General features: G+C 60.7%; 47 protein-coding genes. 30 read left to right on the top strand and 17 right to left on the bottom strand.

The window, feature by feature from the left end:
• Positions 1-88: 88 nt before the first annotated feature.
• The 17 genes from BHC62_RS15760 (at position 89) to BHC62_RS15840 (ending at position 19134) form a co-directional block, all read left to right on the top strand.
• Positions 89-814, top strand: coding sequence for a secretin N-terminal domain-containing protein (locus BHC62_RS15760; protein ID WP_070995470.1), 726 nt, complete (start codon positions 89-91; stop codon positions 812-814).
• 508 nt (positions 815-1322) lie between these two features.
• Entirely contained in the window at positions 1323-2648 is a 1326-nt protein-coding gene (aceA, locus tag BHC62_RS15765) for an isocitrate lyase (protein WP_003219577.1), read from the top strand.
• Between the two features lie 653 nt (positions 2649-3301).
• Positions 3302-3715 (top strand): NADH-quinone oxidoreductase subunit A, encoded by a 414-nt coding sequence (locus BHC62_RS15770; protein WP_003219575.1) that lies wholly within the window; start codon positions 3302-3304, stop codon positions 3713-3715.
• 10 nt (positions 3716-3725) lie between these two features.
• On the top strand, positions 3726-4400 hold the full coding sequence (locus BHC62_RS15775) for an NADH-quinone oxidoreductase subunit B family protein (protein ID WP_012724951.1): 675 nt from the start codon (positions 3726-3728) through the stop codon (positions 4398-4400).
• 72 nt (positions 4401-4472) lie between these two features.
• Positions 4473-6257, top strand: coding sequence for an NADH-quinone oxidoreductase subunit C/D (gene nuoC / locus BHC62_RS15780; protein WP_029293360.1), 1785 nt, complete (start codon positions 4473-4475; stop codon positions 6255-6257).
• Between the two features lie 2 nt (positions 6258-6259).
• The gene (gene nuoE, locus BHC62_RS15785; protein WP_029293358.1) at positions 6260-6757 is read left to right on the top strand and encodes an NADH-quinone oxidoreductase subunit NuoE; all 498 of its coding nucleotides are present in this window, start codon (positions 6260-6262) and stop codon (positions 6755-6757) included.
• Positions 6754-8109, top strand: a complete 1356-nt coding sequence (gene nuoF / locus BHC62_RS15790; protein ID WP_029293356.1) for an NADH-quinone oxidoreductase subunit NuoF — start codon at positions 6754-6756, stop codon at positions 8107-8109. The genes nuoE and nuoF overlap by 4 nt, the downstream gene beginning before the upstream one ends.
• 135 nt (positions 8110-8244) lie before the next feature.
• Entirely contained in the window at positions 8245-10959 is a 2715-nt protein-coding gene (gene nuoG / locus BHC62_RS15795; RefSeq protein WP_070995471.1) for an NADH-quinone oxidoreductase subunit NuoG, read from the top strand.
• A complete protein-coding gene (gene nuoH, locus BHC62_RS15800) occupies positions 10956-11963 on the top strand; it encodes an NADH-quinone oxidoreductase subunit NuoH (RefSeq protein ID WP_017737147.1) in 1008 nt (335 codons plus the stop codon). The genes nuoG and nuoH overlap by 4 nt, the downstream gene beginning before the upstream one ends.
• A gap of 11 nt (positions 11964-11974) precedes the next feature.
• Complete coding sequence (gene nuoI, locus BHC62_RS15805) at positions 11975-12523, top strand: NADH-quinone oxidoreductase subunit NuoI (RefSeq protein ID WP_003174725.1); 549 nt, start codon at positions 11975-11977, stop codon at positions 12521-12523.
• Positions 12524-12532: 9 nt separating this feature from the next.
• Positions 12533-13036: an NADH-quinone oxidoreductase subunit J gene (nuoJ, locus tag BHC62_RS15810; protein WP_017476146.1), complete on the top strand. Its 504-nt coding sequence runs from the start codon at positions 12533-12535 to the stop codon at positions 13034-13036.
• A gap of 2 nt (positions 13037-13038) precedes the next feature.
• Positions 13039-13347, top strand: coding sequence for an NADH-quinone oxidoreductase subunit NuoK (nuoK, locus tag BHC62_RS15815; protein ID WP_003174727.1), 309 nt, complete (start codon positions 13039-13041; stop codon positions 13345-13347).
• Entirely contained in the window at positions 13344-15197 is a 1854-nt protein-coding gene (gene nuoL / locus BHC62_RS15820; protein ID WP_029293339.1) for an NADH-quinone oxidoreductase subunit L, read from the top strand. Before nuoK ends, nuoL begins: the two co-directional genes overlap by 4 nt.
• 39 nt (positions 15198-15236) lie before the next feature.
• Complete coding sequence (gene nuoM / locus BHC62_RS15825; RefSeq protein ID WP_029293337.1) at positions 15237-16769, top strand: NADH-quinone oxidoreductase subunit M; 1533 nt, start codon at positions 15237-15239, stop codon at positions 16767-16769.
• A 7-nt stretch (positions 16770-16776) separates the two neighbouring features.
• Entirely contained in the window at positions 16777-18240 is a 1464-nt protein-coding gene (gene nuoN, locus BHC62_RS15830) for an NADH-quinone oxidoreductase subunit NuoN (protein WP_029293335.1), read from the top strand.
• A gap of 238 nt (positions 18241-18478) precedes the next feature.
• Positions 18479-18823 carry a toxin gene (locus BHC62_RS15835; protein ID WP_070995472.1) on the top strand — a complete coding sequence of 115 codons (345 nt, stop codon included), beginning with the start codon at positions 18479-18481 and terminating at the stop codon, positions 18821-18823.
• Positions 18820-19134, top strand: coding sequence for a DNA-binding transcriptional regulator (locus BHC62_RS15840; RefSeq protein ID WP_070995473.1), 315 nt, complete (start codon positions 18820-18822; stop codon positions 19132-19134). The genes BHC62_RS15835 and BHC62_RS15840 overlap by 4 nt, the downstream gene beginning before the upstream one ends.
• Before the next feature lie 73 nt (positions 19135-19207).
• On the opposite strand, the gene BHC62_RS15845 is transcribed toward BHC62_RS15840, so the two are convergent.
• The 6 genes from BHC62_RS15845 to BHC62_RS15870 all read right to left on the bottom strand — a co-directional run bounded on the left by BHC62_RS15845 (position 19208) and on the right by BHC62_RS15870 (position 25265).
• Positions 19208-20950: an ABC transporter substrate-binding protein gene (locus BHC62_RS15845; RefSeq protein WP_029293329.1), complete on the bottom strand. Its 1743-nt coding sequence runs from the start codon at positions 20948-20950 to the stop codon at positions 19208-19210.
• Positions 20951-21116: 166 nt separating this feature from the next.
• The gene (locus BHC62_RS15850) at positions 21117-21389 is read right to left on the bottom strand and encodes a DUF2160 domain-containing protein (RefSeq protein WP_029293327.1); all 273 of its coding nucleotides are present in this window, start codon (positions 21387-21389) and stop codon (positions 21117-21119) included.
• 10 nt (positions 21390-21399) lie between these two features.
• Positions 21400-22200 carry a carbohydrate ABC transporter permease gene (locus BHC62_RS15855; RefSeq protein WP_017735079.1) on the bottom strand — a complete coding sequence of 267 codons (801 nt, stop codon included), beginning with the start codon at positions 22198-22200 and terminating at the stop codon, positions 21400-21402.
• A gap of 10 nt (positions 22201-22210) precedes the next feature.
• On the bottom strand, positions 22211-23077 hold the full coding sequence (locus BHC62_RS15860; protein WP_029293322.1) for a carbohydrate ABC transporter permease: 867 nt from the start codon (positions 23075-23077) through the stop codon (positions 22211-22213).
• A complete protein-coding gene (locus tag BHC62_RS15865; RefSeq protein WP_070995474.1) occupies positions 23074-24171 on the bottom strand; it encodes an ABC transporter ATP-binding protein in 1098 nt (365 codons plus the stop codon). The genes BHC62_RS15860 and BHC62_RS15865 overlap by 4 nt, the downstream gene beginning before the upstream one ends.
• Positions 24171-25265 (bottom strand): ABC transporter ATP-binding protein, encoded by a 1095-nt coding sequence (locus BHC62_RS15870; RefSeq protein WP_029293318.1) that lies wholly within the window; start codon positions 25263-25265, stop codon positions 24171-24173. The genes BHC62_RS15865 and BHC62_RS15870 overlap by 1 nt, the downstream gene beginning before the upstream one ends.
• A gap of 290 nt (positions 25266-25555) precedes the next feature.
• Between BHC62_RS15870 and BHC62_RS15875 the strand changes: the two genes are divergently transcribed.
• Both BHC62_RS15875 and BHC62_RS27450 read left to right on the top strand, forming a co-directional pair.
• Complete coding sequence (locus tag BHC62_RS15875) at positions 25556-27376, top strand: sigma-54-dependent Fis family transcriptional regulator (RefSeq protein ID WP_070995475.1); 1821 nt, start codon at positions 25556-25558, stop codon at positions 27374-27376.
• A gap of 322 nt (positions 27377-27698) precedes the next feature.
• A complete protein-coding gene (locus BHC62_RS27450) occupies positions 27699-28058 on the top strand; it encodes a DUF6124 family protein (RefSeq protein ID WP_071610042.1) in 360 nt (119 codons plus the stop codon).
• A 133-nt stretch (positions 28059-28191) separates the two neighbouring features.
• Here the strand turns inward: BHC62_RS27450 and cysS are convergent, their stop codons facing one another.
• Both cysS and BHC62_RS15885 read right to left on the bottom strand, forming a co-directional pair.
• Entirely contained in the window at positions 28192-29574 is a 1383-nt protein-coding gene (gene cysS, locus BHC62_RS15880; protein WP_070995476.1) for a cysteine--tRNA ligase, read from the bottom strand.
• Between the two features lie 21 nt (positions 29575-29595).
• On the bottom strand, positions 29596-31296 hold the full coding sequence (locus BHC62_RS15885; protein ID WP_029299467.1) for a glutamine--tRNA ligase/YqeY domain fusion protein: 1701 nt from the start codon (positions 31294-31296) through the stop codon (positions 29596-29598).
• A 247-nt stretch (positions 31297-31543) separates the two neighbouring features.
• Between BHC62_RS15885 and BHC62_RS15890 the strand changes: the two genes are divergently transcribed.
• Complete coding sequence (locus BHC62_RS15890; RefSeq protein ID WP_029299465.1) at positions 31544-32047, top strand: peptidylprolyl isomerase; 504 nt, start codon at positions 31544-31546, stop codon at positions 32045-32047.
• Positions 32044-32793: a UDP-2,3-diacylglucosamine diphosphatase gene (gene lpxH / locus BHC62_RS15895; protein ID WP_070995477.1), complete on the top strand. Its 750-nt coding sequence runs from the start codon at positions 32044-32046 to the stop codon at positions 32791-32793. Before BHC62_RS15890 ends, lpxH begins: the two co-directional genes overlap by 4 nt.
• A gap of 136 nt (positions 32794-32929) precedes the next feature.
• On the opposite strand, the gene BHC62_RS15900 is transcribed toward lpxH, so the two are convergent.
• The 6 genes from BHC62_RS15900 to BHC62_RS15925 all read right to left on the bottom strand — a co-directional run bounded on the left by BHC62_RS15900 (position 32930) and on the right by BHC62_RS15925 (position 42547).
• The gene (locus BHC62_RS15900) at positions 32930-34459 is read right to left on the bottom strand and encodes a DHA2 family efflux MFS transporter permease subunit (RefSeq protein WP_029298326.1); all 1530 of its coding nucleotides are present in this window, start codon (positions 34457-34459) and stop codon (positions 32930-32932) included.
• Positions 34459-35661, bottom strand: coding sequence for an efflux RND transporter periplasmic adaptor subunit (locus BHC62_RS15905; RefSeq protein ID WP_070995478.1), 1203 nt, complete (start codon positions 35659-35661; stop codon positions 34459-34461). The genes BHC62_RS15900 and BHC62_RS15905 overlap by 1 nt, the downstream gene beginning before the upstream one ends.
• 41 nt (positions 35662-35702) lie before the next feature.
• On the bottom strand, positions 35703-36176 hold the full coding sequence (locus BHC62_RS15910) for a MarR family winged helix-turn-helix transcriptional regulator (RefSeq protein WP_029298330.1): 474 nt from the start codon (positions 36174-36176) through the stop codon (positions 35703-35705).
• A gap of 257 nt (positions 36177-36433) precedes the next feature.
• A complete protein-coding gene (locus tag BHC62_RS15915; protein WP_070995479.1) occupies positions 36434-40108 on the bottom strand; it encodes a translocation/assembly module TamB domain-containing protein in 3675 nt (1224 codons plus the stop codon).
• Positions 40105-41832: an autotransporter assembly complex family protein gene (locus tag BHC62_RS15920; protein WP_070995480.1), complete on the bottom strand. Its 1728-nt coding sequence runs from the start codon at positions 41830-41832 to the stop codon at positions 40105-40107. Before BHC62_RS15920 ends, BHC62_RS15915 begins: the two co-directional genes overlap by 4 nt.
• Positions 41833-41896: 64 nt before the next feature.
• Positions 41897-42547: a GNAT family N-acetyltransferase gene (locus tag BHC62_RS15925; protein WP_029298336.1), complete on the bottom strand. Its 651-nt coding sequence runs from the start codon at positions 42545-42547 to the stop codon at positions 41897-41899.
• A 187-nt stretch (positions 42548-42734) separates the two neighbouring features.
• Between BHC62_RS15925 and xthA the strand changes: the two genes are divergently transcribed.
• Complete coding sequence (gene xthA, locus BHC62_RS15930) at positions 42735-43547, top strand: exodeoxyribonuclease III (RefSeq protein ID WP_070995481.1); 813 nt, start codon at positions 42735-42737, stop codon at positions 43545-43547.
• Between the two features lie 217 nt (positions 43548-43764).
• Positions 43765-45105 carry a substrate-binding domain-containing protein gene (locus tag BHC62_RS15935; protein WP_070995482.1) on the top strand — a complete coding sequence of 447 codons (1341 nt, stop codon included), beginning with the start codon at positions 43765-43767 and terminating at the stop codon, positions 45103-45105.
• 101 nt (positions 45106-45206) lie between these two features.
• Here the strand turns inward: BHC62_RS15935 and BHC62_RS15940 are convergent, their stop codons facing one another.
• Positions 45207-46436 carry an acyl-CoA dehydrogenase gene (locus BHC62_RS15940; protein ID WP_029298342.1) on the bottom strand — a complete coding sequence of 410 codons (1230 nt, stop codon included), beginning with the start codon at positions 46434-46436 and terminating at the stop codon, positions 45207-45209.
• Positions 46437-46587: 151 nt separating this feature from the next.
• Between BHC62_RS15940 and BHC62_RS15945 the strand changes: the two genes are divergently transcribed.
• The 3 genes from BHC62_RS15945 to BHC62_RS15955 all read left to right on the top strand — a co-directional run bounded on the left by BHC62_RS15945 (position 46588) and on the right by BHC62_RS15955 (position 48928).
• Positions 46588-47523 carry a LysR family transcriptional regulator gene (locus tag BHC62_RS15945; RefSeq protein ID WP_029298344.1) on the top strand — a complete coding sequence of 312 codons (936 nt, stop codon included), beginning with the start codon at positions 46588-46590 and terminating at the stop codon, positions 47521-47523.
• 90 nt (positions 47524-47613) lie between these two features.
• The gene (locus tag BHC62_RS15950) at positions 47614-48015 is read left to right on the top strand and encodes a MerR family DNA-binding transcriptional regulator (protein ID WP_029298346.1); all 402 of its coding nucleotides are present in this window, start codon (positions 47614-47616) and stop codon (positions 48013-48015) included.
• Positions 48016-48028: 13 nt separating this feature from the next.
• Positions 48029-48928: a hydroxymethylglutaryl-CoA lyase gene (locus tag BHC62_RS15955; RefSeq protein WP_070995483.1), complete on the top strand. Its 900-nt coding sequence runs from the start codon at positions 48029-48031 to the stop codon at positions 48926-48928.
• A 659-nt stretch (positions 48929-49587) separates the two neighbouring features.
• Here BHC62_RS15955 and BHC62_RS15960 read toward each other — a convergent pair.
• The gene (locus tag BHC62_RS15960) at positions 49588-51273 is read right to left on the bottom strand and encodes an AMP-binding protein (RefSeq protein ID WP_070995484.1); all 1686 of its coding nucleotides are present in this window, start codon (positions 51271-51273) and stop codon (positions 49588-49590) included.
• Positions 51274-51444: 171 nt separating this feature from the next.
• On the opposite strand from BHC62_RS15960, the gene BHC62_RS15965 reads away from it, so the two are divergent.
• From BHC62_RS15965 to BHC62_RS15980, 4 genes are read left to right on the top strand one after another with little or no spacing between them, the layout of a single operon-like run.
• Positions 51445-52608 (top strand): isovaleryl-CoA dehydrogenase, encoded by a 1164-nt coding sequence (locus BHC62_RS15965; protein ID WP_029298352.1) that lies wholly within the window; start codon positions 51445-51447, stop codon positions 52606-52608.
• Between the two features lie 11 nt (positions 52609-52619).
• Positions 52620-54227 (top strand): carboxyl transferase domain-containing protein, encoded by a 1608-nt coding sequence (locus BHC62_RS15970; RefSeq protein WP_070995485.1) that lies wholly within the window; start codon positions 52620-52622, stop codon positions 54225-54227.
• Positions 54228-54241: 14 nt separating this feature from the next.
• Positions 54242-55048: a gamma-carboxygeranoyl-CoA hydratase gene (locus tag BHC62_RS15975; RefSeq protein WP_029298356.1), complete on the top strand. Its 807-nt coding sequence runs from the start codon at positions 54242-54244 to the stop codon at positions 55046-55048.
• Positions 55045-56997: an acetyl/propionyl/methylcrotonyl-CoA carboxylase subunit alpha gene (locus tag BHC62_RS15980; protein WP_029298358.1), complete on the top strand. Its 1953-nt coding sequence runs from the start codon at positions 55045-55047 to the stop codon at positions 56995-56997. The genes BHC62_RS15975 and BHC62_RS15980 overlap by 4 nt, the downstream gene beginning before the upstream one ends.
• Here the strand turns inward: BHC62_RS15980 and BHC62_RS15985 are convergent.
• A complete protein-coding gene (locus BHC62_RS15985; RefSeq protein ID WP_029298361.1) occupies positions 56994-57641 on the bottom strand; it encodes a LexA family transcriptional regulator in 648 nt (215 codons plus the stop codon). The two genes, BHC62_RS15980 and BHC62_RS15985, sit on opposite strands and share 4 nt — an antisense overlap.
• Positions 57642-57671: the final 30 nt, after the last annotated feature.

The raw sequence follows: 57671 nt of genomic DNA on the forward strand, positions 1-57671 counted from the left end.
GGCAAGCCCGCTCGCCACAACAATCTGCTGCCAGCCAGGACGATAAACTGGCACCATCAAGCCCAAATGACTCGCAGAGATAACGGACATGTCCCTACGCACACTGCTCACCGCCCTACTGCTATCCGCCAGTTTCACGGCGATGGCAGCCACTGAAGTCCTGCCCTTGAGCAACCGCACCAGCGCCGACCTGCTGCCGGTCGCACAGAATTTCATTGGCAAGGATGGCACGGTCAGCGCCTATGGCAATCAACTGATCGTCAATGCCGAGCCGGACAAGATCCAGGGCCTGCGCGCCCTGCTCGCACAACTGGACACACCGTCCAAGCGCTTGCTGATCACCGTCGACACCAACGAAAACAATCAGCAGAGCAACGGCCAGGTCATCACCTACAGCACCGAAAGCCGAGAGGGTGGAATCCAGCAGATCCAGGCCAGCGAAGGCGTGCCCGCGCTGATCCAGGTCGGTCAGAGCGTGCCACTGACCACCACCCAGTCCGATACCTATGGCCGCCCGCAAAACCAGACTCAGTACCGCAACGTCACCCAAGGTTTCTACGTCACCGCCAGCGTCACCGGCGAGACCGTACACCTGAGCATCAGCACCAATCGTGACCGTATGAGCCAGGAGCGTCCCGATGTAGTGAATGTGCAAAGTACCGACACAACTGTCAGCGGGCGCCTGGGCGAATGGATCACCCTGGCCGGTATCAATCGCCAGACCCAGGCCGACAAACAGGGCGCGACCCGCACCTACTCGACCCAGGGCCGGGATGACCTGACACTGCGGGTCAAAGTGGACACCTTGAACTGAAGCACCAAAAACTGACTGATTAGTCGTATTAGACCAAAGATGTAGTGCTATAAAAAAAGCACTACAAAACATTTGACGATCCAAAAAAGCATGGGCATGATGGCCTCGCTCCCGCTAATCAGGGGCCCTGGCAAGGGCCTTCGGATCGTCGCTCTAAGCTACCCACCTGAGCCGATTCGTGTCTGTACCGCCCACAAGGTGTGTTTGACGAGGTTGCGACTGGAACGAAGTTGTCCCGAGGGACGGAAGCTAACCAGGTAACCCGGCAACACACTGATGGATCGTACCAAGGCCCACGACGCCCGAAGACTGTTCTCGGTTCGCCTCTACCTGCTCACTTTCTCCCTTGAGCCTATCGTTCATCCCGTCGCCTTCCCCGCCAAGCCCACTTTGACCGCCTAAGCTTCTGGTCAGCGAGCAGCCAATCCCACGCACTGAATACGTGGCTGGCAAATGGAATTTTCAACCCAGTAGTTTTTCCACAAAAGACGCGACGAGGTTTTTCCCCATGGCACTGACACGCGAACAGCAAATTGCAGCCCTTGAAAAAGACTGGGCTGAAAACCCACGCTGGAAAGGCGTGACTCGCGCTTACTCCGCTGCTGACGTCGTCCGCCTGCGCGGCTCGGTTCAACCTGAGCACACCTTCGCAAAACTGGGCGCCGAGAAGCTGTGGAAGCTGGTTACCCAGGGCGCCAAGCCGTCCTTCCGTCCCGAGAAAGATTTCGTCAACTGCATGGGCGCCCTGACCGGCGGCCAGGCTGTGCAACAAGTCAAGGCCGGCATCCAGGCGATCTACCTGTCCGGCTGGCAAGTGGCCGCGGACAACAACTCCGCCGAGTCCATGTACCCTGACCAATCGCTGTACCCGGTGGATTCCGTGCCAACCGTGGTCAAGCGCATCAACAACTCGTTCCGCCGCGCCGACCAGATCCAATGGAAAGCCGGTAAAGGTCCGGGCGACGAAGGCTACATCGACTACTTCGCGCCAATCGTGGCTGACGCCGAAGCCGGTTTCGGTGGCGTACTGAACGCCTACGAGCTGATGAAGAGCATGATCGAGGCAGGCGCCGCCGGCGTGCACTTCGAAGACCAACTGGCTTCCGTGAAAAAATGCGGCCACATGGGCGGCAAGGTACTGGTTCCGACCCAGGAAGCCGTACAGAAGCTGACCGCTGCTCGCCTGGCTGCTGACGTTGCCGGCACCCCGACCATCATCCTGGCACGTACCGACGCTAACGCGGCAGACCTGCTGACGTCGGACTGCGACCCGTACGACCAGCCGTTCGTGACTGGCGAGCGCACCCAGGAAGGCTTCTACAAGGTTCGTGCAGGCCTGGATCAAGCAATTGCCCGCGGCCTGGCCTACGCGCCGTATGCCGACCTGATCTGGTGCGAAACCGCCAAGCCAGACCTGGACGAAGCCCGTCGCTTCGCCGAGGCGATCAAGAAGGAATACCCGGACCAACTGCTGTCCTACAACTGCTCGCCTTCCTTCAACTGGAAGAAAAACCTGGACGACGCGACCATCGCCAAGTTCCAGCGCGAACTGTCCGCCATGGGCTACAAGCACCAGTTCATCACCCTGGCCGGCATTCACAACATGTGGCACAGCATGTTCAACCTGGCGCACGACTACGCCCGCAACGACATGACTGCCTACGTGAAGCTGCAGGAGCAGGAATTCGCTGACGCCGCCAAAGGCTACACCTTCGTGGCGCACCAGCAGGAAGTGGGCACTGGCTACTTCGACGACATGACCACCGTGATCCAGGGCGGCACCTCGTCCGTAACCGCGCTGACCGGTTCGACCGAAGAAGAACAGTTTCACTAAGTAGCTGAGTACACGGCCATTGCGGGCCCGATAGAAAGCTAACCGCAGTGCCGCACGATCTGACGCCCCGACTGGTTCGGGGCGTTTTTTTTGCCCCGAGAAAACCCTCCCACCCCTGCGAAGATCAAAATGTGCGGGCTTGCTCGCGAAAGCGGTGCATCAGCCAGCAGTTTTTTGACTGACACACCGCTTTCGCGAGCAAGCCCGCTCCCACAATAAAAATGCGGCCAGCCTGACGTTTTTGCGCAAAACCTTGATCCAGAGCGGTATTCGCCCAGGAAAATTCAGTTAAAAGTTGTGCGCTGACAACTTGCGCCTAACGGGCAAGTAACAACAACTTTTCCCGCGACGCACTCAACACCCGCTTAAAACTCCCGCAAACAATATTCATTATCATTTAGAGCATTAAAACTTCGTTACACCCTAAACAAAACACAATTGATTAAAATCAAGCTAATGCCCGCAGCGTCTGGGCTACAGCCCCATAAAGGTGCACTATGTCCTTAATTCAGCGAATAAATTAGCTACAGGAATTTTACTTGCTAGGTGTTTAGCCATAAAATCACCGCGATTGATTGCGCTGCGACATATCGTCACTGCGTCGTTACTTTTTCGAGCTCAGAGACCTTTGCTCTCTGTTAAGGATTTCCAGCATGACCGAAGCGACAGGACTCATGGCCCACAACTGGGGCTTTGCCATTTTCCTCCTCGGTGTTGTCGGCCTTTGCGCCTTCATGCTCGGTGTTTCCAGCCTCCTCGGGTCAAAAGCCTGGGGCCGCAGCAAAAACGAACCGTTCGAGTCCGGCATGCTACCTACAGGTGGCGCCCGCTTGCGGCTCTCAGCCAAATTCTATCTGGTCGCGATGCTGTTCGTGATCTTCGATATCGAAGCCCTCTTTCTCTTTGCCTGGTCTGTGTCCGTCCGCGAAAGCGGCTGGACCGGATTCGTCGAAGCTCTCGTTTTCATAGCAATTCTGTTGGCAGGTCTTGTCTACCTGTTCCGAGTGGGCGCCCTTGACTGGGCTCCGGAAGCTCGTCGCAAGCGGCAAGCGAAGCTGAAACAATGAGGCTTTGGCGATGCAATACAATCTCACCAGGATCGACCCGGATGCTCCTAACGATCAGTACCCCATCGGCGAACGGGAAACCGTTTCCGATCCGTTAGAAGATCAAGTCCACAAAAACATCTACATGGGCAAGCTGGAAGACGTGCTGAGTGGCGCGGTCAACTGGGGGCGCAAGAATTCCCTGTGGCCGTACAACTTCGGCCTTTCGTGCTGCTACGTGGAAATGACCACCGCCTTCACGGCGCCCCATGACATCGCGCGCTTTGGCGCCGAAGTTATCCGGGCATCGCCGCGCCAGGCGGATTTCATGGTTATCGCCGGTACCTGCTTTATCAAGATGGCGCCGATCATCCAGCGTCTCTACGAGCAAATGCTCGAGCCAAAGTGGGTTATCTCCATGGGTTCGTGCGCCAACTCCGGTGGCATGTACGACATCTACTCCGTGGTTCAGGGGGTGGACAAGTTCCTGCCCGTGGACGTCTACGTGCCTGGCTGCCCGCCCCGTCCTGAAGCATTCCTGCAAGGCTTGATGTTGCTGCAGGAATCGATTGGCAAGGAGCGTCGCCCACTTTCCTGGGTCGTCGGAGATCAAGGCGTGTACCGCGCCGAGATGCCGTCACAAAAGGAACAGCGCCGCGAACAGCGAATCGCAGTCACCAACCTGCGCAGCCCCGACGAAGTCTGATCCAGCACCGCTTCTTTTATAGAACGAAAACCTGGCTTCATTCTTTACGTTGACCGAAAGCGATAAAAAACCATGACTACAGGCAGTGCTCTGTACATCCCGCCTTATAAGGCAGACGACCAGGATGTGGTCGTCGAACTCAACAACCGTTTTGGCCCTGACGCCTTCACCGCCCAGGCCACACGCACCGGTATGCCAGTGCTGTGGGTGGCGCGCGCCAAACTCGTCGAAGTCCTGACCTTCCTGCGCAACCTGCCCAAGCCGTACGTCATGCTCTATGACCTGCATGGCGTGGACGAGCGCCTGCGCACCAAGCGCCAGGGGCTGCCGAGCGGCGCGGACTTCACCGTGTTCTATCACCTGATGTCGCTGGAACGTAACAGCGACGTGATGATCAAGGTCGCACTAAACGAAAGCGACTTGAGCATCCCGACCGTGACCGGTATCTGGCCGAACGCCAGCTGGTACGAGCGTGAAGTCTGGGACATGTTCGGTATCGACTTCCCGGGCCACCCGCACCTGACCCGCATCATGATGCCGCCGACCTGGGAAGGTCACCCGCTGCGCAAGGACTTCCCGGCCCGCGCCACTGAATTCGATCCGTTCAGCCTCAACCTCGCCAAGCAGCAGCTTGAAGAGGAAGCCGCACGTTTCCGCCCGGAAGACTGGGGCATGAAGCGCTCCGGCACCAACGAGGACTACATGTTCCTCAACCTGGGCCCGAACCACCCTTCGGCCCACGGCGCATTCCGTATCATCCTGCAGCTGGACGGTGAAGAAATCGTCGACTGCGTGCCCGACATCGGCTACCACCACCGTGGTGCCGAGAAGATGGCCGAGCGCCAGTCGTGGCACAGCTTCATCCCGTACACCGACCGTATCGACTACCTCGGCGGCGTGATGAACAACCTGCCGTACGTGCTCTCGGTCGAGAAGCTGGCCGGCATCAAGGTCCCGGACCGGGTCGACACCATCCGCATCATGATGGCCGAGTTCTTCCGGATCACCAGCCACCTGCTGTTCCTGGGTACCTATATCCAGGACGTTGGCGCCATGACCCCGGTGTTCTTCACCTTCACCGACCGTCAGCGTGCCTACAAGGTCATCGAAGCCATCACGGGCTTCCGCCTGCACCCGGCCTGGTACCGCATCGGCGGTGTGGCCCACGACCTGCCGAATGGCTGGGAGCGCCTGGTCAAGGAATTCATCGACTGGATGCCCAAGCGTCTGGACGAGTACCAGAAAGCCGCCCTGGACAACAGCATCCTCAAGGGTCGGACCATCGGCGTCGCGCAGTACAACACCAAGGAAGCCCTGGAATGGGGCGTCACCGGTGCGGGCTTGCGTTCGACCGGTTGCGATTTCGACCTGCGCAAGGCGCGCCCGTACTCCGGCTACGAGAACTTCGAGTTCGAAGTCCCGCTGGCGGCCAACGGCGATGCCTACGACCGCTGCATCGTGCGCGTCGAAGAAATGCGCCAGAGCCTGAAGATCATCGAGCAGTGCATGCGCAACATGCCGGCAGGCCCGTACAAGGCGGATCACCCGCTGACCACGCCGCCGCCTAAAGAGCGCACCCTGCAACACATCGAAACCCTGATCACGCACTTCCTGCAAGTCTCGTGGGGCCCGGTGATGCCGGCCAACGAGTCCTTCCAGATGATCGAAGCGACCAAGGGTATCAACAGTTATTACCTGACGAGCGATGGCGGCACCATGAGCTACCGCACCCGGATTCGTACCCCAAGCTTCGCGCACTTGCAGCAGATCCCTTCGGTGATCAAAGGCGAGATGGTCGCGGACTTGATTGCGTACCTGGGTAGTATCGATTTCGTTATGGCCGACGTGGACCGCTAAGCATGAACAGCACGCTTATCCAGACAGACCGTTTCACCTTGAGTGAAACCGAGCGCTCGGCCATCGAGCACGAGCTGCATCACTACGAAGATCCGCGCGCAGCGTCGATCGAAGCCTTGAAGATCGTCCAGAAGGAACGTGGCTGGGTGCCCGACGGCGCCCTCTACGCCATCGGCGAGATCCTCGGCATCCCGGCCAGCGACGTTGAAGGCGTGGCCACGTTCTACAGCCAGATCTTCCGCCAGCCGGTTGGCCGCCACATCATTCGCGTGTGCGACAGCATGGTCTGCTACATCGGCGGCCACGAATCAGTGGTTGACGCGATCCAGAGCAAGCTGGGCATCGGCCTCGGCCAAACCACTGCAGACGGGCGTTTCACCCTGCTGCCGGTGTGCTGCCTGGGTAACTGTGACAAGGCGCCGGCGTTGATGATCGACGACGACACATTCGGCGACGTCCAGGCCTCTGGCGTCACCCAATTGCTCGAGGGCTACCCATGACCCTGACTTCCTTTGGCCCGGCCAACCTGATCAAGCGTTCGGCCGAAACCCACCCGCTGACCTGGCGCCTGCGTGACGACGGCGAGCCTGTATGGCTTGACGAGTATCAGGCCAAGAACGGCTATGCCGCAGCACGCAAGGCTTTTGCCGACATGGCCCAGGACGATATCGTCCAGACCGTGAAGGACGCCGGCCTTAAAGGTCGCGGCGGTGCTGGCTTCCCCACGGGTGTGAAGTGGGGCCTGATGCCCAAAGACGAATCCATCAACATCCGCTACTTGCTGTGCAACGCGGATGAAATGGAGCCCAACACCTGGAAGGACCGCATGCTGATGGAGCAACTGCCCCATCTGCTGATCGAAGGCATGCTGATCAGCGCCCGTGCGCTGAAAACCTACCGTGGCTACATCTTCCTGCGTGGCGAATACACCACTGCCGCCAAGCACTTGAACCGTGCCGTGGAAGAAGCCAAGGCCGCAGGCCTGTTGGGCAAGAACATCCTCGGTTCGGGGTTCGACTTCGAACTGTTCGTGCACACCGGCGCCGGGCGTTATATCTGCGGTGAAGAAACCGCCCTGATCAACTCCCTCGAAGGCCGCCGCGCCAACCCGCGCTCCAAGCCGCCCTTCCCCGCTGCTGTTGGCGTGTGGGGCAAGCCGACGTGCGTTAACAACGTCGAGACGCTGTGCAACGTGCCGGCGATCATCGCCGACGGCGTGGACTGGTATAAATCCCTGGCCCGCGAAGGCAGCGAAGACATGGGCACCAAGCTCATGGGCTTCTCCGGCAAGGTCAAGAACCCGGGCCTGTGGGAACTGCCATTCGGCGTGACCGCCCGCGAGCTGTTCGAGGACTACGCCGGCGGCATGCGCGACGGCTACACCCTGAAAGCCTGGCAGCCAGGCGGCGCCGGTACCGGCTTCCTGCTCCCTGAGCACCTCGACGCACAAATGTATGCCGGCGGCATCGGCAAGGTGGGCACCCGGATGGGTACCGGCCTGGCGATGGCGGTGGACAACACCGTGAACATGGTCTCGCTGCTGCGCAACATGGAGCAGTTCTTCGCCCGTGAATCCTGTGGTTTCTGCACTCCGTGCCGCGATGGCCTGCCATGGAGCGTCAAGCTCCTGATGGCCATCGAGAAAGGCGAAGGCCAGCCGGGGGATATCGAGACCCTGCTGGGCCTGGTCGGTTTCCTCGGCCCTGGCAAGACCTTCTGTGCTCACGCACCGGGCGCCGTGGAGCCACTGGGCAGCGCAATCAAGTACTTCCGCTCGGAGTTCGAAGCCGGCATCGCGCCCAAAAGCGCCGCCGTCCCGCCTCTGGCAAAGCCGATCGTAGTCGGCGCGTAACGCTTCAATAAGCGAAGGGTCCGTGCCCTTCGCTTTGTCATGTGCTGACGCCTTGATGGCTGTGTTGATGCACATGAATAACAAGATTCCATTAGCCACGCCCGCTGACAACGGGCCAACGAAGAACTTTGAACCATGGCCACTATCCACGTAGACGGCAAAGCGCTCGAAGTCGATGGGGCAGACAACCTGTTACAGGCGTGTCTGTCACTAGGCCTCGACATCCCTTATTTCTGCTGGCACCCCGCGCTCGGTAGCGTCGGTGCCTGTCGCCAGTGTGCGGTCAAGCAGTACACCGACGAAAACGACACCCGTGGTCGTATCGTCATGTCCTGCATGACCCCAGCCACCGACAACACCTGGATCTCCATCGAAGATGAAGAATCCAAGGCGTTCCGCGCCAGCGTTGTCGAATGGCTGATGACCAACCACCCCCACGACTGCCCGGTCTGTGAGGAAGGCGGTCACTGCCACCTGCAAGACATGACGGTGATGACCGGCCACAACGAGCGCCGTTACCGCTTCACCAAGCGTACCCACCAGAACCAGGAACTGGGCCCGTTCATTTCCCATGAAATGAACCGCTGCATCGCCTGCTACCGCTGCGTACGCTTCTATAAAGACTACGCCGGCGGCACCGACCTGGGCGTCTTTGGCGCCCACGACAACGTGTACTTCGGTCGCGTTGAAGACGGCGTGCTCGAAAGCGAGTTCTCCGGCAACCTCACCGAGGTCTGCCCGACCGGTGTGTTCACCGACAAGACTCACTCCGAGCGCTACAACCGCAAGTGGGACATGCAGTTCGCCCCGAGCATCTGCCATGGCTGCTCCAGCGGTTGCAACATCTCCCCGGGCGAGCGCTACGGTGAACTGCGTCGCATCGAAAACCGCTTCAACGGTTCGGTCAACCAGTACTTCCTGTGCGACCGTGGCCGTTTCGGCTATGGCTACGTCAACCGCGAAGACCGTCCGCGCCAGCCGTTGCTGGCCGATGGCGCCAAGCTGAGCCTGGACGACGCACTGGATAAAGCCGCCGACCTGCTGCGCGGCCGTAACATCGTCGGTATCGGTTCGCCACGCGCCAGCCTCGAAAGCAACTACGCGCTGCGCGAGCTGGTCGGTGCCGAGCACTTCTACAGTGGTATCGAAGCCGCTGAGCTGGAGCGCATCCGCCTGGTCCTCCAGGTGCTGAACGACAGCCCGCTGCCAGTGCCAAACATGCGCGACATCGAAGACCACGACGCAATCTTCGTACTCGGTGAAGACCTGACCCAGACCGCTGCGCGTATCGCGCTGTCCCTGCGCCAGTCGGTCAAAGGCAAGGCCGAAGAAATGGCCGACGCCATGCGCGTGCAGCCTTGGCTCGACGCTGCGGTGAAAAACATCGGCCAGCACGCGCTGAACCCGCTGTTTATCGCCAGCATCGCTGAAACCAAGCTCGACGATATCGCCGAAGAGTGCGTGCACGCAGCACCCGACGACCTGGCACGCATCGGTTTCGCCGTGGCCCACGCCCTCGACGCCAGCGCCCCTGCCGTCGAAGGCCTGGACGCAGAAGCCGTGGCCCTGGCCCAGCGCATCGCCGACGCCCTGCTGGCGGCCAAGCGCCCATTGATCATTGCCGGTACCTCCCTGGGTTCCAAGGCACTGATCGAAGCCGCCGCCAACATCGCCAAGGCCCTGAAGCTGCGGGACAAGAACGGCTCCATCAGCCTGGTTGTACCGGAAGCCAACAGCCTTGGCCTGGCCATGCTCGGCGGCGAGTCCGTGGACGCAGCCCTGCAAGCGGTGATCGACGGCAATGCCGACGCCATCGTGGTGCTGGAAAACGACCTGTACACCCGCACCGATGCCGCCAAGGTTGACGCTGCACTGGACGCTGCCAAAGTCCTGATCGTCGCCGATCACCAGAAGACCGCTACCAGCGACCGTGCCCACCTGGTGCTGCCAGCCGCTACCTTCGCTGAAGGCGACGGTACCCTGGTCAGCCAGGAAGGCCGCGCCCAGCGCTTCTTCCAGGTGTTCGATCCGAAGTACATGGACGCCAGCATCCTGGTTCACGAAGGCTGGCGCTGGCTGCATGCCCTGCGCGCAACCCTGCTGAACCAGCCGATCGACTGGACCCAACTCGACCACGTCACCGCTGCCGTCGCCTCCAGCGCACCGCAACTGGCGCGTATCGTCGATGCCGCACCGTCCGCCGCGTTCCGCATCAAGGGCATGAAACTGGCCCGTGAGCCGCTGCGTTACTCCGGACGTACCGCCATGCGCGCTGACATCAGCGTGCACGAACCGCGTACCCCGCAAGACAACGACACCGCGTTTGCCTTTTCCATGGAAGGTTACTCGGGTTCGGTCGAGCCACGTCAGCAGGTGCCTTTCGCCTGGTCGCCGGGCTGGAACTCGCCGCAGGCCTGGAACAAGTTCCAGGACGAAGTCGGTGGTCATATCCGCGCTGGCGACCCGGGCACCCGCCTGATCGAAAGCACCGGCGACTCGCTGAACTGGTTCGCGGCCGTACCGCGTCCGTTCAACCCGGCCCAGGGCACCTGGCAGGTTGTGCCGTTTTTCCACCTGTTCGGCAGCGAAGAGAACTCTTCCAAGGCCGCGCCGGTGCAAGAGCGCATCCCGGCTGCCTACGTGGCGCTGGCCAAGTCCGAAGCCGACCGCCTGGGCGTCAACGACGGTGCCCTGCTCAGCTTGAACGTAGGCGGCCAGACCCTGCGCCTGCCGCTGCGCATCAACGATGAGTTGGGTGCTGGCCTGGTTGGCCTGCCAAAAGGTATCGCTGGCATTCCGCCTGCGATCTTCGGCCACACCGTTGACGGTCTGCAGGAGGCAGCGCAATGACTTGGTTCACTCCTGAAGTGATCGACGTGATCATCTCGGTGGTCAAGGCCATCGTGATCCTGCTGGCCGTGGTCGTCGCGGGCGCCCTGCTCAGCTTCGTCGAACGTCGCTTGCTGGGCTGGTGGCAGGACCGTTACGGTCCGAACCGCGTTGGCCCGTTCGGCATGTTCCAGATCGCTGCCGACATGCTGAAAATGTTCTTCAAGGAAGACTGGACCCCGCCGTTTGCCGACAAGGTGATCTTCACCCTGGCACCGGTCGTGGCCATGAGCGCCTTGCTGATCGCCTTCGCGATCATCCCGATCACCCCGACCTGGGGCGTGGCGGACCTGAACATCGGCTTGCTGTTCTTCTTCGCCATGGCCGGTCTGTCGGTCTACGCGGTGCTGTTCGCCGGTTGGGCCAGTAACAACAAGTTTGCCCTGCTGGGCAGCTTGCGGGCCTCGGCGCAGACTGTGTCCTACGAAGTGTTCATGGGCCTGGCGCTGATGGGCATCGTGGTGCAGGTTGGCTCGTTCAACATGCGCGACATCGTTGAGTACCAGGCGCAGAACCTATGGTTCATCATTCCGCAGTTCTTTGGCTTCTGTACCTTCTTCATCGCTGGCGTGGCCGTGACTCACCGTCACCCCTTCGACCAGCCGGAAGCAGAACAGGAACTGGCCGACGGTTACCACATTGAATACGCCGGCATGAAATGGGGCATGTTCTTCGTCGGTGAGTACATCGGCATCATCTTGATCTCGGCCCTGCTGGTCACGCTGTTCTTCGGCGGCTGGCACGGTCCGTTCGGCATCCTGCCGCAGTTGGCGTTCTTCTGGTTCTTCCTCAAGACCGCGTTCTTCATCATGTTGTTTATCCTGCTGCGCGCTTCCATTCCGCGTCCACGATACGACCAGGTGATGGATTTCAGCTGGCGCTTCTGCCTGCCGCTGACCCTGATCAATTTGCTGGTGACTGCTGCCGTTGTGTTGTTGAACACGCCAGCGGGCGCGGTTCAGTGAGGATTTGACCCATGTTCAAATATATTGGCGACATCGTTAAGGGTACCGGTACCCAATTGCGAAGCCTGGTGATGGTTTTCGGCCATGGCTTTCGCAAACGCGACACCCTGCAATACCCGGAAGAAGCGGTGTACCTGCCGCCGCGCTATCGCGGCCGCATCGTACTGACCCGCGACCCCGACGGCGAAGAGCGTTGCGTAGCCTGCAACCTGTGCGCCGTGGCGTGCCCGGTGGGCTGTATCTCCCTGCAGAAAGCTGAAACCGAAGACGGTCGCTGGTACCCGGACTTCTTCCGCATCAACTTCTCGCGCTGCATTTTCTGCGGCCTGTGCGAGGAAGCTTGCCCGACCACCGCGATCCAGCTGACACCGGATTTCGAGATGGCCGAGTTCAAACGTCAGGACCTGGTGTACGAGAAAGAAGATCTGCTGATCTCCGGTCCCGGTAAAAACCCTGATTACAACTTCTATCGTGTTGCAGGTATGGCCGTTGCCGGTAAGCCCAAGGGCGCCGCACAAAACGAAGCCGAGCCGATCAACGTGAAGAGCTTGCTGCCTTAAGGAAGAAAGATGGAATTCGCTTTCTATTTCGCATCGGGTATTGCAGTGGTGTCCACACTTCGCGTGATCACCAACACCAACCCCGTGCACGCCCTGCTCTACCTGATCATTTCGCTGATCGCCGTGGCCATGACCTTTTTCAGCCTCGGCGCACCGTTTGCCGGTGTCCTGGAAGTGATCGCCTACGCTGGCGCCATCATGGTGCTGTTCGTGTTTGTGGTGATGATGCTCAACCTGGGGCCGGCTTCGGTCGCCCAGGAGCGCGTCTGGCTCAAGCCCGGCATCTGGCTTGGCCCGGTGATCCTGGCAGCGCTGCTGCTGGCTGAACTGCTGTATGTGCTGTTCGCTCACCAGAGCGGCCAGGCCATCGGCCACACCACCGTAGACGCCAAGGCCGTGGGCATCAGCCTGTTCGGCCCGTACCTGCTGGTGGTCGAACTGGCTTCGATGCTGCTGCTCGCTGCAGCCATCACTGCCTTCCACTTGGGCCGCAACGAAGCCAAGGAGCAATGACGATGCCTGCTATCCCTTTGGAGCATGGTCTGGCGGTCGCCGGCATCCTGTTCTGCCTTGGCCTGGTCGGCCTGATGGTTCGCCGTAACATCCTGTTCGTGTTGATGAGCCTGGAAATCATGATGAACGCTGCAGCACTGGCCTTCATCGTGGCAGGTGCGCGTTGGGGCCAGCCGGATGGACAAGTCATGTTCATCCTGGTGATCAGCCTGGCAGCCGCCGAGGCCAGTATTGGCCTGGCGATCCTGCTGCAACTGTATCGTCGCTTCCACACGCTTGATATCGACGCTGCCAGTGAGATGCGCGGATGAACATGATCTTTCTGACTTTCGTATTCCCCCTGATCGGTTTCCTGCTGCTGTCGTTCTCCCGTGGACGCTGGTCGGAAAACCTCTCGGCCCTGGTCGGCGTGGGTTCCATTGGCTTGTCGGCGATTGTCGCCGCCTACGTCATCTGGCAATTCAACGTTGCACCACCCGAAGCCGGTCACTACACCCTGGTGCTGTGGCAATGGATGGCGGTCGAGGGCTTCAAGCCTGACTTCGCCCTGTACGTCGACGGCCTGTCGATCACCATGCTCGGCGTGGTGGTAGGCGTGGGTTTCCTGATCCACCTGTTCGCGTCCTGGTACATGCGCGGTGAGGCCGGTTACTCGCGCTTCTTCGCCTACACCAACCTGTTTATCGCCAGCATGCTGTTCCTGGTGCTGGGCGATAACCTGTTGTTCCTGTACTTCGGCTGGGAAGGCGTGGGCCTGTGCTCGTACCTGTTGATCGGTTTCTACTACAGCAACCGCAACAACGGTAATGCAGCACTCAAAGCCTTTGTCGTGACCCGGATCGGCGACGTGTTCATGGCCATCGGCCTGTTCATCCTGTTCCAACAGGTGGGCACGCTGAATATCCAGGAACTGCTGGTGCTGGCACCACAGAAATTCCAGGTCGGCGACTTCTGGATCACCCTGGCGACCCTGATGCTGCTGGGTGGCGCTGTCGGTAAATCGGCACAACTGCCACTGCAAACCTGGCTGGCAGACGCCATGGCCGGTCCTACCCCGGTGTCGGCACTGATCCACGCCGCCACCATGGTGACCGCCGGTGTCTACCTGATCGCCCGTACCCACGGCCTGTTCACCCTGGCGCCGGAAATCCTGCACCTGGTGGGCCTGGTAGGTGGCGTGACCCTGGTACTGGCCGGCTTCGCCGCGCTGGTGCAGACCGACATCAAGCGCATCCTCGCCTACTCGACCATGAGCCAGATCGGCTACATGTTCCTGGCCCTGGGCGTCGGCGCCTGGGACGGCGCGATCTTCCACCTGATGACCCACGCCTTCTTCAAGGCCCTGCTGTTCCTGGCTTCCGGTGCGGTGATCGTTGCCTGCCACCACGAGCAGAACATCTTCAAGATGGGTGGCCTGTGGAAGAAACTGCCGTTGGCCTACGCCAGCTTCATCGTCGGTGGTGCCGCACTCGCAGCCCTGCCACTGGTGACCGCAGGTTTCTACTCCAAAGACGAAATCCTCTGGGAAGCCTTTGCCAGCGGTAACCAAGGCCTGCTCTACGCCGGTCTGGTGGGTGCGTTCATGACCTCGCTGTACACCTTCCGCCTGATCTTCATCACCTTCCACGGTGAAGCCAAGACTGAAGCCCACGCAGGCCACGGCATCTCCCACTGGCTGCCGCTGTCGGTGCTGATCATCCTGTCGACCTTCGTCGGCGCCATGATCACCCCGCCACTGGCTGGCGTACTGCCACAAAGCGTTGGACATGCTGGCGGTGACGCCAAGCACAGCCTGGAAATCGCCTCGGGCGCCATCGCCATCGCCGGTATCCTGCTGGCGGCCATGCTGTTCCTCGGCAAACGTCGCTTCGTCACTGCCGTGGCCAACAGTGGCATTGGCCGCTTCCTTTCGGCCTGGTGGTTCGCCGCCTGGGGCTTCGACTGGATCTACGACAAACTGTTCGTCAAGCCTTACCTTGCGATCAGCCATGTACTGCGCAAAGACCCGCTCGACCAGACCATTGGTTTGATCCCGCGTGCTGCCAAGGCCGGTCACACCGCCCTGAGCCGCACCGAGACCGGCCAATTGCGTTGGTATGCGGCTTCCATGGCGGCTGGTGCCGTGCTGGTGATCGGCGCCATCGTAGTGGTAGCGGTCTGATATGAACTTTGCGAACTTGCGAAAGGAAACGAGCCCGTCATGATTCTGCCCTGGCTAATCCTGATCCCCTTTATCGGCGGCCTGCTCTGCTGGATGGGTGAACGCTTCGGCGCCACCCTGCCCCGCTGGATTGCGTTGCTGACCATGTCCCTGGAACTCGCACTCGGCCTCTGGCTGTGGGCCCATGGCGACTATTCATTTGCTCCGGCACCGGGTGTCGATCCAACCTTCGCGCTTGAGTTCAAGCACGTCTGGATCGAACGCTTCGGCATCAACGTGCACCTGGCCCTCGACGGCCTGTCGCTGTTGATGATCCTGCTGACCGGCCTGCTGGGTATCCTCTCGGTACTCTGCTCCTGGAAAGAAATCGAGCGTCACGTGGGCTTCTTCCACCTGAACCTGATGTGGATCCTGGGCGGCGTGGTCGGCGTATTCCTCGCCCTCGACCTGTTCATGTTCTTCTTCTTCTGGGAAATGATGCTGGTGCCGATGTACTTCCTCATCGCGCTCTGGGGTCACAGTTCTTCGGACGGCAAGAAAACCCGGATCTACGCGGCGACCAAGTTCTTCATCTTCACCCAGGCTTCCGGCCTGATCATGTTGGTGGCGATCCTGGGCCTGGTACTGGTCAACTTCAACAACACCGGCGTGATTACCTTCAACTACGCCGACCTGTTGAAAACCAAGATGTCGATGACCACCGAGTACATCCTCATGCTCGGGTTCTTCATCGCCTTCGCGGTGAAGCTGCCGGTGGTGCCGTTCCACTCCTGGCTGCCTGACGCTCACGCCCAGGCGCCAACCGCAGGTTCCGTGGACCTGGCCGGTATCCTGTTGAAGACGGCGGCCTACGGCCTGCTGCGTTTCGCCCTGCCGCTGTTCCCGAATGCTTCGGCCGAGTTTGCGCCGATCGCCATGACCCTGGGTCTGATCGGGATCTTCTACGGTGCATTCCTGGCCTTCGCGCAAACCGACATCAAGCGTCTGATTGCCTTCTCGTCCGTTTCCCACATGGGTTTCGTACTGATCGGCATCTACTCCGGCAGCCAGCTGGCGTTGCAAGGCGCAGTGATCCAGATGTTGGCCCACGGTGTTTCAGCCGCCGCACTGTTTATCCTCAGTGGCCAGTTGTACGAGCGCCTGCACACCCGTGACATGCGTGAGATGGGCGGCATCTGGTCGCGTATCGCGTACCTGCCGGCGATCAGCCTGTTCTTTGCCGCCGCGTCCCTGGGCTTGCCGGGTACGGGTAACTTTGTCGGTGAGTTCCTGATCCTGATGGGCAGCTTCGTCAGTGCGCCATGGATCACCGCGATTGCCACTTCCGGCCTGGTGTTCGGTTCGGTCTATTCGCTGATCATGATCCACCGCGCCTACTTCGGCCCGACCAAGTCGGACGCCGTCCTCAAAGGGATGGATGCTCGCGAACTGATCATGGTGCTCGGCCTTGCGGTACTGCTGGTGTACATCGGCGTGTATCCGCAACCGTTCCTCGACACCTCTGCCGCCACGATGCATGGCGTGCAGCAGTGGTTGAGCACCGCCTTCACTCAACTCGCTTCGGCCCGGTAAGAGCGCTATGGAATTCACGATCCAACACTTTATCGCGCTTGCGCCGCTGCTGATTACCAGCCTCACCATTGTGGTGGTGATGCTGGCAATCGCCTGGCGCCGCAATCACTCGCAGACGTTCCTGCTGTCCACCGCAGGCCTGAACCTGGCCTTGCTGTCGATTATCCCGGCACTCAAGGTCGCCCCGCTGGCGGTCACCCCGCTGGTCATGATCGATGACTTCGCGCTGCTGTACACCGCGTTGATCCTCGTTGCGACACTGGCCTGCGTCACCCTCGCCCACGCTTACCTCGGCGAAGGCGGCACCGGCTATCCGGGCAACCGCGAAGAGCTGTACCTGCTGATCCTGCTGGCTGCGGCCGGCGGTATCGTGCTGGTCAGCGCGCAGCACCTGGCCGGTTTGTTCATCGGCCTGGAACTGCTGTCGATCCCGACCTACGGCCTGGTGGCGTACGCCTTCTTCAACAAGCGCTCCCTGGAAGCCGGCATCAAGTACATGGTGCTGTCGGCCGCCGGTTCCGCGTTCCTGTTGTTCGGTATGGCCCTGCTCTACGCCGAAGCCGGCAGCCTGAGCTTCAGCGGTATCGGCCACGCCCTGGCCACCACCAGCATGCCTGCGCCCATCGCCCAACTGGGCCTGGCCATGATGCTGATCGGCCTGGCGTTCAAGCTGTCGCTGGTACCGTTCCACCTATGGACCCCAGACGTGTACGAAGGCGCCCCGGCGCCAGTGGCCGCGTTCCTGGCAACCGCCTCTAAGGTTGCAGTGTTTGCGGTGATGGTGCGTCTGTTCCAGATCTCCCCTGCCGCCAACACCGGCGTGCTGAGCGACGTGCTGACCGTGATCGCCATTGCGTCGATCCTGTTCGGTAACCTGCTGGCCCTGACCCAGAACAACCTCAAGCGTCTGCTGGGTTACTCGTCCATCGCCCACTTCGGCTACCTGCTGATCGCCCTGGTGGCGAGCAAAGGCCTCGCCGTGGAAGCCATCGGCGTGTACCTGGTCACCTACGTGATCACCAGCCTCGGCGCGTTTGGCGTGATTACCCTGATGTCCTCGCCTTACAAAGGCCGTGACGCCGACGCCCTGTACGAATACCGCGGCCTGTTCTGGCGCCGTCCGTACCTGACCGCCGTGCTGACCGTGATGATGCTGTCCCTGGCCGGCATCCCGCTGACCGCAGGTTTTATCGGCAAGTTCTACATCGTCGCGACCGGTGTCGAAGCCCACGAGTGGTGGCTGGTTGCCTCCCTGGTGCTGGGCAGTGCCATCGGCGTGTTCTACTACCTGCGCGTGATGGTCACCCTGTACCTGATCGAGCCAAACCTGCGCCGTGTGGATGCCGAGTTGCACTGGGAACAGAAAGCAGGCGGCGTGATGCTGCTGGCTATCGCCCTGCTGGCATTCTTCCTGGGCGTGTACCCACAACCGTTGCTCACCCTGGTGCAGCATGCGGTGATGGCGGGTTGATCGCTTAAGCTCAAGCAGTAAACAGAACGGCACCTTAGGGTGCCGTTTTGCGTTTCTGGGAAAGATTCAAGCTCCCTGCCCAGCTCAAGGAATATTCCTTACTGAAATGCCTCCGTGTCTGGCATATACCTGCCAGAGCCGCTCGTATGGTGTATGCGCTTTAGGAAGAATCCCACGTCAGGCTCACTTGACCCCTGGCAGATGGGCCACCAAACTATACGCAGGCTACGTACAGAACATGGATGCTCTATTTATCGAATTGCCGCCCTTTGAGCGGTACCGCAAGGACTACCTGACTGACGAACTGTTTCACGGCTTTCAACAAGAGCTAATGAAGAACCCCGAAGCGGGAGCCGTGATGGAAGGCACCGGTGGGTTACGCAAGCTGCGCTTCGTCGATGAACGACGAAACAAAGGCAAACGGGGTGGATTACGCGTCATCTACTACTGGTGGTCAGGCGGCACTCAATTTTGGTTGTTCACGCTGTACGGCAAGCACGAGCAAAGCGACTTGAGCCCACAACATAAAAAAGCCCTCAAGCAACTGCTGGACAGGGAAATCAACGCGAGAGGATTCACATGAAACGTGACATTTATTCCGAACTGGTCGAAGGCTTCGATGCCTTGGCCAACGAGCGCCAAGGCAAGGTCACCCTACGTACTCATACCGTGCAGCAAAACAAACTGGCCCCTCTTACCGCTGAAGACGTGATTGCAGTGCGACAACAACTCAATCTTTCCCGTGCTGTATTTGCCATGTACCTACGCACCAATACACGCACCCTGGAAAACTGGGAGCAAGGTCGCGCACGCCCCAATGCCCAGGCAGCCACGTTGATTCGTCTGGTATCAAAATTTCCGGATACGGTGGAGCGCCTGGCGTTGCTTAGCTGATCGTAGGTGAAGCGATCTTTCCCACATCAGCAAAAACGGCACCTCACGGTGCCGTTTTGCTATCCGCCCTACCTCACTTGCGCGCCGCCTCCCACGACTTGAGCAAATCGGCATAGTTCACGGTTTCACCCTTGGGTTTCTCGTTCGCCAGTTTCGGCTTCGGTGCGCCCGGCTGGTCGAACCAGTACTGGGCATCGCGCTCGGGGTTCATTTTCGGTCCGCAGATCGGCTGCACCTTGGAGCGCTCCAGGCGCGTCATGATCGCGTCCTGGTCCTTGGCCAGGCCATCCAGCGCCTGTTGCGGGGTTTTCTCGCCGCTGGCGGCTTCCGAAATGTGGCTCCACCACAGTTGGGCCAGGCGCGGATAATCCGGCACGTTGGTGCCCGTCGGTGTCCACTGCACCCGCGCCGGGCTGCGGTAGAACTCCACCAGGCCGCCGAGTTTGGGGGCCAGGTCGGTCATGGCCTGGGAGTTGATGTCGGATTCACGGATGGGCGTCAGGCCGACGATGGTTTTTTTCAGGGAAACGGTTTTCGATGTCACGAACTGCGCGTAGAGCCAAGCCGCGAGTTTTTGTTTCTCAGGCGTGGACTTGAGGAACGTCCAGGAACCCACGTCCTGATACCCCAGCTTCATCCCCTCCTCCCAATACGGCCCGCGTGGCGACGGTGCCATGCGCCACTTCGGCGTGCCGTCGGCGTTCATCACCGGCAAGCCGGGTTTGGTCATGTCAGCGGTAAAGGCGGTATACCAGAAGATCTGCTGCGCGATGTTGCCCTGGGACGGTACCGGCCCGGACTCGGAGAAGGTCATGCCTGCCGCTTCCGGTGGCGCATAGGCACGCATCCAGTCGACATACTTCTGCGTGGCAAATACCGCAGCCGGGCCGTTGGTGTCGCCGCCACGGGTCACGCTAGACCCCACCGGGTGGCAATCCTCGACCCGGATCCCCCACTCGTCCACCGGCAAGCCGTTGGGCAGGCCCTTGTCGCCACCACCGGCCATGGAGAACCAGGCATCGGTAAAGCGCCAACCCAGGGAAGGATCTTTCTTGCCGTAGTCCATATGGCCATACACGCGCTTGCCGTCGATTTCCTTGACGTCTTCACTGAAGAACTTGGCGATGTCCTCATAGGCCGACCAGTTCACTGGCACGCCTAGTTCATAGCCGTACTTTTCCTTGAACTTGGCCTTGAGGTCGGCGCGCTCGAACCAGTCGGCACGGAACCAGTAGAGGTTAGCGAACTGCTGGTCGGGCAACTGATAGATCTTGCCGTCCGGCGCGGTGGTAAACGAGATGCCGATAAAGTCCTTGAGGTCCAGGGTCGGCGAGGTGAAGTCCTTGCCTTCGTTGGCCATCAGGTCGGTGATGGACTCGGTCTTGCCATAGCGAAAGTGCGTGCCAATCAGGTCGGAATCGTTGACCCAACCGTCATAGATATTCTTGTCCGACTGCATCTGGGTTTGCAGTTTCTCCACCACGTCGCCTTCCTGCAGCAGGTCGTGGGTCAGCTTGATCCCGGTGATTTCACTGAAGGCCTTGGCCAGCACCTTGGATTCGTACTCGTGGGTGGTGAGGGTTTCCGACACCACATTGATCTTCATCCCACGAAACGGCTCGGCGGCCTTGATAAACCACTTCAGTTCTTCAAGCTGCTGGGCCTCCGTCAGGGTGGACGGTTTGAACTCGCTGCCGATCCACTTCTTCGCGGCATCTTCGTACGCATCGGCCCAGGCCGCAGCACTCAAACCGCTGAGGGCCAAGACGGCGGCCAATGAAATGCTATGTCGCAGCTTATTGTTTTTATCGAACATAGAGACCTCCTGGTTGATTTCAGACGGGTCCGACAGAAGCCCCGCCCCGTGTAGGAGCGAGCTTGCTCGCGAAAAACCCCAAGACACCGCGTTAATCCAGACAACCTGCGTTATCGTTGACGACTTTCGCGAGCAAGCTCGCTCCTACAGGGGTATGGGGACCACCTCAGCCCCAACGCATCACAGACAACAGCCACACCACAGACAGCGCGGACGCCACCCAGATGCTCCAGCCGGTAACGCCGATCACCAGCAGATGCAGGTAGGCGCTCCCGAGAAGACCGATAAACAAGCGATCACCACGTGTCGTGCTGATCGGTAACAAACCGCGCCGGGGAATGCTCGGCGAGCGCAGTTCCCACGTGGTCATGCCTGCCAGCAATAAGGCAATTGCCGCAAAAAACAGCGCAGTCGGGGTGGTCCAGGCCATCCATTCCATCATCGTTTCCTCAGACCCGGCCCAGGGCAAAGCCCTTGGCCACATGGTTGCGAACAAACCAGATCACCAGCATGCCCGGCAGGATGGTCAGCACTCCGGCAGCCGCCAGCACGCCCCAGTCAATGCCCGACGCGGACACGGTGCGGGTCATTACGGCGGCAATCGGCTTGGCATTGACGGACGTCAGGGTGCGCGCCAGCAGCAGTTCGACCCAGGAAAACATAAAGCAGAAAAACGCCGTGACACCGATCCCCGAGCCAATCAGCGGGATAAATATCTTCACGAAAAACTTCGGAAAGCTATAACCATCAATGTAGGCCGTTTCGTCGATCTCCTTGGGCACCCCTGACATAAAGCCTTCCAGGATCCACACCGCCAGCGGTACGTTGAACAGGCAGTGGGCCAGGGCCACGGCGATATGGGTATCGAACAGGCCAATGGACGAATACAGCTGGAAAAACGGCAACAGGAACACCGCCGGCGGCGCCATGCGATTGGTCAGCAGCCAGAAGAACAGGTGCTTGTCGCCAAGGAAGCGATAGCGCGAAAACGCGTAGGCCGCCGGTAGCGCCACGGTCAGGGAAATAACCGTGTTCAGGCTCACGTAGTACAGCGAGTTGAGATACCCGGTGTACCAACTGGGGTCGGTGAAGATCACCTTGTAGTTGGCCAAGGTGAAATCCTGCGGAAACAGCGTCAGGCCGCCGAGGATTTCGGTGTTGCTCTTGAAGGACATGTTCAGCAGCCAGTAGATCGGCACCAGCAGGAACAGGATGTAGATCAGCAGCGGAATGACCTTGCGCTTGCTCATGTTGGCGGCCTCAGCGGTTGGCGTCGGAGTGGGTCATGGCGGTGTAGAACAGCCAGGACACCAACAGGATGATCAGGAAATACACCAGGGAAAACGCGGCGGCCGGGCCCAGGTCGAATTGACCGACAGCCATCTGGGTCAGGGTCTGACTGAGAAAGGTCGTCGCATTTCCCGGCCCACCGCCGGTCAGTACAAAAGGCTCGGTATAGATCATGAAACTGTCCATAAAACGCAGCATCACCGCGATCAGCAGCACGCTCTTCATCTTCGGCAGTTGGATATGTCGGAATACGGCCCAGGCCGATGCCCGATCAATCCGCGCCGCCTGGTAGTACACATCCGGTATAGCCCGCAGCCCCGAGTAACAGAGCAGCGCCACCAGGGATGTCCAGTGCCATACATCCATCACCAGTACTGTGACCCAGGCATCCATGGTGTTGGCGGCGTAGTTGTAGTTGATGCCCATGGCATTCAGGCTCGAGCCCAGCAGGCCGATATCGGCACGGCCAAAGATCTGCCAGATGGTGCCGACGACGTTCCACGGGATCAGCAGCGGGATGGCCATCACAATCAGCACCAGGGACGACCAGCGGCCTTTGGTGGGCATGGTCAGGGCAATGGCAATGCCCAGGGGGATCTCGATCAGCAACACACATGCCGAATAGATGAACTGGCGCAGCAGCGAGTCATGCAGGCGTGGGTCCAGCAGCACTTGTTTGTACCAGTCGGCCCCGACGAAATAGCGGCTGGACTGATCGAAAATGTCCTGCACCGAGTAGTTGACCACGGTCATCATCGGGATCACCGCACTGAACGCCACCAGCAGGAACACCGGCAACACCAGCCACCAGGCCTTGTTGTTCTGCACCTTGTTCATGGCCGCGCCTCCAGCAGGTAATCGTCGGCATACACCATCAGCCATTGCGCCGGAAAACTGATCGAGGCCCGGCCCTCGGGCACCGGTTTGTCTTCGGCCAGACGCACTTTCAACGGCGCGCCGTCGAGGTTGAGGGTCAAGATCTTGTAGGTGCCCAGGTCTTCGACATGTATGACGTCGGCTTGCAACGCGTCGGTATTGGGCTCATCCCAGACATGGATAAACTCGGGACGAATACCGACCTGGAGTTTTTTGTAGTCCTTTTCCGCGAGTTGCCGCTGCTGCACCTCGGACAACACCAGATGTGTTCCGCCAAACCGTACCCCACCTGCATCGGCCTGCACCTCAATCAGATTCATCCCCGGGCTACCGATGAAATAGCCGACAAAGGTATGACTGGGACGCTCGAACAACTCCCGCGGTGTGCCGAACTGCACAATCTGCCCGCCGTACATCACCGCAATCTTGTCGGCAAAGGTCGAAGCCTCCAACTGGTCGTGGGTGACGTAGACCATGGTGATGTTGAACTGCTCGTGGATCTGCTTGAGCTTGCGCCGCAGTTTCCACTTCAGGTGCGGATCTATCACCGTCAGCGGCTCGTCGAACAGAATCGCGGAGACGTCATCGCGCACCAGGCCACGGCCCATTGAGACCTTTTGCTTTTCATCAGCACTGAGGTTGCGGGCTTTTTTGCCCAGCAGGTTCTGCAGGTCGAGCACTTCGGCAATTTCCTGCACCTTGCTGTGCACTTTCGCCTCGGCCATCCCCTGGTTACGCAGGGGGAATGCCAGGTTATCGAACACCGTCATGGTGTCGTAGACCACCGGGAACTGGAACACCTGAGCGATATTGCGCTTTTCCGGGGTAAGGTCATTCACCACCTTGCTGTCGAACAGCACCTGGCCTTCCGAAGGGCTGAGCAAGCCGGAGATGATGTTGAGCAAGGTTGACTTGCCACAGCCCGAAGGACCGAGCAAGGCGTAGGCGCCGCCCTGCTCCCAGATGTGGTTCATTTCGCGAATGGCGTAATCTTCAGGCCCTGCAGGTGTAGGGCTGTAGCTATGCGCCAGGTTCTGCAAATGGATCTCGGCCATCAGGCAACCCTCGCGACACGACGCCCGGGGGCTTGGACCAACCGGCCCTGGCCATCGAACACAAACAGTTTATGGGTCGGAATATAGATCCGGATCGGCGCATCCACGTCGTACTCGTGGACTCCCGGCAAATGCAGCACCAGCAAGAAATGCTCGCTGCGCACATGCAGGAAGGTTTCCGAGCCGCTGATCTCCGCCACTTCCACGGTTACCGCCAGTTCCAGGTCATCGTCGTTGCTGGGCACCAGGCTGATATGGCTGGGGCGCACGCCGAACCGGAACTCGCCCTCACCAATCGGGCGCAGGTCCACGTTCAACGGAAAGTGCACATCGTTGGCGAAACTCACTTCATTACCGCTGATACGCCCCGGCATCAGGTTGATGGGCGGTTCGGAAAACAGCTCGGCCGCCAATACCGTCTGCGGTTGGTGATAGACCTCGGCGGCCTTGCCGCTCTGGATCACCCGGCCTTCGTGGAGGATGGTGGTGGTGCCGCCCAGCGCCAAGGCCTCGTTGGGCTCCGTGGTGGCATAGATGGCAATGGTGTTGCGAGCCTTGAACAGCTCGCGCATTTCCTGACGCAGCTCTTCACGCAGTTTGTAGTCCAGGTTCACCAGAGGCTCGTCGAACAGAATCAATTCGGCGTCCTTCACCAGCGCCCGGGCCATGGCCGTGCGTTGCTGCTGGCCACCGGACAGCTCCAGGGGATGACGTTGCAGGAACTTGTCGATGCGCAGCATCTTCGCGGTTTCCAGTACCTTGCTGCGGATCAGTTCGTTGGACACCCCGGCCTGGCGCAAAGGCGAGGCGATGTTCTCGAACACGGTCATGGTCGGGTAGTTGATGAACTGCTGGTACACCATTGAAACATTGCGCAAGCGCACCGGCTTGTGGGTGACATCGACGCCGTTCATCAGGATGCGCCCGTTGTCAGGCTTGTCCAGGCCGGCCATCAGGCGCATCAGGCTGGTTTTGCCGGACAGCGTACGGCCCAGCAACACATTGAAGGAGCCGGCTTCAAAGCGCAGGTTGGCGTCGTCGATCCAGGTCTGGCCTTCGACAACGCGGGTCACATGTTCCAGGGTCAATGACATGACACGCCCTTTTTCTTATTGGAATTGTTCTTCCAAGGTCAGAGCGAGTTTCGTGCCAATAACAAAAAGTATTTATTTAATAGGGACTTAGGCGTAACTACTGCTCAGTGCTGAACAGAAATGAACATTCATAACTGAACAATTGAACAACCTCCGGGTTGACAATGAACAGTTCTGAACAACACTGAATAAGCTCAGCAAAACCGTTCAACCTGTGGGAGCAGGCTTGCCTGCTACCACAAGGTGAGCGGTGCACGGTTCATAACAACAATAAAAAGAAGGTCACCGCCATGGCCGCACCTGCCCCGCTTTTGCCCCACGACACCATCATCCAGGACTCCTGGCGCCGCTGCCGTGCCTTTGGCCTGGATCACCAGAGCGCGCCCAGCTTCGACCAACTGCCCGCCGAGGGCATCAGCCAGCTGTTGGAGAGCCAGCACGCACTGGTCCAGACCACCCACCAGGAAGTGCTGCCCTACTACGAGAACATCCTCAGCAATTCCAACTGCCTGATCATGCTTGCCGACAACCAGGGCCAGGTGCTGACCTCCTGGGGCACCCAGCGCTTTATCGAACCCAAGCTCGCCCGTGGTTTCAGCGCAGGGGCCAGTTGGCGGGAGCGCTCTACCGGCACCAACGCCATCGGTACCGCACTGGCCTGCGCCCAGGCGGTGCACATCGAGCATGACGAACACTTCCTCAAGGCCAACCGTTTCATGACCGGTTCAGCGGCGCCGATCTTTGACGCCAACCGCGAAATCATCGCGGTGCTGGATGTGTCCAGCGACAGCTACCTGCCGCCCTCCCACACCCTGGGCATGGTCAAGATGATGAGCCAGACCGTGGAAAACCGGCTGATCCTCAACCTGTTTGGCGGCGAGCACTTCCAACTGACCTTCAACACCGGTCTGAACAACCTCGACAGCCAATGGGCCGGCCTGCTGATCTTTGATGAAAGCGGCCAGGTGCTGTCAGCCAACCGCCGCGCCGACAACCTGCTGGGCATCAGCCTGTCGCGGGTGATGATCGACAGCCTGTTCAAGGTCTCGCTGCTGGAGCTGCTCAACCAACCCGAAGGCCTGCCCTTCGCCCTGCAAGCTGCGGGGCGCAACCGTTTCCAGTGCCTGCTCAAACGCCCCAAGCAGGCGCCGGTGCAGGCCAGGGTCTTCAGCGAGCCGGCCGCCGTGCCCATCGGTCTCAAGACCCTGCACTTTGGCGACAGCCGCGTGGAAAAAGCCGTGCGCCAGGCCGAACGCCTGCTGGAAAAAGACATCCCGTTGCTGATCCATGGAGAAACCGGCGTGGGCAAGGAAGTCTTTGTCAAAGCCCTGCACCAGGCCAGCTCCCGCAGCCAGCAGGCTTTTATCGCGGTCAACTGTGCGGCAATTCCGGCCGAGTTAGTGGAATCGGAGCTGTTTGGCTACGAAAAAGGCGCGTTCACCGGCGCCAATCAAAAGGGCAGCATCGGCCTGATCCGCAAGGCTGACAAAGGCACGCTGTTTCTCGATGAGATCGGAGACATGCCCCTCCCAACCCAGGCCCGGCTGCTGCGGGTATTGCAGGAGCGCTGCGTGCAACCGGTGGGCAGCAGCGAATTGTTCCCGGTGGACCTGCGCATCATCTCGGCCACCAACCGTTCGCTGCGCGAGCAGGTGCAGGTCGGGCGGTTCCGCGAGGATTTGTACTACCGCATCGGCGGCCTGACCCTGGAACTGCCCCCCCTGCGCGAACGCAGTGACAAGCAGGCGCTGTTCAAGCAACTGTGGCAACAGCACCGCGAACCCACGCAGTGGGCCGGGCTCAGTACTGAAGTGCTGGCGTTATTCGAGCGACACCCTTGGCCAGGCAACTTGCGCCAGGTCAGCAGCGTGATGCAGGTGGCGCTGGCCATGGCCGAAGACCAGCCGATCCGCCCGGAGCATCTGCCCGATGATTTTTTTGTCGACCTGGGCCAAGCCTCGCCCAGCGCACCGCCGGTTATGGGCGATCTGGACGATAGCCAAAACCTTCAGCAGCGACTGGCAGCGGTCGGCGGCAATATCTCCCACTTGGCGCGCGAGTTGGGGGTCAGCCGCAATACCTTGTACAAGCGGTTACGCGCCGCTACGTAACGGTAACCGCCCCTACGGGCAGCCAGCCTCAGATTTATCCGACAGTGTTTTAGGGTTGCTGCTCGGAAGATGCCCCAATAATCTTCGGCAGTCGCTGCAAATTCAGCGACCGGGTTTCGCAGCCCGGTTAAACTCTAGACGCACAGCGTCCACCACAAGATAACGGGCGCTTTTTTATGCCTGATGTCATGGCGGCTGTGCGCGGGATACCTTCGGGTATGCCGGGTTCCTAGAGTCCCGGTCTGCGAACCTGCGTACAGCTGCCACCCAGGTATCGTTTCGCAGCGATGGGTAGCAGTTCCATAACTCTGGGAGCCTTGCCATGATCAAACACAGCCCAAACCCGCCGTTAGACTCAACCTCGCTTCAGGCAGCTGCTCAACGAGCGATTGACTACTATCTCAACCCTCCTGCCGAAACCAAGCGGCCTACTGAAAACCACCGCCTTTTCACCGTGCGCGAAGGGTTAAATGCAGAGGTATTGTTGATCAACGCCTCGGAAGACCTTGCATCGGCTCAAGTATTGGCAACCCATTTGGCTTTTGAAGTAGACGGCACTGCACGGCGTGTGGCGCTAGGAATTTGTCGGATGCTGGAGGGAGTTGAGCTATTGGTGAACAGCGCCGTCGTTCAATGTGGAACTGAGCAAGAAAGAACAAGGCCCACTCACAATCCAGATTAGTCTGCGATAGCCCGTCCGCCATCGCTGGCAAGCCAGCTCCTACAGTTGAGCAGTGTTGATCGGCAAAACCTGCACAAATAAAAACGCCCCGAACCAGTCGGGGCGTTTTTATTCAGCTTGAAGCAATCAGCCGTCAGTCAGCCAAGCGCCAGGTCGTCCCGCCCTTCCCGTCTTCCAACACCACGCCCATGGCGGTGAGTTGGTCGCGGATGCGGTCGGATTCTGCCCAGTCCTTGTTGGCACGGGCATTCAAGCGGGCCTGGATCAGTGCGTCGACTTCGGCTGCGTCCACACGCCCCTCGGCGCCGGCTTGCAGGAAGTCGTCGGCTTCCATTTGCAGCACGCCCAGCACGCTGGCCAGCTCTTTCAAACGGGCCGCTAAACCAGCCGCTGCATCCAGATCGCTCTCGCGCAGGCGGTTGATCTCGCGGACCATTTCGAACAGCACGGCGCAGGCTTCGGGGGTGCCGAAGTCGTCGTTCATCACGGTGGTGAAGCGTTCAACAAATGCTTCGCCACCGGCCGGCGCAACAACTGGCAGGCCTTTCAACGCATGGTAGAAACGTTCCAGGGCGCCCTTGGCGTCCTTGAGGTTGTCTTCCGAGTAGTTGATGGCGCTGCGGTAGTGGCTGGACACCAGCAGGTAACGCACAACTTCCGGGTGGTACTTTTCCAGCACGTCGCGGATGGTGAAGAAGTTGTTCAAGGACTTGGACATCTTCTCGCCGTTGATGCGAATCATGCCGCAATGCATCCACGCGTTGGCGTAGGTCTTGCCGGTGGCCGCTTCGCTTTGGGCGATTTCGTTTTCGTGGTGCGGGAACTCAAGGTCGCTGCCGCCGCCATGAATGTCGAAGGTCTCGCCCAGGCAGCAGGTGGACATCACCGAGCATTCGATGTGCCAGCCCGGACGCCCGGCGCCCCACGGCGACTCCCAGCTCGGCTCGCCCGGCTTGGTGCCTTTCCACAGCACGAAGTCCAGCGGATCCTGCTTGGCTTCGTCGACTTCGATGCGTGCACCGATGCGCAGGTCTTCGATTTTTTTGCGCGACAGCTTGCCGTAGCCCATGAACTTGGCGACGCGGTAGTACACGTCGCCATTGCCCGGGGCGTAGGCGTAGCCCTTGTCGATCAAGGTCTGGATCATCGCGTGCATGCCAGGGATGTGGTCCGTGGCACGCGGCTCCATGTCCGGCTTGAGGATGTTGAGGCGCGCCTCGTCCTCGTGCATGGCAGCAATCATGCGCTCGGTCAGCGCGTCGAACGACTCGCCGTTTTCATTGGCGCGATTGATGATCTTGTCGTCGATGTCGGTGATGTTGCGCACGTACGTCAAGTCGTAGCCGCTAAAACGCAACCAGCGGGTCACCAGGTCGAAGGCGACCATGCTGCGGCCATGGCCGATGTGGCAGTAGTCGTACACGGTCATGCCGCACACGTACATGCGCACCTTGTTGCCATCCAGCGGCTTGAAGACTTCTTTGGTCTTGCTGAGCGTGTTGTAGATCGTTAGCACGATGTTTCCCTTAAGACTTGATCACTGGCCCCACGAATCACGCAAGGTCACGGTACGGTTGAATACCGGAGCGCCTGGTTTCGAGTCCTTGATATCTGCGCAGAAGTAGCCTTCGCGCTCGAACTGGAAACGGTCTTCCGGCTGTGCGTCGCCAAGCGATGGCTCGGCACGACAACCCGTAAGTACTTGCAGGGAGTCAGGGTTGATGTTGTCCAGGAAGCTGGCGCTGTCTTCGGCCTTCTCAGGGTTGGCCGAACGGAACAGACGATCGTACAGGCGCACTTCGCACTCGACGCTGGCGGCTGCCGGCACCCAGTGCACCACGCCCTTGACCTTACGGCCTTCAGGGTTCTTGCCCAGGGTGTCGGGATCGTACGAGCAACGCAGTTCGACGATGTTGCCATCGGCGTCCTTGATCGCCTCAAGGGCACGGATCACGTAGCTGCCGCGCAGGCGCACTTCGCCGTTGGGCTCCAGGCGCTTGTAGCCTTTTGGCGGCTCTTCCATGAAGTCATCGCGGTCGATGTAGATTTCACGGGCAAACGGCAGCTTGCGCACGCCCAGTTCTTCTTTTTGCGGATGACGCGGCAGTTCGAGGTTCTCGACCTGGCCTTCCGGGTAGTTGGTGATCACGACTTTCAACGGACGCAGCACACACATGGCGCGCGGGGCATTGTGGTCCAGGTCCTGGCGGATGCTGAATTCCAGCATGCCGAAGTCGACCACGCCGTCGGAGCGGTTGGTGCCGACCATCTCGCAGAAGTTGCGGATCGACGCCGGGGTGTAGCCGCGACGGCGGAAGCCCGACAGGGTCGACATGCGTGGGTCATCCCAACCAAACACGTGCTTTTCATCGACCAGTTGCTTGAGCTTGCGCTTGCTGGTGATGGTGTAGTTGAGGTTCAGGCGGCTGAATTCGTACTGACGCGGATGCGCCGGTACTGGCAGGCTGTCGAGGAACCATTCGTACAGTGGACGGTGGCTTTCGAACTCCAGGGTGCAAATGGAGTGGGTGATGCCTTCGATGGCGTCCGACTGACCGTGGGTGAAGTCGTAGTTGGGGTAGATGCACCACTTGTCACCGGTCTGGTGGTGATGGGCGTGGCGGATGCGGTACATGATCGGGTCGCGCAGGTTCATGTTCGGCGAGGCCATGTCGATCTTGGCGCGCAGTACGCGGGCGCCGTCCGGGAACTCGCCGTCGCGCATGCGGGTGAACCAGTCCAGGTTCTCTTCTACCGAACGGTCGCGGAACGGGCTGTTCTTGCCCGGCTCGGTCAGGGTGCCACGGTATTGCTTGGCCTGTTCCGGGCTCAGATCGTCAACGTAGGCCTTGCCGGCCTTGATCAGTTCCACGGCCCAGTCGAACAACTGGTCGAAATACTTGGAGGCATAGCGCACTTCACCGGACCATTCGAAGCCCAGCCACTTGATGTCGCTTTCGATGGCGTCGATGTATTCCTGGTCTTCCTTGGCCGGGTTGGTGTCGTCGAAACGCAGGTGCGTGACGCCACCGAACTCCTGGGCCAGGCCGAAGTTCACACAGATCGACTTGGCGTGGCCGATGTGCAGGTAACCGTTGGGCTCAGGCGGGAAACGGGTGACGATCTGCGTGTGCTTGCCCGAATCCAGGTCCGCCTGGATGATCGGGCGCAGGAAATTGACCGGGACGGCAGGTCCGGCCTTGGAATTCGAGGTAGGGTCGACAGTGGGCTTGCTCATAGGATCCTTGAACAGACAGGTACGTGGCCGGGTCAGGCCAGACAAACAAAGGGCTTATCATAGCCGATGCTGTCAAGCACCTGACAGGGCATGCTCAAAAACTGCTGCATTTATTGCATGGGCGGTAAAAAACCACCTCGAAATTCCTGCAGGGCACGCTAAACTGCGCGCCTTGGCAATGTCTTGCCAGACAGGTGCTGGCGTGTGACGCGCCAGAACCCACGAATTCCTTGAAAGAGTAGTGAACATGACTCAAGTCAAACTGAGCACCAACCACGGTGACATCGTCATCGAGCTGAACGCCGAGAAAGCGCCGATCACCGTCGCCAACTTCATCGAGTACGTGAACGCCGGCCACTACGAAAACACTGTTTTCCACCGTGTCATCGGCAACTTCATGGTCCAGGGCGGCGGTTTCGAGCCTGGCATGAAAGAAAAGAAAGACAAGCGCCCAAGCATTCAGAACGAAGCGGACAACGGTCTTTCCAACGACAAGTACACCGTCGCCATGGCCCGTACCATGGAGCCGCATTCGGCCTCCGCGCAGTTCTTTATCAACGTGGCCGACAACGGCTTCCTGAACCACAGCGCCAAGACCGTACAGGGTTGGGGCTACGCGGTATTCGGTAAAGTCACCGAAGGCACCGACGTCGTGGACAAGATCAAGGGTGTCTCCACCACCATGAAGTCCGGCCACCAGGACGTACCAGCAGAAGACGTGATCATCGAGAAAGCCGAGATCATTGCGTGATATTGCTGATTTCAGATTTGCATCTGGAAGAGGAGCGCCCGGATATTACCCGGGCGTTTCTGGATTTACTCCACGGCCGCGCCCGTGACGCGCAAGCGTTGTACATCCTGGGGGACTTTTTCGAAGCCTGGATTGGCGACGATGGCATGACCCCGTTCCAGCGTTCGATTTGCACCGCTCTACGTGAGTTGAGCGACAGTGGCACCCAAGTATTCCTGATGCATGGCAACCGGGATTTCCTGATCGGCAAGGCGTTCTGCAAAGCAGCAGGCGCGACCTTGCTCAAGGACCCCAGCGTCGTGCAGATGTATGGCGAGCCCGTGCTGTTGATGCACGGCGACAGCCTGTGTACCCGCGACCTCGGCTATATGAAGCTGCGGCGCATCCTGCGTAACCCCATTGTGTTGTTTATCCTGCGCCACCTGCCCTTGCGCACTCGCCATAAACTGGCGCGCAAGCTGCGCAGTGAAAGCCGTGCGCAGACGCGCATGAAGGCCAACGATATTGTCGATGTGACGCCCGAGGAAGTGCCACGGGTGATGCAGCAGTTCGGCGTGCGCACCCTGGTCCACGGCCACACCCACCGCCCGGCCATTCACAAATTGCAGATTGGCGAGCAGGCGGCCAAGCGCATTGTGCTGGGGGATTGGGACAAGCAAGGCTGGGCGTTGCAGGTAGATGAGCAAGGGTTTCAATTGGCGGCGTTTGACTTCGTCAACCCGCAGTTGGCGTTGCCTGGCGCCTGACTTACAAACAACACGAATCAAATGTGGGAGCGGGCTTGCTCGCGAATGCGCTGTGTCAGTCGACACCTTAGGTGACTGACACAGCGCATTCGCGAGCAAGCCCGCTCCCACATTTTTGACCGCGTGCGCTGCAAGATCAGTGACCCGACGCCGCCGGCCCTGCCTTCGCGGTAAACGGCGGCTTGGCCAGCCACACCAGCAGGATCAAGCCCATGAACATCCACCCCAGCAGCGTGAAATAGTCCACGGTGGACATCATGTATGCCTGGCTGGTGAGCACCTGGTCCAGTTGCGCATAGGCCTTGTGGCCCGCACCGCCCAGGGTGTTCAGCGCCTCGCGGGTGGCCGAGTCGTACACACTCATGCTTTCGCTCATGTAGGCATGATGCTGGTCAGCCCGGCGAATCCAGATCCAGGTAGTCAACGATGCCGCAAAGCTGCCGCCCAGGGTTCGCAGGAAGGTCGCCAGGCCCGCACCGTCGGCGATCTGGTGCGGCGGCAGGTCGGACATCAGGATGCTCAAGGTCGGCATAAAGAACAGCGCCACACCGATGCCCATGAACAGTTGCACCAGGGCGATGTGCTGGAAGTCCACTTCATTGGTGAAACCGGCGCGCATAAAGCAGCTCAGGCCAATCGCCAGGAACGCCAGGCCGGCCAGCAGCCGCAAATCGAACTTGTGTGCGTACTTGCCGACAAAGGGCGACATGAGCACCGGCAGGATGCCGATCGGCGCCACGGCCAAACCGGCCCAAGTGGCGGTGTAGCCCATCTGCGTCTGCAGCCATTGCGGCAGGATCAGGTTGATCCCGAAGAACCCGGCATAGCCCAGCACCAGCACAATGGTGCCGATGCGGAAATTGCGGTGGGCAAACAGGCGAAGGTTGACCACCGGATGTTTGTCGGTCATTTCCCAGATCACGAACACCGCCAGGGCGATCACCGAGATGGCCGCGCCGATGATGATGAAATTGGATTCGAACCAGTCCAGGTCGTTGCCCTTGTCGAGGATGATCTGCAAGGCACCGACCCCGACGATCAGGCTCAACAGGCCGACATAATCCATCGGCTGATGGCTGGTGACCACCGGCCGCTTCTTGAGCTGCGAACGTACCACCATCACCGCAAAAATCCCGATGGGCACGTTGATGAAGAAGATCCACGGCCAGCTGTAGCTGTCGGTGATCCAGCCGCCAAGAATGGGACCTGCAATCGGCGCGACCACCGTGACCATCGCCAGCAGTGCCAGGGCCATGCCGCGCCTGGCGGGTGGATAGACGGCGATCAGCAAGGTCTGGGTCATCGGGTACAGCGGCCCCGCCACCAGGCCTTGCAGCACCCGGAAGCCGATCAGCTCGGGCATCGAGGTGGAGATACCACACAGGAACGAGGCCAGCACAAACAGAAGCGTGGCCCACAAAAACAGCTTCACCTCGCCAAAGCGCCGGCTCAACCAACCGGTCAAAGGCAGCGCAATGGCATTGCTCACGGCAAATGAGGTGATGACCCAGGTGCCCTGCTCCGAACTCACCCCCAGGTTGCCAGAGATGGTCGGCAGCGCCACGTTGGCGATGGTGGTGTCGAGCACCTGCATAAAGGTCGCCAGGGACAGGCCAATGGTGGCCATCAGCAAGCTGGGCGGCGTGAAGGAGGCGTTATTGCTCATCAGCGTTGTGCTGCCTTGGGCGCGGCCACGCTGTTGTCATGGATCAACTGGGTGATCATCGCGTCGGCCTCGGCCAACTGGCGGTCGTACACATTGGTGCTGAACGAGGCCTTTTGCGGCGGTTGCTGCGCCAGCACCGGGCCGCTCTGGTCGTGCAGGTTGACTTCCACCTGGGTCGACAACCCCACCCGCAACGGGTGCTGGGCCAACTCCTGGGCATTGATATGGATGCGCACCGGCACCCGTTGCACGATCTTGATCCAGTTACCCGTGGCGTTCTGTGCCGGCAGCAGGGCAAACGCACTGCCGGTGCCGGTGCCGAGGCTGTCGACGGTGCCGCTGTATTTCACATCACTGCCGTAGATATCGGCCTCGATGTCCACCGGCTGGCCAATGCGCATCTGGCGCAGTTGGGTTTCCTTGAAGTTGGCGTCGATCCACAGTTGGTCCAGGGGAATCACCGCCATCAACGCCGTACCCGGCTCGACCCGCTGCCCCAGCTGTACGGTGCGCTTGGCCACATAGCCGGTGACCGGGGCGATCAAGGTGCTGCGCGCATTGGCCAGGTAGGCCTGGCGCAACTGCGCGGCAGCGGCCTGCACATCCGGGTGGGACGATATCACCGTGTCATCCACCAGCGCGGTGGAGGTATTGAGTTGCTGTTGCAGGTTGGCCAGTGAGTTGCTCGCCGCGCTCAGGGCATCACGGGCATGGGACAGTTCTTCCAGGGAAATCGCGCCACCCTGGGCGAGGATCCTGCGGCGGTTGAAGTTGTCCTGGGCAGTTTGCACTTGGGCCTTTTGCGCCTGAACCTGGGCTTTCATGCCATCCACATTGCTGTACAGGCCGCGCACCTGGCGTACGGTGCGCGCCAGGTTGGCCTGGGCACTTTGCAAGCCGACGGCCGCGTCGTTGGGGTCGAAGTTGATCAGCACCTGACCTTCGTGGACCAGGTCGCCATCATCGGCGCCAATGCTGACCACGGTGCCGGTGACCAGCGGGGTGATTTCCACCACGTTGCCGTTCACGTAGGCGTCGTCGGTGCTTTCGCTCCAACGGCCATATAGCTCGTGCCAGCCCCAGACGCCGACGACGCAGAGCACGACGATCAGCGCCAGGCCCAGCAACATGATCTTGCGTTTGCGCGGGTTGCTGTCGTCGGGTTGGGAGGGTGCGGTGTTGTTTGCTTGGGCAGTAGCCATGACAAATACCTTGCGTTATTCAGCGCGCGTGACTGGCGTGTTCATTGAGTCCCGACCCGTTGCAGGGTGATGGGGTCACCCGCAGCGATCAGGATTTTCTTGAGGATGTATTCCAGGGTCTGCAATTCCCCCGGCTCCAGCACGCCAGCCAGCTGGTTCAGGGCCTGGGCGCCGATCTGCGGCAACATGTCCGCCAGGCGCTGGCCGTCGGCGGTCAACACAAGCTGCACCTGGCGCCGGTCCTGCTCGGAACGCTTGCGTGCCAGCAGGTGTTTTTGCTCCAGGCGGTCGAGCATGCGGGTCATCGAGCCACTGTCCAGGGACAGATTGCGGCACAGCTCCGCCGGGGTATCGACGCCAAACTGGGCCATGATAATCAACACCTTGAACTGCGCGGCGGTGATGCCGTGGGGTTCCATATGGGTGTCGATGATGCGGTCTTTGAGAATCGCGGCGCGCCCCAGCAACAGGCCCAGATGGCAGTTGTGGAAGTTTTCCGGGGTGAAGTGTTTCATCGAAAGTCACCTTATTACTGCCTAGGCAGTGAATATGTGACCAAATATTACTGCCTAGGCAGCGAATGTCAAATAAATAGTTAGGTTGCTTGGTAATCAGGCGATGACTGGAGCCATGGGAAGGTTCTGAATCCACGACAAAACAAATGTGGGAGCTGGCTTGCCTGCGATTGCGGTGTGTCAGCCACTAGAAATAGTGACTGAACCACTGCTATCGCAGGCAAGCCAGCTCCCACAATTTGATTGACGTTTAAGCGTCAGAAATCCCGTTTGTAGAAGATATCCAGGGAGCTTGCCACGCCGCTGGCCACTTCCAGATACACCCGCTTGCTCAGCAGGTAGCGCAAGGCGATGGTGCTGGCCGGTTCAAACACCCCCACGCCGTAACGCAAGCTGAGCTTTTCGGTGATCTTGCCGCTGGCCACCACCGCCGTATTGTTGCCGCTGCCCTGGGTGTCCAGTTCGAAGTCCTGGATTCCCAGGTTCTTGGCAATGTCCGACGTCACCCCGGCACTGCCCATCAACCCCAGGCCCAGCGCCGCTTGCGCCAGCATGTTGTTGTCTTCACCGGTGGTGCTCAACGGACGTCCCAGCACCAGGTAGGACAGCGCCTGCTCCTGGCTCATGGCCGGTTCCGAGAAGATTTGCGTGGTGGGTTGCTCGGCACTGCCGCTCAGGCGGATACCCGCGATCACGTCGTCGGTCTTGCGGATGGCTTCGATATCCAGATACGGCTGGTCGAGCGGCCCGGCGAACAGCAGGCGCGCACGGCGCACATCGAGTCTCTGGCCGTAGGCACGGTAACGGCCGTCGTTGAGCCAGAGTTCGCCACGGGTGTCCATGTTATCGCCGATATGCACCCGGCCCTGGACCTTGGCCGTGAGGCCGAAGCCCGCGAAGTTGAGCTGATCCTCGCCCACCACCACGTTGATATCCATGGCCATGGCCATCGGCGGCTTGCCTTCTTCGGTCTGGCTGCCAACGATCACCGTGTCATCCGAGACCTTGACCGTCGAAGGCGGCAATTCGCGCACGGTGATATCACCGCGCGGGATGTGGACATTACCGGCGATCGCCAACTTGTCGTCCTTGAGGCTGATCTTCAAGTCGGGCGCCACTTCCAGCTTGGCGTAGGGTTCGACCGTAACCGGTAATTGCGAACCCTGCAGGCTGAGGTCAACGATCAGGGCCCGGCCCCAGTCGATCTGGCCCTTGAGGCTGCCCTGCCCGGCCTTGCCGCTGCGCCAGCCGCCGTTGATCTGTACGCTTTCACCGGCAATCAGCGCCTGCACGTTCAGGCCCTCAAGGCTGATCGGCAGTTCGGGCCCGGAAATCTCGCCCGCGATCAGGTTGATATTGCCGTTGACCTGCGGCGCCAGCAGCCCGCCGGAAATACGCCCGCTACCGTTGAGTTTGCCGCTGAGTTTTTCCACCATCGGCACGAACGGTCGCGCTACCGCCAGGTCCAGGCCGGTGAGGCTGAAGTTGCCGGAAATCGGCTTGTTTTTCGCCAAGGGGTTGAGCTGTGCCTGCAACAGCAACTCACCGAGTTTGCCGCCGCGGAAATTCAGCTGGGTATCGATGCGCGTAGGGTTGAGCGTGGTTTCCAGCTTGAGGGTGTCGTAGGGGAAATCCAGCCACTGGTCCTTGTCTTTGACCCGCAGTGTGCCGCCACTGGCATCCACCGCGATCAGGCCTTTGGGGCCACTGGCCGGCAGGTCGAGCTGGATATCGGCGTTGAGCTTGCCCTGCCAGGCAAAATCCTTGGGCAGCCATTGCGCCAGGCTGTCGATGGGGAATTGCTTGAGGTGGTAGCGCAGCTTGGGATCGGGCATCAGCCGCTGGTCTTCGCCACACAGGCTGGCGGGCCCGGAGACCCAGCAATGGGCAGCGAAGGTCAGCTTGCCGTCGGCCATACGCTCGATTTTTGCCGGGGCCTGCAGTTTCCAGTCCTGGCCACCGGCCTGTACATCACCACTGGCCAGGCGCCCGCGCCAGTTGCCTTTGTCGAGCGTGCCGTCCAGGGCCAGGGCCAGCTTGACCAGGGGGCCCATCAGGTCCAGTTGGACTTTCTGGCTTTTGATATCGCCCTGGGCGCTGGCGGTCAGGGTGCCGAGCTGGGTGTCACCGGCCTGGATGCCGCTGCCCTTGAGGTCGATCTTCGCCCGTTGCGCGCTATCAAGTGTCGCGTCCAGGCTGAGGGCTTGCAGGCGATTGTCTTCAAACACCAGTTGCTGGCCCTTGAGGTCGAGCTTGCCCTGGGGGGCCTTTAAAGTGCCGGCCACATCGAGCCGCCCATTGACCTGCCCACGCAACTGCGGCCAGAGCTGGGCCAGGCGTGCGAGCTTGATGTCGATCTGCCCGGCCAGGCGCTGTTGCAGGCTGCCACTGCCATTGATGCGGTTGTCACCCAGGCGGATATCCAGGTTGGCCAGGGTCCATTGCTCACCCGCGCCTTCGGCCTTGGCCGCCAGCACCGCGGGCTGGCCGCGCAAACGGCCCTTCAGATCAAGGTCAGCAGTGAGCTTGAGTTGTTCGTTTTTCATTTCACCCTGGCTGCGCAGCGGCCCGGCGAGCGTGCCCGGCAGTTCCGCGACCCAGTACGCCGGGTTGATCGCCGACAGGTCAAGCGCCGTATCCCAGGCGATGCCATCGGCAAATTGCAGGTTCAGGTGGCCTTCGGCCTTGCCTTGGCCGGCAACCAGTTTCAGTTCTGGCAGGAACACTTGGGTCAGGTCGCCACTGAATGGCGTAACCAGGCTGAACTTGCCGGCCGGCCCATCGAGGTCGGCCTTGAGATTGCCCAGGTAGTTGCCGTCCTTGTAGGAGACTTCGCCGTTGAAGGTACGCAACACCACTTGCGGCTCGTCAATCAGCGGGTACAGGCGGTGCCAGGGGAAATCCAGCCAGTCGATTTTTGCATCTGCGCTGAAGCCCTGCTGCCAATCCAGTTGGGCACTGAGCTTGAGGCTCTGCTTATCCCCGGCATTCAGGTCAAGGCCGGCGATCTGTGCGCCCTTGGCGTCGACCCGGCCTTGCAGCAACAGGTCAACCGGGCCCTTTTCTGCGGGTAATACGGCCTTGCCCAACAGTTGATAGCCCTTGCCCAGGTCGCCCTTGGCCGTCAGGTCCAGTTGGTTGAGCTGCAGGGTGTCCGGCAAGTCGGCGGCGGGCTTGAAGCCATCGGCGGTGATCTGCAGTTGCGCCGGCAGGTTCTCGACCAGAGGTTGCAGTTCGCCCTTGAGCTTGGCGGGCAGGTAGCCCGTGCTGTCGGCGTCGAGCTTGAGGGTCTTGAGCAAATCACCCGTGACGTTCAGCGCCACGGCCCATGGCGCGCCACCCGGAGCGTAGGGCAGGCTCAGGTTACCGGTCGCCGTCAGCGGCCAGTCACCGGTGGGTTGCAGCATACCGCTGAGGTCCAGCACTAGGCCGTCGCGCTGCAGGTGCACCGCGTCGATCTGCATTCCTTCGGCGGTCCAATGGGCCGCCAGTTGCAGGCCCTGGAGTTCTTCGCTGCCGTTGAACAGCAGGCTGCCTACACGCACGTCGCCCAGTTCGATGGCCAGGGGCAGGTTCAAGTCTGGCAGGGTAATCGGGCCGCTGCTTTCTTCGGTGCTGGGTGGAAACTGCAGGCTCACCTGCTCCACGTCCAGTTGCCGGATGCACAAGGTCATGCGCAGCAGGCACGCCAGCGACCAGTCGAATTTCGGCGCATTGAGTTCCACGCGGCTGCTGTCCTGCTGCCACAGCAGATGGTCGGCGCTCCATTGCCCGCCCAGGTGGCCCTGGAAGTTGTCCACGCTCAACCCCGGAACCTGGCCGAGTGCCCAGCGACTGCCGACTTGCGTACCCAGTACGCTCCATACGGCCAGGGGCACCAAGGCGACAAGCGCCACCACACTCAGACCCGCTATTTTCAAACCACGCTTCACAGCTCAGGCCCCATGGAAAAGTGCAAACGAACGCCGCCCGGATCTTCCAGGGCATGGGCCAGGTCAAGACGAATCGGACCGACTGGCGACACCCAGCGCACGCCGATGCCGACCCCGGTTTTCAGGCTCGGCAACTCAAGGCTGTTAAAGGAATTGCCCTGGTCGACGAAGGTCGCGATCCGCCATTTTTCGGCGATGGAATATTGATACTCGGCGCTCAAGGCCACCATATAGCGGCCACCGATACGGTCGCCTTTGTTGTTTTCCGGGGACAGGGTCTGGTACTCGTAGCCACGCACGCTCTGGTCGCCACCGGCAAAAAAGCGCAGGGACGGCGGCACCGACTTGTAGCCGTTGGTGGCGCTGCCGCCAAACTGTGCACGGCCGAGGAAGCGGTGCTTGTCCCACACCGTGGTCAAGCCCTTGATCATCGCGGTCCCGTACAGCAGGTTGGTGTCCGAGCCCAGCCCCTCTTTGGCCACCTTGGTATCGAACTGCAGGCGATAGCCGTTATGGGGGTCGATGCGGTTGTCGCTGCGCAGGTAGGAATAGCTGATTCCCGGCATCAGCAAATTGCTCAAGCCGGAGTCATCCCCCAGGCGATATTCTTCGCGCTGCCATTTGAGCGAGATCACCCGTGTCCAGCCGCTGGGCAGCTTGCTGTGCCATTCCGGGCCGAGGGTGAGCAGTTTGCTGAGGGTGTCGGTGTTGGCCAGTTCTTCGTTCTGGTAGCCACCAGCAAAGCGCAGCTTGTCGGTCAGTGGCGGGTCGAGGGGGATGTCGTACCACAGGCCGACGTTCTGCCGGGGCGCCGACAGTTCCGCCTCCCAGCCATAGCTATGCCCCTGGGGGTTGACCCAGTGCCGCGTCCAGTTGGCCTTGCCGCGCGGGCCGACGTCGGTGGAAAAACCCAGGCCCAGGCCCATGGTCCGGGGTTTGCGGGTTTCCAGCTGGACTGCCACCGGGATCACATCATTGGCCGCTGCGGCCGGGGCCGCGTCCACCCGCACGCCCTCGAAATAACCGCTCGACTGCAGGGCCTGGTTCAGCTCGGCAATCAGCTCGGAATCGTAAGGGGTGCCACTCTGGAACGGCACCATGCGTTGCAACAGTTCTTCATCAAAAGGGGTATCGCCGGCAAAGTTGACCTTGCCGAGGGTGTAGCGCGGGCCGCTGTCGTAGACCAGCTCGATATCGGCCACGCCCGCCTGGGGATCGACAGACAGTTTCTGCTGGGTAAAACGGCCACTGAAATAGCCGAAGCGCGAGGCCTGGTTCTGGATCAGGCGCTTGGCGTCTTCGTAATGACCATGATTGAGTACGGCGCCGGACTTGAGGTCTTGGCTATCGGGCACGCGAAAGGACTTTAACTCGGCCGCCGGGCCGTCCACCCGAATCGTGACATTACGCAGGTGCACAGGCTCGCCAGGGTCGATGCTGAGGATCAGGCGCGGGTTCTTGCCGGCCTTTACCTCACTGGCAATCTGCGGCTGATAAAAGCCCAGTGCCTGGGCGGCCTTGCGCGCCTGCTCCTCGGCACCGCGACTGAAGCGCAGCAAGGCCTCCTCATCACGCTCGCCAACCCCGCCGATATAGCCTTCGATATTGGCCTTCAGCGCATCGTTTGAAGGTTTGACCCGCACGTCCAACTCGCTTTGCGCCAAGGCGCCGCAGCTTGTGAACAGCAGAATCAAGCCGCTGGTAAATCTATTGGAAAACTTCATAGGCGCGGATGCTACACGAGCTGGGGAGCACCTTAGAACCGGGAATTGTCTGAATAATTCTGCGTTAAGGCGTTGCAGGTTGTAACACTTGGGGGTTTGGGTGAAAAAACACATGCTCCAGGATAGGTCCTACAGCCACCTCGCCCACTTCGTCATAGCCCTGGCGTTTATAGAACTCCAGGTAGAGCGGATTGCCGGTGTCCAGCACCACCCCTTGTGAATGCGGGTCTTCGGCGCACCAGTTATGCACGGCTTCGAGCAGTTGCTCGCCGTAATGCTTGCCCTGGAATTGCGGGTGAATCCCCAACAGCGGCAACACGTGTACCGACTCGGACGGCAGGCACGCCAACACCGCCTGATGGTATTCGAGGTAACGCCGGGTACACCTCAAGCCAGTGCTCAACCACATACGTAATTGCCAGGCCCAACTTTCAGTGATACCCAGGCGCCGTTGCGGAGGGGCAATCAGGGCGATGCCGATCAGGCGGTCATTGACCAGCAGGCCGATCGCCGGCAGTTCCTGGAGAAAATGCTGCTTGACCAGTTCGCGCACCGTAGCCCTGACCCGCTGCTCATACCCGGAGCGTTCGGCTTCAAACAGGTAGGCGAAGGTCGGCTCATGGCGATAGGCGTGGTACAGCAACGAGCGCGCTTCGCGGGAATAGCCGCTATCGAGCATGTGGACCTGGGCAATGGCGGTGCTAGTGTCAGGCATCAGTTGTATCTCCCCTGGGCGCAACTCAAAAGGCCGCGCTCTTATTGTTACGAGCCCGGGGCAACTGAGTCGTTCCATGCCATTGGCTCCTTGAGAGACATTAGCAGTGCATCTGTCCTACCGCCACGCTGGCCCCCGTCCGACTTGTCGGCTAGCATCGCCCTTTTGCCAGACTGGACTGCCGACCATGAAAATCGTCTCCTTCAATATCAACGGGCTGCGTGCCCGGCCTCATCAGCTGGCGGCCCTGATCGACAAACATCAACCGGACGTGATCGGCCTGCAGGAAACCAAGGTCCACGACGACCAGTTCCCGCTGGCTGAAGTCCAAGCCCTGGGGTACCACGTGTACTACCACGGGCAGAAAGGCCACTACGGTGTCGCCCTGCTCTCGCGCCAAGAGCCGCTGGCCCTGCACAAGGGTTTTGCCAGCGACGATGAGGATGCCCAGCGCCGTTTTATCTGGGGCAGCTTTGCCGATGAACACGGCAACCCGATCACCATCATGAACGGCTATTTCCCACAGGGCGAAAGCCGCGATCACCCCACCAAGTTCCCGGCCAAGCAGCGCTTCTACGAAGACCTGCAACAGTTGCTGGAAACCCAGTTCAGCAATGACCAGGCGTTGGTGGTGATGGGTGATGTGAACATTTCCCCTGAGGATTGCGATATCGGCATCGGTGCCGACAACGCCAAGCGCTGGCTGAAGACCGGCAAATGCAGCTTCCTGCCGGAAGAACGCGAATGGATGGCGCGCCTGAAAAACTGGGGCCTGACCGACAGCTTCCGGCACCTGAACCCAGATGTGGCGGATCGCTTCAGTTGGTTCGATTACCGCAGCCGCGGCTTTGAAGATGAACCCAAGCGTGGCCTGCGCATCGACCTGATCATGACCTCCAATGGCCTGCTGCCACGGGTCAAGGATGCGGGGGTGGACTACGAACTGCGCGGCCTGGAAAAACCGTCGGACCATGCGCCGATCTGGCTGGAACTGAGCTGATTTTTGCGGCAACACCATCCAAAAATGTGGGAGCGGGCTTGCTCGCGAAATCGGTGGATCAGTCGCTGGATGTGTTGAATGACACACCGTATTCGCGAGCAAGCCCGCTCCCACACAAGCCAGCTCCCACATTGGGTTCAGTTGGGCATCAGTCATATTCTGGCAACCTTTCTGACTTAATCTGCCCGCACGTCCTTTGGCTTGAGAAGGTGGCGGCATGATGCTGCGCGTTCTGTACCTGCTGGTTCTGTGTAGCACCTTCCCTCTTTCGGTCGTTGCAACGCCCCTGCCCTTTCCCGAACAGGGTCCGGCCCTGCGCCTGCAGGGCTCCAACACCATTGGCGCGGCGCTGGGCCCGGCGCTGGTCAAGGGTTTGATGGTGCAACAGGGCCTGAAGGCCGTGCACAGTGAACCGACGAACCACCCCAATGAGCAGCGCCTCGTCGGCACGAGCCCCCAAGGCAAACGGGTCCTGGTAGAAATCGCCGCCCATGGTTCCAGCACCGGCTTTGCCGCGCTGAAAAATGCCGAAGCCGACCTGGCCGCCGCGTCGCGCCCGATCAAGGACCGCGAGCTGGTGGAGCTTGAACCCCTGGGCGACCTGAAAAGCCCCGGCGCCGAACAGGTAATTGCCATCGACGGCCTGGCGATCATCCTGCATCCACGCAACCCCTTGCAGACGTTGACGACCGAACAACTGGCGAGGATTTTCAGTGGCGAAACCAGCACCTGGGAAGCCTTGGGCGGCACCGGCGGGAAGATCCGGCTGTATGCCCGCGATGACCAATCCGGAACCTACGACACCTTCAAGGAGTTGGTGCTCAACCCTCGCGGTAAAACCCTCGACAGCGCGGCCAAACGCTTTGAGTCCAGCGAGCAACTGTCCGATGCGGTGAGCCGCGACCCGCAGGGCATCGGCTTCATCGGCCTGCCCTACGTGCGCCAGGCCAAGGCCGCAGCCATCAGTGATGGTGACTCCCAAGCCATGTTGCCGGTGAACAGCCTGATCGCCACCGAGGACTACCCCCTGTCGCGCCGTTTGTTTTTCTACCTGCCGCCCGGCAACAGCAATGCCTGGGCGCAGGCGCTGGTGGACTTTGCCCAGAGCGCCCAGGGCCAGGCCATCGTTGCCGCCAACGGGTTTGTCGCCCAACAGGTCCAGGCCATCAGCGTGCAGCCAAGGCCACCGATGCCGGACGCCTACCAGGCCATCGCTCGCGAGGCACAACGCCTGAGCGTGAATTTTCGCTTCGAAGAAGGCAGTGCGAGCCTGGACAACAAGGCACGCCAGGACCTGGCACGGGTGGTGGCTTATATAAGCAGCCACGACAAACGGGACAAGCGGGTTACGCTGGTGGGTTTTGGTGATGCCAAGGATGACCCGCAGCGCGCCGACCTGTTGTCCAAGTTGCGGGCGATGGCGGTGCGTCGCGAGTTGGTCAAGAGTGGCGTGGTGTTGCGCGACATCCGCGGCTTTGGCGCCGAGATGCCGGTGGCAGCGAATACCGTGGATGAGGGGCGGATCAAGAATCGCCGGGTGGAAGTCTGGGTTTACTGACGCCTGAAGATTGGGGTTGACTGGCCCACCGCTATCGCGGGCAAGCCCGCTCCTACACTGAATGTGGGAACGGGCTTGCCCGCGATAAGGCCGGCGTGGTGTTACTGACCGCTGCGCATCAGCTCTTTAGGCACATATTTGCCAATCTCGAACTTGCCGATCGCCGCCCGATGCACTTCGTCCGGGCCGTCGGCCAGGCGCAGGGTGCGCTGCATGGCGTACATATAGGCCAGCGGGAAGTCGTTGGACACCCCGGCACCACCATGGATCTGGATCGCCCGGTCAATTACCTTGAGTGCCACATTCGGTGCCACGACCTTGATCTGGGCGATTTCACTTTTCGCCACTTTGTTGCCGACCGTGTCCATCATGTACGCCGCTTTCAAGGTCAACAGGCGTGCCATGTCGATTTCCATCCGCGAGTCGGCGATTTTGTCGATATTGCCACCCAGGCGCGCCAGCGGCTTGCCAAAGGCGGTGCGGCTGACAGAACGCTTGCACATCAATTCCAGGGCGCGTTCAGCCATGCCAATGGAGCGCATGCAGTGGTGAATACGTCCTGGGCCAAGGCGCCCCTGGGCAATTTCAAAGCCGCGGCCTTCACCCAGCAGCACGTTTTCGTACGGCACGCGCACGTTGTCGAACAGTACTTCGGCATGCCCATGGGGCGCGTCGTCGTAGCCGAACACCGGCAGCGGCCGGACGATTTTCACCCCGGGCGCATCCACCGGTACCAGGATCATCGAGTGTTGCTGGTGACGCGGCGCATCCGGGTTGCTCAGGCCCATGAAGATGAGGATTTTGCAACGCGGGTCGCACGCGCCGGAGGTCCACCACTTTTTACCGTTGATGACCCATTCGTCACCCTGGCGTTCGGCGCGGGCGGCCATATTGGTGGCGTCGGAGGACGCCACATCCGGTTCGGTCATGGCAAACGCAGAGCGGATCTCACCGCGCAGCAGCGGCTCCAGCCAGCGCTGTTTCTGCTCTTCGTTGGCGTAGCGCACCAGCACTTCCATATTGCCGGTGTCGGGTGCCGAGCAATTGAACGGCTCCGGGCCGAGCAAGGAGCGGCCCATGATTTCTGCGAGCGGCGCGTATTCCAGGTTGGTCAGGCCCGCGCCCAGCTCGGACTCCGGCAGGAACAGGTTCCACAAGCCTTCGGCCTTAGCCTTGGCTTTGAGCTCTTCCATGATGGCGGTGGGCTGCCAGCGATCACCTTCGCTGACCTGGCGCTCAAACACCGGTTCGGCTGGGTAAACGTAAGCATCCATAAACGCGGTGACGCGTTCACGCAGTTCCTGAACCTTGGGTGAATAGGCAAAATCCATGAGCAGCTCCCTTCTTTGAGAGGTTGTTTAGGTCATGCAATCGATGCTAGAACAGCGCTGATAATTTACCTAGCCTATTCTCGGCGTGTATTAACATTCATCACCGATATATGATCGGCGTATGAAAACCTAACAAGAAGAGCGCAACGAAATGAATCTGAGCAAGGTCGACCTCAATCTTTTCATCGTGTTTGACGCGATCTACACCGAAGCCAACCTGACCCGCGCCGGGCAGATCGTCGGCATTACCCAGCCGGCGGTATCAAACGCCCTGGCGCGCCTGCGCGAGACCTTCAACGACCCGCTGTTCGTGCGGACCGCCCAGGGCATGGTGCCGACCCCCATGGCCCAGAACATCATTGGCCCGGTGCGCAATGCCCTGTCGCTGTTGCGGGTGTCGGTGCAAGAGAGCCGGATCTTCAACCCCTTGCAGGCGGCCAAGACCTACCGCATCAGCATGACCGACCTCACTGAAGCGGTGATCCTGCCGTCGCTGTTCCAGCGCCTGCGCCGCCTGGCGCCCACGGTGATCATCGAAAGTTTCCTGTCCAAGCGCCGTGAAACCACCAAGGAACTGGCCGCCGGCCGCCTGGATTTTGCGGTGGACGCGCCCCTGAACACCGACCCGCAAGTGCGCCACGTCAAGCTCATGGAAGACCGCTACGTGTGTGCCATGCGCAAGGGCCACCCGATGGCGGGCAAAGAAAAATTCAGCCTGGATGACTACCTCTCGCTGACCCATATTCATATTTCCAGCCGACGCAATGGCCTGGGCCACGTCGACCTGGCCCTGGGCAAGATGGGGATCCAGCGCAAGATCGCCCTGCGTTCGCAGCATTACCTGATGGCCTCCCAGGTATTGCAGCAGACCGATATGGTGATGACCGTGCCCGAGCGCTTTGCAAGGCGTAACGAGCTGCACTCGTTCAACCTGCCGGTCAATGATGTGCCGCCGGTGGAAACCCACCTGTACTGGCATGAAAGCACCGACCAGGACCCGGCCAACCGCTGGATGCGCGAACAGATGATCGAACTGTGCCAGCAGGTCACGGCGCGTGAGAAGAAGCTGGACCAGCAATCGACCTGACCTTGCCGGCTCCTGCAATGGGCTTGATTCGCTTGACGTTTACGTCAAGCAGCCATTAGCGTAGCGCCGAGACCCTCCTTGAGCGCCACCATGAGCACGACCTACAGCATCTCCGACCTGGCCCGCGAGTTGGACATCACCACCCGGGCCATTCGCTTCTATGAAGAACAAGGCCTTCTGAGCCCCGAACGCCGTGGCCAGGAGCGTATCTATTCGCCTCGGGACAAAGTCAGCCTGAAGCTGATCCTGCGTGGCAAGCGCATCGGTTTTTCCCTGGCCGAGTGTCGCGAGCTGATCGAGCTCTACGACCCCACCAGCGGCAATCAAAAGCAATTGCACAGCATGCTGGCGAAGATCAGCGAACGCCGTGAGCAGTTGGAACAACAGTTACTGGACATCGAACAGATGAAGCTGGAACTGGACACCGCTGAAGAACGTTGCACCCAGGCCCTGGAACAGACGATCCAGAGCCAGGTCGGCCAACCCCAATAAAAAGGTAGATCCCATGTCTCTCCCCTCCCATGTGCGCCTGGTCGAAGTCGGCCCGCGCGACGGCCTGCAAAACGAAGCACAGCCCATCAGCGTGGCCGACAAGGTGCAACTGGTCGACGCCCTCAGTGCGGCGGGCCTGGGTTACATCGAAGTCGGCAGTTTTGTCTCGCCCAAGTGGGTCCCGCAAATGGCCGGCTCAGCCGAGGTGTTTGCGCAGATCCAGCGCAAGCCGGGCGTGATCTACGGCGCGCTGGCGCCGAACCTGCGCGGGTTCGAGGACGCGCTGGCGGCCGGGGTCAAGGAGGTCGCGGTGTTTGCCGCAGCGTCGGAGGCGTTTTCCCAGCGCAATATCAATTGCTCCATCAGCGAGAGCCTGGAGCGCTTTGCGCCGATTATGGCGGCGGCGCAGCAACAGGGGGTGAGCGTGCGCGGCTATGTGTCCTGCGTGCTGGGTTGCCCTTACGAGGGCCAGGTGGCGCCGGAACAAGTCGCCGCCGTGGCGCGAGAGTTGTATGCCATGGGCTGTTACGAGGTGTCTCTGGGCGACACGATCGGCACCGGCACCGCCGGCGCCACGCGCCGTATGTTTGAGGTGGTGGGCAAGGACGTGCCACGGGCAAAGCTTGCCGGGCACTTCCATGACACCTACGGGCAGGCCATCGCCAACCTGTATGCCAGCCTGCTGGAAGGTATCAACGTGTTCGACAGCTCTATCGCCGGCCTCGGCGGCTGCCCCTACGCCAAGGGCGCCAGCGGTAACGTGGCCACCGAGGACGTGCTGTACCTGCTCAACGGCCTGGGCATCGAGACCGGTATCGACATGGACAAGCTCCTAGTGGCGGGCCAGCAGATCTGTTCGGTACTCGGCCGCCCCACCGGCTCACGCGTGGCCAGGGCCCGTAGCGCCAGTTGAGTAGCGTGCCCGTGGCGATGTGTTACCTCGCGGCTACACATCGGGTAACACGGGAACATATTTTGTCGCATTCTCTGAAGTAAATTTCCTACTAAAAAATTAAATCATTGATTTTAAAGGCTTTTTAAAAGTTGGCACGGCTTCTGCTATCTCTATCGCATAACAAGAATAAAAAGCACCAAACCTAATAAAAATAAGACGTAACGACTCTGACATAACAAAAACAACACGGCAGAGACGCAGCTAACAGATTTTTTTGGAGAAGATGTGCTTCGCAGGGTACGGCGCAAGCCGCCACTCGCAACCGGGCAGAGAACAATAAATCTACCTCAAGGTAGCTACCCACTGGTTGGATCGCGTGCGAAGAAGCAGATCAGCGCTCAAAAAAATACGTTTGCTCTTGACCCCGGATGGGGGTCGCCAAAAACAGCGGTAAAGGGCCACGGTTGCCAAAAACAACAATAGACCGCCCCTCAATAATAAAAAAAGAGCACGTGACAACAAATTAAAGGGGAGCTTCGGCTCCCCTTTGTGCTGCCTGGGTGAAAAGTTATTGTGGGAGCTGGCTTGCCTGCGATAGCGGTGTGTCAGCTACTCAATTGTTAACTGATAAACCGCAATCGCAGGCAAGCCAGCTCCCACAATTTAGATCGGGGTGATCAGGGCTTCAGCGTTCGCAGTTCCTCAACTGTAATCTCGCGCATACGAAACTTCTGGATCTTGCCGGTCACTGTCATCGGAAACTCTTCGACAAACCGGAAATGCTTCGGCGTCTTGAAGTGCGCAATGCGCCCCTTGCACCAGGTTTGCAGCTCCAGTTCGTTGGCAACCTGCCCCGGGTGAAACTTGATCCAGGCCACGATCTCTTCGCCGTAGCGCTCATCGGGAATGCCGATGATCTGCACATCGGCCACCGCCGGGTGGGTGAAGAAGAACTCCTCCAGCTCCCGCGGGTACACGTTCTCGCCACCGCGGATGATCATGTCCTTGTTGCGCCCGGCGATGCACACGTAACCCTGCTCATCCATGCTCGCCAGGTCGCCCGTATGCATCCAGCCCGCCTCGTCGATGGCTTCGCGGGTGCCCTCGGGGTTGTTCCAGTAGCCGAGCATCACGCTGTAGCCACGGGTGCACAGCTCGCCGATCTGCCCGCGCGGCACGGTGTTGCCGGCTTCGTCGATGATCTTGCTTTCCAACTGGGGTTGCGTGCGCCCGACCGTGGTCACGCGCCGCTCCAGGTCGTCATCGGCCCCGGTCTGCAGCGACACCGGGCTGGTCTCGGTCATGCCGTAGGCGATTTGTACCTCACTCATATGCAGGTCGCTGATCACCCGGCGCATCACCTCGATCGGGCAGGTGGAGCCGGCCATGATCCCGGTGCGCAGGGTCGACAGGTCGAACGTGCCGCGTTGCGGATGATCGAGCATCGCGATAAACATCGTGGGTACGCCGTAAAGGCCGGTGGCGCGTTCTTCGGCCACGGCGGCCAGGGTCAGCAGCGGGTCGAAGCCGTCATTGGGATAGATCATGGTCGTGCCATGGGTGATGCAGCCCAGGTTGCCCATGACCATCCCGAAGCAATGGTAGAGCGGTACGGGGATCACCAGGCGGTCCTGGGCGCTCAGGCCCAGGCTTTCGCCGACCATGTAGCCGTTATTGAGGATGTTGTGGTGGCTGAGGGTGGCGCCCTTGGGGAAGCCCGTGGTGCCGGAGGTGTACTGGATGTTGACGGGTTGATCGAAGTGCAGGCTGGCCTCGCGGTAATGGAGCTGTTGCGGGGGGATGCCCGTACCCAGGGCCGACAATTGCGACCAGGGCAGGAACCCCGAGGGCGGTCGCGCATCCAGGCTGATCACCCCGCGCAGCTCGGGTAACAGCTCGCAGCGCAATTGGCCAATGCCCTGCTCCGCCAGTTCCGGTACCAGCGCCTGCAGCATCCCGTGGTAGTCGGAGGATTTGAACGAACCGGCACAGATCAACCACTGGCAGCCCGATTGCTTGAGCACGTATTCCAACTCGCTACTGCGGTAGGCGGGGTTGATGTTGACCAGGATCACCCCGAGCTTGGCACTGGCCACCTGGCTGATGCACCACTGCGCGCAGTTCGGCGCCCAGATGCCAAGACGATCCCCGGCTTGCAACCCCAGGGCCAGCAGAGCGCGGGCGTGCAGGTCCACAGCTTCGGCCAATTGCTGCCAGGTGTAGCGCAACTGCTGATGGCGCACCACCAGGGCCTCGCCCTGCGGGTACTGCGCCACCGTGCGGTCGAATGCCTGGCCAATGGTCATGGCCAGCAGGGCCTTGTCCTGTGGGCCACGGCTGTAGCTCTGATTCGGTTGATCCATGACGACCCCTATTGTCTTTTTTGTAGGTGGACGGTGCGCCGGTCAGGCGCGAGCTTGACGTTAACGTAAGCTACGATTGACAGTCATGCAACGCAAGTTTACGTTAACGTAAAGGTGATCGCCCAATGGCGTCGCCAGCCCCACAACAATAATGTTTATAGGTGCCCTCCCATGAGTTACCCGACCCTGAACTTCGCCCTCGGTGAAACCATCGACATGCTGCGCGACCAGGTGCAGGCCTTCGTGGCCAAGGAGCTGGCGCCCCGGGCAGCACAAATCGATATCGACAACCTGTTCCCCGTGGATATGTGGCGCAAGTTCGGTGACATGGGCCTGTTGGGCATCACCGTGCCGGAAGAATACGGCGGTGCCGGCCTGGGTTACCTGGCCCACGTGGTGGCCATGGAAGAAATCAGCCGTGGCTCGGCCTCGGTGGCGTTGTCCTACGGCGCGCACTCGAACCTGTGCGTCAACCAGATCAACCGCAACGGCAGCCACGAGCAAAAGCTCAAGTACCTGCCCAAGCTGATCAGCGGCGAGCACATTGGCGCCCTGGCCATGAGCGAGCCCAATGCCGGTTCTGATGTGGTCTCGATGAAGCTGCGCGCCGATAAGCGCGGCAGCGTGTATGTGCTCAACGGCAGCAAGACCTGGATCACCAACGGTCCCGATGCCCACACCTACGTGATCTATGCCAAGACCGACCTGGAAAAAGGCGCCCATGGCATCACCGCGTTTATCGTCGAGCGCGACTCGAAAGGCTTCAGCCGCAGCAACAAGTTCGACAAGCTGGGCATGCGCGGCTCCAACACCTGCGAGCTGTTTTTCGATGACGTCGAGGTGCCTGAAGAAAACATCCTCGGCGCGCTCAATGGCGGCGTCAAAGTGCTGATGAGTGGCCTGGACTACGAGCGCGTGGTGCTCTCCGGCGGACCGACCGGGATCATGCAGGCCTGCATGGACCTGATCGTGCCGTATATCCACGACCGCAAGCAGTTCGGCCAGAGCATCGGCGAGTTCCAACTGATCCAGGGCAAGGTCGCCGACATGTACACCCAGCTCAACGCCAGCCGCGCCTACCTGTATGCCGTCGCCCAAGCCTGCGAACGCGGCGAAACCACACGCAAGGACGCGGCCGGGGTGATTCTGTACAGCGCCGAACGCGCCACGCAGATGGCCCTCGATGCAATCCAGATTCTCGGCGGCAATGGCTATATCAATGAATTCCCGGCCGGCCGCCTGCTGCGCGATGCCAAGCTGTATGAAATCGGCGCGGGCACCAGTGAGATCCGGCGCATGTTGATTGGCCGCGAACTGTTCAACGAAACCCGCTGAGGGAGTGCACCATGGCCACCCTGCACACCCAACTCAACCCACGCTCGGCAGAATTCGCCACCAACAGCGCGGCAATGCTCAAACAGGTCGACGCCCTGCACACCCTGCTCGCCCAGGTCCAGCAAGGCGGCGGCAGCAAGGCCCAGGAGCGCCACACGTCCCGGGGCAAGCTGTTGCCGCGCGAACGCATCAACCGCCTGCTCGACCCGGGCTCGGCATTCCTTGAGCTCAGCCAACTGGCGGCGTATCAGGTCTACGGTGAAGAGGTGCCGGCCGCTGGCGTGATCGCCGGGATCGGCCGGGTCGAAGGCGTGGAATGCATGATCGTCGCCAACGACGCCACGGTAAAAGGTGGCTCCTACTACCCGCTGACCGTGAAAAAACACCTGCGCGCGCAAACCATTGCCGAGCAGAACCGCCTGCCCTGCATCTACCTGGTGGATTCCGGCGGCGCCAACCTGCCGCGCCAGGATGAAGTGTTTCCCGACCGCGAGCACTTTGGGCGGATCTTCTTCAACCAGGCCAACATGAGTGCCCAAGGCATCCCGCAGATTGCCGTGGTCATGGGCTCCTGCACCGCCGGTGGTGCCTATGTGCCAGCGATGGCCGACGAAGCGATCATGGTGCGCCAGCAGGCGACCATCTTCCTCGCCGGCCCGCCGCTGGTGAAGGCCGCCACGGGCGAAGTGGTCAGCGCCGAAGACCTTGGCGGTGCCGATGTGCACTGCAAGGTCTCCGGGGTGGCCGACCATTACGCCGACAGCGACGAACACGCCCTGGCCCTGGCCCGACGTAGCATCGCCAACCTCAACTGGCGCAAACAGGGGCAGTTGCAGCAGCGCACGCCAGTCGCGCCGCTGTATGCCAGCGACGAGTTGTATGGGGTTATCCCGGCCGACGCCAAGCAACCGTTCGATGTGCGCGAAGTGATTGCGCGGGTGGTGGACGGCTCGGTCTTCGATGAATTCAAGGCGCTGTTCGGCACCACGCTGGTCTGCGGTTTTGCCCATTTGCATGGCTATCCCATCGCGATCCTCGCCAACAACGGCATCCTCTTCGCCGAAGCTGCGCAAAAAGGCGCGCATTTTATCGAACTGGCCTGCCAGCGCGGGATTCCCCTGCTGTTCTTGCAGAACATCACCGGCTTTATGGTCGGCCAGAAGTACGAAGCCGGTGGCATCGCCAAGCACGGCGCCAAGCTGGTGACGGCGGTGGCCTGCGCCAAGGTGCCGAAATTCACGGTGATCATCGGTGGCAGCTTTGGTGCCGGTAACTACGGGATGTGCGGGCGCGCCTATGACCCGCGCTTTTTGTGGATGTGGCCCAATGCCCGTATTGGCGTAATGGGCGCCGAACAGGCAGCCGGCGTGCTGGTGCAGGTCAAGCGCGAGCAGGCCGGACGCAGTGGCCAGGGGTTCAGCGCCGAGGACGAAGCGCAGATCAAGCAGCCGATCCTCGACCAGTACGAGACCCAGGGCCACCCCTATTACTCCAGCGCCCGCCTGTGGGATGACGGCGTCATCGACCCTTTGCAAACCCGTGACGTGCTGGCCCTGGCCTTGTCCGCTGCGCTGAATGCCCCCATCGAGCCGAGCCGCTTCGGCGTGTTCCGCATGTAATTGGAGCTGCACCCATGAGCGATTTCAACACCGTTGAACTGGTGAACGACCCCCGTGGCTTTGCCACGCTGTGGTTGAGCCGGCAAGAGAAGAACAACGCGTTCAACGCCGAAATGATCCGCGAGCTGATCATTGCCCTGGATCAGGTGCAAGCCGACGCAACCCTGCGCTTTTTGCTGATACGCGGGCGCGGCAAGCACTTCAGCGCCGGCGCGGACCTGGCCTGGATGCAACAGTCGGCCGAACTGGATTACCACACCAACCTTGACGACGCCCGCGAGCTGGCAGAGTTGATGTACAACCTGGCCAAGCTGAAAATCCCGACCCTGGCCGTGGTCCAGGGCGCGGCGTATGGCGGCGCCCTGGGCCTGATCAGTTGCTGCGACATGGCCATTGGTGCCGATGATGCGCAGTTCTGCCTGTCGGAAGTACGCATCGGCCTCGCACCGGCGGTCATCAGCCCGTTTGTGGTGCAGGCGATTGGCGAGCGCGCGGCCCGGCGTTATGCCCTCACCGCAGAACGCTTCGACGGCCAGCAGGCACAGGCGATCGGGCTATTGGCGCAAAGCTATCCCTTCGATGAGCTGAATCAGCAGGTCGAGCAGTGGACCGCCAACCTGCTGCTCAACAGCCCGGCCGCCATGCGCGCCAGCAAGGACTTGCTGCGTGAAGTCGGCAACGGCGCGCTCACCCCAGCGTTGCGCCGTTACTGCGAAAACGCCATCTCACGCATCCGCGTCAGCGCCGAGGGCCAGGAAGGCTTGCGCGCGTTTTTGCAAAAGCGTGCACCCAGCTGGCAGTCCCAGGAGCCTCGTTCATGAGTTCACCGTTGATTACCTGCGTGCTGGTGGCCAACCGTGGCGAAATCGCCTGCCGCGTCATGCGCACGGCCAAGGCGATGGGCATGACCACCGTTGCCGTGCATAGCGCCACGGACCGCAATGCGCGCCACAGCCGCGAAGCTGATATCCGCGTGGACCTGGGCGGCAGCAAGGCCGCCGACAGCTACCTGCAGATCGACAAATTGATTGCCGCCGCCAAAGCCAGCGGCGCCCAGGCGATTCATCCTGGCTATGGCTTTCTTTCCGAAAACCCGGGCTTTGCGCGGGCAATTGAAGAGGCGGGGCTGATTTTTCTCGGCCCGCCGGCTTCGGCCATTGATGCCATGGGCAGCAAGTCCGCCGCCAAGGCGCTGATGGAAACCGCCGGTGTGCCGCTGGTGCCGGGTTACCACGGTGCCGGGCAGGACCTGGAGACCTTCCGCCAGGCCGCCGAGCGCATTGGCTACCCGGTGCTGCTCAAGGCCACCGCTGGCGGCGGCGGCAAGGGCATGAAAGTGGTCGAGGACGAAAGCCAGCTGGGCGAAGCCCTGGCCTCGGCCCAGCGTGAAGCGCTGTCGTCGTTTGGCAATGGGCAGATGCTGGTGGAGAAGTACCTGCTCAAGCCACGCCACGTGGAGATCCAGGTGTTTGCCGACCAGCATGGCAATTGCCTGTACCTCAATGAGCGCGACTGCTCGATCCAGCGTCGCCACCAAAAGGTCGTCGAGGAAGCACCCGCCCCCGGCCTCAGCCCTGCCCTGCGCCAGGCCATGGGGGAAGCGGCGGTACGTGCGGCCCAGGCGATTGGCTATGTGGGCGCCGGCACCGTGGAGTTCCTGCTGGATGCGCGCGGTGAGTTCTTCTTCATGGAGATGAACACCCGCTTGCAAGTGGAACACCCGGTGACCGAGGCCATCACCGGCCTGGACCTGGTGGCCTGGCAGATTCGCGTGGCTCAAGGCGAGCCGCTGCCAATGACCCAGGAGCAGGTGCCGTTGCGCGGCCACGCCATCGAAGTACGGCTGTATGCCGAAGACCCGACCCATGACTTTTTACCGGCCACCGGGCATCTGGCGCTGTACCGCGAATCGGCCCCAGGCCCGGGACGCCGGGTAGACAGCGGCGTGGAGCAAGGTGACGACGTGTCGCCCTTCTACGACCCGATGCTCGGCAAGCTGATCGCTTGGGGCGAGGACCGCGAACAGGCGCGCCTGCGCCTTTTGAGCATGCTGGACGAGTTTGCGGTCGGCGGCTTGAAGACCAACCTGGGTTTTCTACGGCGCATCATCGGCCATCCGGCGTTCGCCGCAGCGCAGTTGGATACCGGGTTTATCCCGCGCTATCAGGAACAACTGCTGCCTGTTGCAAGCGCGTTGAGCGATGAGTTCTGGCAGGCGGCTGGCCACGCCTTCATACAAAGCCAACTGCCTCGACTGCGGGACGACGATCCCGCCTCACCGTGGGCTGCGACACAGGGGTTTCGTGCAGGCCTGCCTGCCGAGACATCACTGCACCTGAGCTGCGACGGCCAGGACCGCCTGGTGACGCTGCAAACCACCACTGCGCCGCAACTGCGGGACGAACACCTGCTGATCGAAGACGCCGGTATACGCCGCTCGCACCTGGCGGTGCGCCAGGGGCAGACGCTGTTCCTGCGCTGGCAAGGTGAGATGCGCAGTGTGACGCTGTTTGATCCGATCGCCGCGGTCGATGCCGGGCAGGCGCATCAGGGCGGCCTGACTGCGCCAATGAACGGCAGTATCGTGCGGGTGCTGGTGGAGGTCGGCCAGACGGTTGAAACCGGTACGCAATTGGTGGTGCTCGAGGCGATGAAGATGGAGCACAGCATCCGCGCGCCCCATGCAGGTGTGGTCAAGGCGCTGTATTGCCAGGAAGGCGAAATGGTCGGCGAAGGCAGCGCCTTGGTGGAGCTGGAGGCCCAGCCCTAGAACTTCACCGTGGCTTGTACCACCACGCCGATGATCCGGCAGTCATCGGTGAGCAACGCCTTTGGGTAGGTCGGGTTGAGTGGCACCAGGTAACGCTGGCCGCTTTCTTCCAGCAGCTTGCGAAACGTCGCCTGACTGCTGCCTGCCCATTGGGCCACCACCAGTTTGCCAGGCTCGGCGTCGAGGGCCGGATCCACCAGGATCATCATCCCATCGGCGATACTCGGCCCGCTCGGCGCGGTCATTGCATCGCCGCTCACCTGGAGCCAGAACGCCTCGCCGTCGGCGTCGTAGTCGCTTGCCTGAAAACGCCCGGGTCCGTAGGCCAGACGCTGTTCGTGGACTTGGCAGGGCTGTTTCCAGTCTTTTACCGGGTAGCGAAAGTACGGGTTGTATTGAACGACCGGCGCGACTTTATCGTCTGCCGGGGCGTGGCCCTTCTCGCGAATCACCAGCGCCGCTTCGAGATACCCCAGGCCCAGTTCTTCGAGCACCCGGTTCATGTCGGCGAGGCTCGGTACACGGCGCTTGCCCAGCCAGTGGCCAATGCCGCCCTGGGACATGCCCATGCGTGCAGCCAGTTGATTCTGCGTGACCTTGCGGGCCTTCATGTTGGCTTTGACCAACGCTATCCATTTATCCATGGGGCAGACAATACCGGGTGTATTCGCGGC

It is taken from the genome of Pseudomonas sp. 06C 126 (genome assembly GCF_001855215.1).
GTDB classification, from domain to species: domain Bacteria; phylum Pseudomonadota; class Gammaproteobacteria; order Pseudomonadales; family Pseudomonadaceae; genus Aquipseudomonas; species Aquipseudomonas proteolytica.

Coding starts and splice junctions, on each gene's coding strand:
- BHC62_RS15760 (WP_070995470.1), top strand. CDS start 89: ATGTCCCTACGCACACTGCTCACCGCCCTACTGCTATCCGCCAGTTTC.
- aceA (WP_003219577.1), top strand. CDS start 1,323: ATGGCACTGACACGCGAACAGCAAATTGCAGCCCTTGAAAAAGACTGG.
- BHC62_RS15770 (WP_003219575.1), top strand. CDS start 3,302: ATGACCGAAGCGACAGGACTCATGGCCCACAACTGGGGCTTTGCCATT.
- BHC62_RS15775 (WP_012724951.1), top strand. CDS start 3,726: ATGCAATACAATCTCACCAGGATCGACCCGGATGCTCCTAACGATCAG.
- nuoC (WP_029293360.1), top strand. CDS start 4,473: ATGACTACAGGCAGTGCTCTGTACATCCCGCCTTATAAGGCAGACGAC.
- nuoE (WP_029293358.1), top strand. CDS start 6,260: ATGAACAGCACGCTTATCCAGACAGACCGTTTCACCTTGAGTGAAACC.
- nuoF (WP_029293356.1), top strand. CDS start 6,754: ATGACCCTGACTTCCTTTGGCCCGGCCAACCTGATCAAGCGTTCGGCC.
- nuoG (WP_070995471.1), top strand. CDS start 8,245: ATGGCCACTATCCACGTAGACGGCAAAGCGCTCGAAGTCGATGGGGCA.
- nuoH (WP_017737147.1), top strand. CDS start 10,956: ATGACTTGGTTCACTCCTGAAGTGATCGACGTGATCATCTCGGTGGTC.
- nuoI (WP_003174725.1), top strand. CDS start 11,975: ATGTTCAAATATATTGGCGACATCGTTAAGGGTACCGGTACCCAATTG.
- nuoJ (WP_017476146.1), top strand. CDS start 12,533: ATGGAATTCGCTTTCTATTTCGCATCGGGTATTGCAGTGGTGTCCACA.
- nuoK (WP_003174727.1), top strand. CDS start 13,039: ATGCCTGCTATCCCTTTGGAGCATGGTCTGGCGGTCGCCGGCATCCTG.
- nuoL (WP_029293339.1), top strand. CDS start 13,344: ATGAACATGATCTTTCTGACTTTCGTATTCCCCCTGATCGGTTTCCTG.
- nuoM (WP_029293337.1), top strand. CDS start 15,237: ATGATTCTGCCCTGGCTAATCCTGATCCCCTTTATCGGCGGCCTGCTC.
- nuoN (WP_029293335.1), top strand. CDS start 16,777: ATGGAATTCACGATCCAACACTTTATCGCGCTTGCGCCGCTGCTGATT.
- BHC62_RS15835 (WP_070995472.1), top strand. CDS start 18,479: ATGGATGCTCTATTTATCGAATTGCCGCCCTTTGAGCGGTACCGCAAG.
- BHC62_RS15840 (WP_070995473.1), top strand. CDS start 18,820: ATGAAACGTGACATTTATTCCGAACTGGTCGAAGGCTTCGATGCCTTG.
- BHC62_RS15845 (WP_029293329.1), bottom strand. CDS start 20,950: ATGTTCGATAAAAACAATAAGCTGCGACATAGCATTTCATTGGCCGCC.
- BHC62_RS15850 (WP_029293327.1), bottom strand. CDS start 21,389: ATGGAATGGATGGCCTGGACCACCCCGACTGCGCTGTTTTTTGCGGCA.
- BHC62_RS15855 (WP_017735079.1), bottom strand. CDS start 22,200: ATGAGCAAGCGCAAGGTCATTCCGCTGCTGATCTACATCCTGTTCCTG.
- BHC62_RS15860 (WP_029293322.1), bottom strand. CDS start 23,077: ATGAACAAGGTGCAGAACAACAAGGCCTGGTGGCTGGTGTTGCCGGTG.
- BHC62_RS15865 (WP_070995474.1), bottom strand. CDS start 24,171: ATGGCCGAGATCCATTTGCAGAACCTGGCGCATAGCTACAGCCCTACA.
- BHC62_RS15870 (WP_029293318.1), bottom strand. CDS start 25,265: ATGTCATTGACCCTGGAACATGTGACCCGCGTTGTCGAAGGCCAGACC.
- BHC62_RS15875 (WP_070995475.1), top strand. CDS start 25,556: ATGGCCGCACCTGCCCCGCTTTTGCCCCACGACACCATCATCCAGGAC.
- BHC62_RS27450 (WP_071610042.1), top strand. CDS start 27,699: ATGATCAAACACAGCCCAAACCCGCCGTTAGACTCAACCTCGCTTCAG.
- BHC62_RS15885 (WP_029299467.1), bottom strand. CDS start 31,296: ATGAGCAAGCCCACTGTCGACCCTACCTCGAATTCCAAGGCCGGACCT.
- BHC62_RS15890 (WP_029299465.1), top strand. CDS start 31,544: ATGACTCAAGTCAAACTGAGCACCAACCACGGTGACATCGTCATCGAG.
- BHC62_RS15900 (WP_029298326.1), bottom strand. CDS start 34,459: ATGAGCAATAACGCCTCCTTCACGCCGCCCAGCTTGCTGATGGCCACC.
- BHC62_RS15905 (WP_070995478.1), bottom strand. CDS start 35,661: ATGGCTACTGCCCAAGCAAACAACACCGCACCCTCCCAACCCGACGAC.
- BHC62_RS15910 (WP_029298330.1), bottom strand. CDS start 36,176: ATGAAACACTTCACCCCGGAAAACTTCCACAACTGCCATCTGGGCCTG.
- BHC62_RS15920 (WP_070995480.1), bottom strand. CDS start 41,832: ATGAAGTTTTCCAATAGATTTACCAGCGGCTTGATTCTGCTGTTCACA.
- BHC62_RS15925 (WP_029298336.1), bottom strand. CDS start 42,547: ATGCCTGACACTAGCACCGCCATTGCCCAGGTCCACATGCTCGATAGC.
- xthA (WP_070995481.1), top strand. CDS start 42,735: ATGAAAATCGTCTCCTTCAATATCAACGGGCTGCGTGCCCGGCCTCAT.
- BHC62_RS15935 (WP_070995482.1), top strand. CDS start 43,765: ATGATGCTGCGCGTTCTGTACCTGCTGGTTCTGTGTAGCACCTTCCCT.
- BHC62_RS15940 (WP_029298342.1), bottom strand. CDS start 46,436: ATGGATTTTGCCTATTCACCCAAGGTTCAGGAACTGCGTGAACGCGTC.
- BHC62_RS15945 (WP_029298344.1), top strand. CDS start 46,588: ATGAATCTGAGCAAGGTCGACCTCAATCTTTTCATCGTGTTTGACGCG.
- BHC62_RS15950 (WP_029298346.1), top strand. CDS start 47,614: ATGAGCACGACCTACAGCATCTCCGACCTGGCCCGCGAGTTGGACATC.
- BHC62_RS15955 (WP_070995483.1), top strand. CDS start 48,029: ATGTCTCTCCCCTCCCATGTGCGCCTGGTCGAAGTCGGCCCGCGCGAC.
- BHC62_RS15960 (WP_070995484.1), bottom strand. CDS start 51,273: ATGGATCAACCGAATCAGAGCTACAGCCGTGGCCCACAGGACAAGGCC.
- BHC62_RS15965 (WP_029298352.1), top strand. CDS start 51,445: ATGAGTTACCCGACCCTGAACTTCGCCCTCGGTGAAACCATCGACATG.
- BHC62_RS15970 (WP_070995485.1), top strand. CDS start 52,620: ATGGCCACCCTGCACACCCAACTCAACCCACGCTCGGCAGAATTCGCC.
- BHC62_RS15975 (WP_029298356.1), top strand. CDS start 54,242: ATGAGCGATTTCAACACCGTTGAACTGGTGAACGACCCCCGTGGCTTT.
- BHC62_RS15980 (WP_029298358.1), top strand. CDS start 55,045: ATGAGTTCACCGTTGATTACCTGCGTGCTGGTGGCCAACCGTGGCGAA.
- BHC62_RS15985 (WP_029298361.1), bottom strand. CDS start 57,641: ATGGATAAATGGATAGCGTTGGTCAAAGCCAACATGAAGGCCCGCAAG.